Origin of the sequence: Streptomyces sp. NPDC021562 (assembly GCF_040640875.1) — a bacterium.
Classification (GTDB): domain Bacteria; phylum Actinomycetota; class Actinomycetes; order Streptomycetales; family Streptomycetaceae; genus Streptomyces.
Genome location: NZ_JBFACN010000008.1, coordinates 1 through 57,671, shown reverse-complemented (window position 1 = coordinate 57,671; position 57,671 = coordinate 1). Strand labels below are relative to the sequence as shown.

The following is a 57,671-nucleotide window of genomic DNA, read 5'->3' as shown; positions in this document are numbered from 1 at the left end:
CGCCCCGGCCGGTCTGGGAGGAGGAGCCCAGCAAGGCCGGTGTGGCCGGCAAGGGACTCGTCCTCACCCTCGCCTGCCTCGGTGTCCTCTTCCCGCTGTGGATCATCGTGGTCACCAGCCTCTCCTCGCGCAAGACGATCGACGAGGCCGGCGGACTGGTGATGGTGCCCAGGAGCATCACCTTCGTCGCCTACCGGGAACTGCTGAGCGGCGGCCAGGTCACCCGGGCCGCGGTCATCAGCGTCCTGATCACCGTCGTCGGCACGCTGTTCTCGATGACCGTGTCGGTGCTGTGCGCCTACGGCCTCTCGCGCATCGGCTCCCTCGGGCACCGCTGGTTCCTGATGCTGCTGCTCGCGACCATGTTCTTCAGCGCGGGCCTGATCCCGACGTACCTCCTGGTCCAGTCCCTGGGCCTGACCGACACCTACCTCGCCCTGATCCTGCCGAGCGCGGTGAGCGTCTTCAACATCCTCGTCCTGCGCGGGTTCTTCATGGGGATCTCGCAGGAACTCATCGACAGCGCCCGCATCGACGGCGCCGGGGACTTCCGGATCCTGTGGCAGATCGTCATGCCCCTGTCCCGGGCGGTGCTGGCCGTGATCACCCTGTTCTACGCGGTGGGGTACTGGAGCGCCTGGTTCAACGCGTCCCTCTACCTCAACGACCAGGACATGATGCCGCTGCAGAACGTCATGATCCAGCTGGTCCAGAAGCAGCAGGCCCCGGTGGGGCTGGGGCAGGCGATCAAGACGGGCCAGCTGTCGTACCTGTCGGTGCAGATGGCGGTGATGGTGATGGCGCTGCTGCCGGTGGCGGTCCTGTCGCCGTTCGTCCAGAAGCACTTCAAGAAGGGGATGCTCACCGGGGCGGTGAAGGGGTAGCTCCGACGGCGCCTTCCGGGAGGGGTGCGGGGAGCGTCGGCGACTGCGGGTGATTCCTGGCCGGTCGCGCAGTTCCTCCCCCAGCCTTCGGCCGGGGGTACCCCCAGCGCCCCTGAGGGGCGCGCTGTCCATCCGTGTCCTACAGGCTGCGGGCAGTCGTGCCTCCCCCAGAGCCCGAAAGGCCTGGGGGGACCCCCAGGCGGCACGGGTGGGCGCAGCGGTGCCCCGCCCGCGCCGGTGAGTGAAGCGCCGGTACCCCGACCGCACCCCGGACCACCAACCCACCCACGTCACCGAAGGTCCCCCCATGCCCACCCTGAGCCGCAGAACTGTCCTCGTCGGCACCGCAGCGACCGCCGCTCTCACCGCCCTCCCGATCCCCACCGCCCACGCGGCCGAGCCCGAGCCGGAGGCGTACCGCTGGCGCAACGTCGTCATCGGCGGCACCGGATTCATCACCGGTGTCCTCTTCCACCCCACCGTCCCCGGCCTCGCCTACGCCCGTACCGACATCGGCGGCGCCTACCGCTGGGACGCCCGCCACGCCCGCTGGACGCCGCTCACCGACCACCTGGGCTGGGACGACTGGAACCTCCTCGGGGTCGAGGCCCTCGCCGTGGACCCCGCCCACCCGGACCGGCTCTACCTCGCGTGCGGGACGTACTCCCAGTCCTGGGCGGGCAACGGCGCCGTCCTGCGCTCGGACGACCGCGGCGCCACCTGGACCCGTACCGACCTCACCGTCAAGCTCGGCGCCAACGAGGACGGCCGGGGCACGGGCGAGCGACTCCTGGTCGACCCGCGGGACAGCGACACGCTGTGGCTGGGCACCCGGCACGACGGGCTGCTCAGATCGACCGACCGGGGCGCCACCTGGTCGGCGGTCACCGGCTTCCCGCCCGCCCCCGCCGCCTCCGGCCAGGGCGTCACCCTGCTCGTCGCGGCCGGCCGTACGGTGTACGCCGGCTGGGGCGACGGCGACGACGGCGCCACCGCCGTCACCCTGTACCGCACCGCCGACGGCACCGGCTGGGAAGCCGTGCCCGGGCAGCCCACCGGCACCGCCGCCAGGATCCCGGTGCGCGCCGCCTACGACCGCCACGCCCGTGAGCTGTACGTGACGTACGCCGACGCCCCCGGTCCCAACGGGCAGGCGAACGGCAGTGTGCACAAGCTCGCCACGAGCCGGGACGAATGGACCGAGGTCACCCCGGTCCGGCCCGGCGGCGGCGACACCTTCGGCTACGGCGGCGTCGCCGTCGACGCCCGCAGGCCCGGCACCGTCGTCGTCTCCACCAACAACCGGTGGACGGCCGTCGACACCCTCTACCGGACCACCGACGGCGGCCGCACCTGGACGTCCCTCAAGGACTCCGCCGTCCTCGACGTGTCCGAGACCCCCTTCCTCACGTTCGGCGGCGACCGGCCCAAGTTCGGCTGGTGGATCCAGGCCGTCGCCGTCGACCCGTACGACTCGAAACACGTCGTCTACGGCACCGGTGCCACCCTCTACGCCACCCGCGACCTCGTCCACTGGGCCCCGCGCGTCCGGGGCCTGGAGGAGACGTCGGTGCTCCGGCTGGTGTCGCCCCCGGTCGGGGAGGCGCACCTGCTGAGCGGCTCGGGGGACATCGGCGTCCTGTACCACGACCGGCTCACCGCGTCCCCGTCCCGCGGCACGGCCACGAACCCCGTGTTCGGGTCGGCGACGGGGCTCGCGCAGGCCGCGGGCAGGCCGGCGTACGTGGTCCGCACCGGCTGGGGCGACCACGGCAACGGCGCGTACTCGAACGACGGGGGCCGGACGTGGGCGCCCTTCGCCGCCCAGCCCTCCGTCGCCCACGACGCACCGGGGCCGATCGCCACCAACGCCGACGGCAGCGTGCTGCTGTGGTCCTTCGTGCACTGGGACGGGACCAGGTACCCCGCCCACCGGTCGGACGACAACGGCACCACCTGGACCGAGGTCTCCTCCTTCCCGAAGGGCGCCACGCCGGTCGCCGACCCGGCCGACCCGACGCTCTTCTACGCGTACGACACCGACACGGGAACGCTACAAGCCAGCACTGACAGTGGCCGGACGTTCACGGTGCGTGCGACCGGGCTGCCCGCTGGGGACAGCCAGTTCCAGCTGGTCGCCGCGCCCGGCCGGAGCGGCGACCTGTGGCTGAGCGGGAAGACGAACGGCCTGTACCGGTCCACCGACGGGGGCGTCACCTTCGCCGCGGTCGCGAGCTGCCCGGCCGCGTACACCCTCGGCTTCGGCAAGGCGGCGCCCGGCGCCGGCTACCCGGCGATCTACCTGGTCGGCTCCACCGGGTCCGGTATCGCCGTCCACCGCTCCGACGACGAGGCGGCCACCTGGACCCGGATCAACGACGACCGGCACCAGTGGGGCTGGACCGGGCAGGCCGTCACCGGCGACCCGCGCGTGTACGGCCGGGTCTACCTGGCCACCAACGGACGCGGCATCCAGTACGGGGAGCCCCGCTGATGCCGGGGCTCTCCGACGCCACCCGCGGCCGCATCCTCTTCGGCGGCGACTACAACCCCGAGCAGTGGCCCGAGGAGACCTGGCACGAGGACGTCCGGCTGATGAAGGCCGCCGGCGTCAACTCCGTCACCATGGGGGTCTTCTCCTGGGCCCGCCTCGAACCCCGTCCGGGGGAGCGCGACTTCGGCTGGCTGGACCGGCTGATGGACCTGATGCACGAGAACGGCATCGGGGTCGTCCTGGCCACCCCGACCTCCGCCCCGCCGCCGTGGCTGGGGCGGCTGCACCCCGACACGCTGCCCCGCGACGCCGAAGGACGTACCGAGTGGTGGGGCGGCCGCCAGCACTTCTCGCACTCCAGCGCCACCTACCGCCGCCACGCCGCCGCCATCACCGAGGACCTCGCCGCCCGCTACGGCGGCCACCCCGCCCTCACGATGTGGCACATCAACAACGAGTACTGCACCGTCGACCACGGCGACGAGGCCGCCGCCGCCTTCCGGCGCTGGCTGCGCGACCGCTACGGCACCCTCGAAGCCCTCAACTCCGCCTGGGGGACCGCGTTCTGGAGCCAGGGCTACGACACCTGGGACGGCATCCTGCCCGCGCGCCACACGCATTACATGAAGAACCCCGCCCAGGTGCTGGACTTCCGCCGCTTCACCTCCGACATGCTCCTGGAGTGCTTCACGGCCGAGCGGGACATCGTCGCCCGGTACACCCCGCACATCCCGGTGACCACCAACTTCATGCCGCTGTGGATCGGCCAGGACGCCTGGCGCTGGGCCGGCGAGGAGGACGTCGTCTCCGTCGACCTCTACCCCGATCCGCGGGACCCCCTCGGCCCACAGCACGGCGCGCTCGTCCAGGACCTCGCCCGCTCCCAGGCGCGCGGCCCCTGGATGCTCATGGAGCAGGCCGCCGGGCCGGTCAACTGGCGCGGGGTGAACCACCCCAAGCCGCGCGGCCTCAACCGCCTGTGGTCCTTCCAGGCCGTGGCCCGCGGCGCGGACGCCGTCTGCTACTTCCAGTGGCGGCAGTCGAGGCAGGGCGCCGAGAAGTTCCACTCCGGGATGGTCAGCCACGCGGGGGAGGAGGGCCGCACCTACCAGGAGGTCAAACGGCTCGGCTCCGAACTGGCCGTGATCGGCGAGCGGGTGACGGGCGGCCGCATCGACGCCGGTGTCGCGATCCTCCACGACTGGCACTCCTGGTGGGCCGGCGCCCACGAAGGGCGGCTCTCCACCGAGGTCGACCTTCCCGACGTCCTGGGCGCCTGGCACCGGGCGCTGTGGGAGTCCGGTCTCACCACCGACTTCGCCCACCCGGAACACGACCTGTCCGCCTACCGGCTGGTGGTCGTCCCGCAGCTCTACCTGCTGACCGACGCCGCCATCGACAACCTCCTGGCCTACGTCCGCGCCGGCGGCACCCTCGTCAGCGGCTTCCTGACCGGCGTCGCGGACGAGGACGACCGGATCCGCCCGGGCGGCATGGACGGCCGGCTGCGGGAGCTGTTCGGCATCCGCACCCTGCACGAGTGGTGGCCGCTGGACGCGGGGGAGACCGTAGCCTGCCAGGGGTTCCGGGGAACCCTGTGGTCGGAGGAGATCGAGGCCGCGCCCGGTGTCGCGCAGACGGTGCCCTACGTCGGCGGGGAACTCGACGGGCTGCCGGCCGTGCTGCGCAACGGGCGCGCCTGGTACCTCTCCACGCTGCCGGAGCCGGCGGCGCTGCGGGCACTGCTCCGCGAGATCGCCGCCGGGGCCGGCGTCGCCCCGGTGCTGGAAGGGCTGCCGACCGGCGTCGAGGCGGTCCGCCGGGGCGATCTGCTGTTCCTTTTGAATCACGGGCGTGATCAGGTAAAGGTGCCGGTCATGGGAACACACCGAGATCTGCTGACCGGCACGAGCGTCACGGACGAGATCGTGCTCGACCGCTACGGAGTGGCGGTGCTCGCGCCGTGACCGCCACCGGCCCCGTCCACGGCACCTGGGAGCCCGCCCCGGCCGCCCGCTGGGAAGACGCCTTCCTGAGCGGCAACGGCCGGCACGGCGTCCTGGTGTTCGGCGACCCGTACGACGACCGTGTCATCGTCACCCAGCACACCCTGGTCCGCCCGAACGGCGGCGAACACGCCCGCCCGCCCCGCCTGGCGGCCGAACTCGCCGACGTCCAGGACAGGCTGCTCGCCGGCGAGTCGGACGCCGCCGAGCGTTTCACCGACGGCCGTCCGCTCCAGTGGGTGCAGCCCTTCCACCCCGCCTTCCAGGTCCGGCTGCGCAGGCCGCAGGGCCGGACCGACGGCTACCGCCGCTCCGTCGACTTCACCACCGGCGAGGTCACCGCCACCGCCGCCGACTGGACCAGCAGGGTCTTCGTCTCCCGCGCGGACGACGTGATCGTGCAGCAGGTCACCGGTACCACCGGTCTCGCCCTCGACATCGCCCTCGACCACCGGCTCCCCGGCGCCCCGCACGACCTGGGCATCGGCCACGGCGCACTGCGCACCCCCGAGGGCGCCCTGCTCAGCCTCCGCGCCCGCTACCCGGGCAGCGACCGCGCCTACACCGGCGTCACCCTCGTCGCCGTCACCGGCGGCACCACCGAACTGGCCCCGCCCGCCCTCCGCGTGACCGGAGCCGACTCCGTCCTCCTCCTCACCCGGGTCCACCGCCACACCGGCGAACTCGACGTGACCGCCGAGGCACGCGCACTCGGCGACCTCCTCGCCGACGAACGGCCGTACGACTCCCTGCTCGCCCGCCACCTCGCCCTGCACCGCTCCGCCTACCGCCGGGTCGTGCTGGACCTGGCCGCCGACCCGGCCGAACGCGCGCTGCCCGGGACCGGGCTGCTCGACCGGCCGCACAGTGCCGCGCTCCTGGAGCGGCTGTTCGCGGCCGGCCGCTACCACCTGCTCTCCGCCGCCGGCCTCAACCCACCCCGCCTGACCGGCCTGTGGACCGGGGACTGGGACACCGCCTGGTCCGGCGCCTTCACCAACGACGCCAACGTCAACCTCCAGACGGCCTCGGCCGCGGCCGCCGCCCTGCCCGAAGTCACCGAGGCGTGCGCCGCCCTGGTCCAGCGGCAGCTCGGCGACTGGCGGGAGAACGCGCGCGCGGTGTTCGGCGCCCGGGGCGTGGTGGCGCCCGCCCACAGCGACGGCGAGTCCGGACTGTCGTACCACTTCGACCGGGAGTACCCGCTGCACCTGTGGACGGCCGGCGCCGACTGGCTGCTGAAGCCGCTCGTCGACCACGACGAGATCCGCGGCGAGCGCGATCCGCGCACGGCGGACGCCCTCGCCGAGGTCGCCGCGTTCTACGAGGACTTCCTCAGCCGGACCGACGCCGACGGCCACCTGGTGATCGTCCCCTCCTACTCGCCCGAGAACCGGCCGGCGAACGGCAGCTGGGGAGCGGTCAACGCGGCGATGGACCTGTCCGCCGCCCGGCACGCCCTGCGGACGGCGGCCGACTACCACCCGGGTCCCGACGCCGACCGCTGGCGCGCCCTCGCCGACCGGCTGCCCCCGCACCGGATCAACGCCGACGGGGCGCTCGCCGAGTGGGCGTGGCCCGGCCTCGACGACACCTACGACCACCGCCACCTCAGCCACCTCTACGGCGTCTGGCCCCTGGACGAGATCACGCCGTACGACACCCCGGACCTCGCGGCCGCCGCCCACCGGGCCCTCGAACTGCGGGGCGCCGAGAACGACTCCGCGCACGGCCACCTCCACCACGCGCTCATCGCCGCCCGGCTCCGCGACGGCGCACGGGTCGCCGCCGCCCTCGGCCAGGTCCTGGACGGGGACTTCTTCCACGCCTCCCTGATGAGCGCCCACTACCCGCACCGCGACGTCTACAACGCCGACGCCGCGCACACCCTCCCCGCCGTGCTCGTCGAAGCCCTCGTCCAGTCCACCCCGGACCGTCTGGTCCTTCTCCCCGCGCCGCCGGGCGCCCTGAGCACCGGCCGGCTCCACGGCGTCCGCACCCGTTTCGGAGCCGAACTCGACCTCTCCTGGGCGCCCGACGGGGCGCGAGCCGTCCTGAAACCGTCCCGGACGGTCCGTGTCGACCTGTGGACTTCCTCCGGCGCACAGCCGCTCGACCTCGTGGCCGGAGAAGACCACGTCCTCACCCTGGGGACGTGGTGACCCCCGCAATTCCCCCCACCCATGGAAGGGACACCATGGCAGCAAGTACGGCAACACGCACGTACCGCAGGGTCGCCAAGGCCCTGATCGCCCCCGCGCTCGCCCTCGGTGCCACCGTCGGCCTGGCCTCCGCCCCCGCCTCGGCCGCCGTCTGGAGCTCCTGCGACCAGTGGGGCAGCACCACGCTGAACGGCTACACCCTCTACAACGACATCTGGGGCTCCGGCGCCGGCAGCCAGTGCATCTGGGCCAACTCCGGCACCAACTGGGGCGTCTGGGCCGACCACCCCAACACCGGCGGTATCAAGTCCTACCCGAACGCCACCAAGGTGATCAACAAGTCGGTCACCTCGCTCGGTGCACTCTCCAGCGGCTACAACGTCACGGTCCCGTCGTCCGGCGCGTACGAGACCGCCTACGACATCTGGGACACCAGCCACAAGTACGAGATCATGCTCTGGATGAACAAGACCGGAGCCGTCGGTCCGCTGGGCACCTCGCAGGGCACCGTCACCCTGGGCGGCCACACCTGGACCGTCTACAAGGGCAACAACGGCTCCAACGACGTCTTCTCGTTCGTCCGCACGTCCAACTCCAGCTCCGGCACCGTCGACGTCCTGCCGATCCTGAAATGGATCAAGGACACCAAGGGCTGGTTCGGGAACGTCACCATCGGGGACTTCCAGTTCGGCTTCGAGATCACGTCCTCTTCCGGCGGTCTGAACTTCACCGTCAACAGCGAGAGTGTCACCAGCAGTTGAGTGACCGGCCGGCCCCGCGCGCGATGCGGGGCCGGCCTCCTCGCGGTCAGGCCCGGTCGACCTCGGCGCGCAGCGCGTTGTAGTCGGCGAAGGCCGCGTCGACGTCGGCTCGGGTCAGGCCGTAGCGGGCCAGGTCGTACGCGTGCACCCGGGTGCCCTTCGGGCGGGCCGCGACGGCCGGCAGGCGGGCCGCGTCGGCCTCGGTCCAGCGGGCGCCGACGGCCGCGTAGAGCTTGGGGGCGCCCGCGGCCGGGTCGGCGCCCAGCCAGGAGTACGGCACGTCGACGAGCAACTCGCGGGGGACGGCCGCCCGGGCGGCCAGGCCGCGGGACGCCGAGCGGGCCAGCAGCCTCAGCCAGGTGGCGCCGATCCAGTGCAGGTCGACGGGGCGGGTGTTCACCGCCATCCCGTGCTCGACCAGGCTGCAGAACGAGGCCACGGCGGTGGCCGGATCGCGGTGCGTCCACACGATCGTGGCGTCCGGGAAGACCGCGCGCAGCGCGTCCAGGTTCTCCAGGTGCAGCGGCGACTTCAGCACCCAGCGGCGGCGCGGACGGCCGTACTGGAGCACCTGGTAGATCTGCTTGAGGTAGCGGTAGTCCGCCTCGAAGTCACGGGCCTCGTGCCAGGGCAGGTATCCGGGGATCACGGCCTGGGACAGCGGCATCACCGTGTGCGGCAGGGCGAAGGTGCACTCTTCCGGGCCTTCGGGACGCAGGGCGTGGATGTGCCGGAAACGCGGCGCGAAGAGGTTGATCCCGTCCACGAGGCGACGGGCCGCCGCGATCGCCTTCTCCTGTTCCGCCGGCGTGCGTTCCAGGTCGGGGGCGAGCAGCTCCCAGAGCAGCGGGCAGCGGTGGTCCGCGGCGAGGGACAGCACGCCGTGCGTGAGCGTGGTGGCGGTGCGGGGCAGACCCACCACGAACACCGGTGCCGTGACGGGCTCCTGCTCGATCGCGGGATGCGCGGCGAGCAGCCGGCGGACACGCGCCCGGTTGGCGAGGTGCCGGCCGACGTGTCCGCGTGCGGACAGCCAGCCGACCGGGGTGAGGTGCTCGGCGTCCGCCCACCATCGCAGCAGGTGACGGAAGTCCTCGTTGAACGGCTCGTCGCCCTCGGTGGGTCCGGCCGCGTCGAGCAGCCGGTCGAAGGCCCGGTCCGGAGCGCGGCGGCCGCGGAAGCCGGGCCTCAGGAACAGGTTGGCGAGCGTCAGAGGGAGCGGGTCCATGGGCACGGGGACGGAACCCTTCGTGGGGGACAGTGGAGGGGATACTGCCTACCCCCGCCAACTGGCCCCGCACACACCCGACTTGAGACATTTACCGGCCGGTGACAGGCGGCGTCGTCATCCGGCCGGGCTACGCCTCCTCCGTCACCGGCAGCCGCGCGCCGTCCCGCAGGAACAGCGGGATGCGGTCAAGTGGAGCGTCCACCGTCACCGCCGCACCGCCCTCGTACGAGGCGCCCGTCCAGGCGTCCGTCCAGCGGGCGCCCGCCGGCAGGTACGCGGTGCGGGCCGTGGCGCCCGCGGTCAGCACCGGCGCCACCAGGAGGTCCGGGCCGAACAGGTACGCGTCGTCGACCGTCCAGGCGGTCTGGTCCCGTGGGAACTCCAGGAACAGCGGCCGCAGCACCGGCAGACCCTCCTCATGGGCCTCCCGCATGACCCGGAGCACGTACGGCTTCAGGCGCTCGCGCAGCCGCAGGTACTTCTCCAGGATCGCGCCGGCCTCCTCGCCGTACGACCACACCTCGTTCGGGCCGCCGGTCATGTCGGGGCCGAGCGGCATGCCCGGGTCACGGAAGCCGTGCAGCCGCATCAGCGGGGACAGCGCGCCGAACTGGAACCAGCGGACCATCACCTCGCGGTACGCCGGGTCGTCCGGATCGCCCCCGTGGAAGCCGCCGATGTCCGTGTTCCACCAGGGGATGCCGGACAGCCCGGTGTTGAGGCCGGCCGCGATCTGGCGGCGCAGGGTCGCGAAGTCGGTGCCGATGTCACCCGACCAGACGGCGGCGCCGTAGCGCTGGCTGCCCGCCCAGGCCGACCGGTTGAGGGTGACCACCTCCTCGCCCTGTGCCCGCAGGCCCTCGTAGAAGGTGCGGGAGTTCTCGGCCGGGTAGCTGTTGCCGACCTCCAGGCCCGGGCCGGTCCAGTAACGCAGGTTCTCCTGGAAGCCGGGCTTCAGCTCCGGCTCGCAGGCGTCCAGCCAGAAGGCCGTGATGCCGTACGGGTCGAGGTAGTTCTCCTTGACCTTCGACCACACGAACGCGCGGGCGTCCGGGTTGGTGGCGTCGTAGAAGGCCACCTGGACGGTCGACGCCACCTCCTTGTCCGGCCAGTCCGCGTGCGCCGTCGGGCCGTACTGGGTGCCGATGAAGTAGCCGCGCTGCTCCATGACGGCGTGGTTCTCGCTCAGCGGTGACACCGACGGCCAGACGCTCACCACCAGCTTGATGCCCAGCTCGTCCAGTTCCCGGACCATCGCGGTCGGGTCCGGCCACTCCTTCGGGTCGAACTTCCACTCGCCCAGATGCGTCCAGTGGAAGAAGTCGCAGACGATCGCCGAGACGGGCAGACCACGGCGCTTGTACTCGCGGGCCACGGCGAGGAGTTCGTCCTGGGTGCGGTAGCGCAGCTTGCACTGCCAGAAACCCGCCGCCCACTCCGGCAGCATCGGCGAACGGCCGGTCACCGCGCTGTAGGTGCGCTGCCCGTCGGCCGGTTCGCCCACGGTGATCCAGTAGTCGAGCTGGCGGGCCGAGTCGGCCACCCAGCGGGTGCCGTTGCCCGCCAGCTCGACCCGGCCGATCGCCGGGTTGTTCCACAGCAGGGTGTAGCCGCGGCTGGAGACCAGGACCGGGACGCAGACCTCGGCGTTGCGCTGGACCAGGTCGAGCACCAGGCCCTTCTGGTCGAGGCGCCCGTGCTGGTGCTGGCCCAGGCCGAACAGCTTCTCGCCCTCGTAGGCGGCGAACCGCTGTTCCAGCCGGTGGTAGCCGTTGCCGACGGCCGTGTAGAGGCGGGAACCGGGCCACCAGAAGTGCGCGCGTTCCTCGGCCAGCACCTCCGAGAGGCCGTCGGTGCGCAGGAAGCGGACCAGGCCCTCGGCGGACACCTCGACGGTCAGGCTCCCGACCGTCAACCGCCCCTCGCCGTCGGTGATCCTGACGGTCGACGCGGCCGGCGGCCGCTCGTCGAGCAGGGCGCCCGGCAGGCCGTCGAGGACCGGGCCGCCGAGCCGGGCGCGCACCCGGACCGCGTCCGGCCCCCACGGCTCGATCCGCAGCGTCTCCTGGCGCCCGCTCCACTCCAGGCCGCCGTCCCGCTCACGGAACGTGCCGACGGTGGGGGAGGACTGCGCGAGACTCACCTTGGGCGGCTGGTCCGCGAACTGGATGTCGGCAGGCTGGTTCACGTCAAGTCCTCCTGGAGGAGTGCAGACAGAGGGTGCCCCGGCGCGTCGGGGCACTGCGAACGAAACGCTGCGAACGAAACGCTGCGAACGGCTCAGGAGCCGGCCGGCGCCGGCCCCGTGCTCGCCCTCACCGTCAACTCGGGTGCGATCAGCACGACGTCGTCACTGCCCCGGCCGTCCAGCTTGGCGACCAGGTGCTCCACGGCATGGCGGCCCATCTCCTGGGCGGGGATGGCGACCGAGGTGAGCCGTACCGAGGCCTGGACGGCGACCTGCTCCGGACAGATCGCGACCACCGACACGTCCTCGGGCACCGCCCGGCCCTGCTGGCGCAACAGGGCGAGCAGGGGTTCCACCGCGGACTCGTTCTGCACGACGAACCCCGTGGTGCCCGGACGCTCGTCGAAGACCCGGGCCAGCGTGGCGGCCATCGCGTCGTAGCCGCCCTCGCACGGCCGGTGCAGCACCCCGAGGCCCAGCTCCCGCGCCCGGGACCGCAGGCCGTCCAGGGTCCGCTCGGCGAAGCCGGTGTGCCGTTCGTAGACCGCCGGGGCCTCGCCGATGACAGCGATGTCGCGGTGGCCGAGCTTGGCGAGGTGTTCCACGCAGAGCGCCCCGGTGGCCCCGAAGTCGAGATCGACGCAGGTCAGGCCGGAGGTGGAGGCGGGCAGGCCGATGAGCACGGAGGGCTGGTCGCTCCCCCTGAGCAGCGGCAGCCGCTCGTCCTCCAGCTCGACGTCCATCAGGATCATGGCGTCCGCCAGTCCGCTGCCGGTGACCCGGCGCACCGCGTCCGGACCCTCCTCGCCGGTGAGCAGCAGGACGTCGTAGCCGTGCAGGCGGGCGGTGGTGGCCACCGCGATCGCGATCTCCATCATCACCGGCACGTACATGTCCGTCCGCAGCGGGATCATCAGCGCGATGATGTTCGACCGGCTGCTGGCCAGGGCGCGGGCACCGGCGTTCGGGTGGTAGCCCAGTTCCCGGATGCTCTGCTCGACCCGCTGCCGGGTGGTGGCGGAGATGGACCGCTTGCCGCTGAGGACATAGCTCACCGTGCTCGCCGAGACTCCGGCGTGCTGGGCGACCTCGGCGAGGGTGACCATCCAGCTCTCCAAGCTTTGTGAAGCGCTTCGACAGTGCGCATTGCTGACAAGGGCGAGTGAGGGTGGTTCGACAGTAGCCCCAGTGCGGGTGGGTGTCCATAGCTTGTCGAAGCGCTTCGATAGCGATGGGGTGCCGTGTTCTCGCCGAACCGTCCCCCGCGAGGGCCCCTCGACGCAACACCGGGGGCGACGGGGTGCCCCGATCGGACCGCGAGGACTGGTGGGTGCGGCCCGTTTGGGGTACCAACGATCCAGTAGCACTGGTCGGTAACGAACGGTCCTCAACGTCCCCTTTCGTGGCGAGGTGAGCCTCAATGTCCGCCCCCACCACCAAGAAACCCACCGTCTCCGAGCGGGAGGCCCGCCAGGTGGCGGAGGCCGCCCGCGAACAGCACTGGCGCAAGCCCAGCTTCGCCAAGGAACTGTTCCTCGGGCGCTTCCGGCTCGACCTCATCCACCCCCATCCGCTGCCGGCGGACGAGGACGTGCGCCGCGGCGAGGAGTTCCTCGCCCGGCTGCGCGAGTTCTGCGAGACGAGGATCGACTCCGCGCTCATCGAGCGCGAGGCGCGCATCCCCGACGAGGTGATCGCCGGCCTCAAGGAGCTCGGCGCCCTCGGCATGAAGATCGACCCCAAGTACGGCGGTCTCGGCCTCACCCAGGTGTACTACAACAGGGCCCTCGCCCTGGCCGGCTCCGCGAACCCGGCGGTCGGCGCGCTGCTCTCCGCCCACCAGTCGATCGGCGTGCCGCAGCCGCTGAAGATCTTCGGCACCCAGGAGCAGAAGGACGCGTTCCTGCCGCGCTGCGCCCGCACCGACATCTCGGCGTTCCTGCTCACCGAGCCGGACGTCGGCTCCGACCCGGCCCGCCTCGCCACCACCGCCGTACGGGACGGCGACGACTACGTCCTCGACGGCGTGAAGCTCTGGACCACCAACGGCGTCGTCGCCGACCTGCTCGTCGTCATGGCCCGGGTGCCGAAGTCCGAGAACGGCAAGGGCGGCATCACGGCCTTCGTGGTCGAGGCCGACTCCGAGGGCATCACCGTCGAGAACCGCAACGCCTTCATGGGCCTGCGCGGCCTGGAGAACGGCGTCACCCGCTTCCACCAGGTCCGGGTCCCGGCCGCCAACCGCATCGGCCCCGAGGGCGCCGGTCTCAAGATCGCCCTCACCACCCTCAACACCGGGCGGCTGTCCCTCCCCGCGATGTGCGTGGGCGCCGGCAAGTGGTGCCTGAAGATCGCCCGGGAGTGGTCGGGAGTCCGCGAGCAGTGGGGCAAGCCGGTGGCGCTGCACGAGGCGGTCGGCTCCAAGATCAGCTTCATCGCTGCGACCACCTTCGCCCTGGAGGCGGTCGTCGACCTGTCCTCGCAGATGGCCGACGAGGACCGCAACGACATCCGCATCGAGGCCGCCCTCGCCAAGCTCTACGGCTCCGAGATGGGCTGCCTGATGGCGGACGAGCTGGTGCAGGTCCGCGGCGGCCGCGGCTTCGAGACGGCCGAGTCCCTCAGGGCGCGCGGCGAACGGGCCGTCCCCGCCGAGCAGATGCTGCGCGACCTGCGCATCAACCGCATCTTCGAGGGCTCCACCGAGATCATGCACCTGCTGATCGCGCGGGAGGCGGTGGACGCCCACCTGTCGGTCGCGGGCGACCTCATCGACCCCGACAAGTCCCTCCAGGACAAGGCGAGGGCAGGCGCGAACGCGGGCGTCTTCTACGCCAGGTGGCTGCCGAAACTGGTCGCGGGGCCGGGTCAGCTCCCCACGTCCTACGGCGACTTCAAGCACGGCATCGACCTCTCGCCGCACCTGCGCTACGTGGAGCGGCACGCCCGCAAGCTGGCCCGGTCCACCTTCTACGCCATGTCCCGCTGGCAGGGCCGGATGGAGACCAAGCAGGGCTTCCTGGGCCGGATCGTGGACATCGGCGCCGAACTGTTCGCGATGAGCGCCGCCTGCGTCCGCGCCGAGCGGCTGCGCCGCGAGGGCGAGCACGGGCGCGAGGCCTACCAGCTCGCCGACGCGTTCTGCCGGCAGGCCCGCATCCGCGTCGACGAACTGTTCACCCGCCTGTGGTCGAACACCGACGACCTGGACCGCAAGGTGGTCAAGGGCGTGCTCGGCGGTTCCTACGAGTGGCTGGAGCAGGGGATCGTCGACCCGTCGGGCGAGGGCCCGTGGATCGCCGACGCGACCCCCGGGCCGTCCGCGCGGGAGAACGTCCGCCGCCCGCTGAAGTAGCGGTTCAGCAGTATTTGTCGCTCGGATCCCGCGTCGTCCAGGAGCAGGAGTCGACCTTGGCGCCACTCGCCCTGGTCAGCGTCGCCGTGTCGCTCGTGTTGTTCCACACGTAGGCGCGGCGGTTCTGGAACTTGTCCGACGCGGTGTCCGTGCCCCGGCCGGTGTGCACCTTCATCGTCTTGTGGGCGCCGATCCTGACGTCCTTGAAGACGTAGCGGTGGTTGGAGGCGTCCTTCAGGATCCACCCCTTGAGGGAGACGGCCGAACCGCCGGTGTTCTTGATCTGCACCCATTCGGCGTTGAGGCTGGCGTTGGAGCGGTTGTCGCTGCCGGGGCTGTCGAACCAGACGTGGTAGATGGTCACCCCGCCCGCCGCCTGGGCCGGAGTGCTGAGCAGGGTGCCGGTGAGCAGCGCGGCACCCGCGAGCGCGGGCAGGGCAGCACGTATGTGCGCAGTACGCATGGAGAGATCCCCCCTGGATCCGAATCCGAAGACACGGCAGTGCTATCACATGATCTTCACCTGAATCTCACAAAAGGAATTTCGCGTCATACGACGCCGGGAACCGTTGACGCACCCGCCCGAGGGATGCGCTGTCCGCCGGGCCGCCCGGTGCGGCCACAATGGGGGGATGACCGACAGTCCCGCCAGTCCGGCCCCCCTCGCCGACCCGCATCTCGTGTACGACCCGCTCGTGGGTGACGGCCCGAAGGGCGTGGTGATCCTCGGCTCCACCGGATCCATCGGCACCCAGGCCATCGACCTCGTCCTGCGCAACCCCGACCGCTTCCGGGTCACCGCCCTCTCCGCGAACGGCGGCCGCGTCGCCCTCCTCGCCGAACAGGCGCACCGACTGCAGGTGCGGACCGTGGCGGTCGCCCGCGAGGACGCCGTACCGGCCCTGCGCGAGGCGCTGACCGAGCGCTACGGCCCCGGCGAACCGCTTCCCGAGATCCTCGCCGGACCCGACGCGGCCACGCAGGTCGCCGCGACCGATTCCGCGGAGTGCCACACCGTCCTCAACGGCATCACCGGATCCATCGGCCTCGCGCCGACCCTCGCCGCCCTGGAGGCGGGCCACACCCTCGCACTCGCCAACAAGGAGTCGCTGATCGTCGGCGGCCCGCTGGTCAAGGCGCTCGCCAAGCCCGGCCAGATCATCCCGGTGGACTCCGAGCACGCGGCGCTCTTCCAGTCGCTGGCTGCGGGCACCCGGGCCGACGTCCGCAAGCTGGTCGTCACGGCGTCCGGCGGCCCCTTCCGCGGCCGCACCAAGGCCGAACTCGCCGACGTCACCGTCGAGGACGCGCTCGCCCACCCCACCTGGGCGATGGGCCCGGTCATCACGATCAACTCCGCGACCCTGGTCAACAAGGGACTGGAAGTCATCGAGGCGCACCTCCTCTACGACATTCCCTTCGACCGCATTGAGGTGGTCGTGCACCCGCAGTCGTATGTCCACTCGATGGTCGAGTTCACGGACGGATCCACGATCGCGCAGGCGACGCCCCCCGACATGCGGGGGCCGATCGCCATCGGTCTCGGCTGGCCCGAACGGGTCCCCGACGCGGCGCCCGCCTTCGACTGGAGCAAGGCCTCCACCTGGGAGTTCTTCCCGCTGGACAACGAGGCCTTCCCGTCGGTGAACCTCGCCCGGCACGTCGGGGAGCTCGCGGGCACCGCGCCGGCGGTGTTCAATGCGGCCAACGAGGAATGTGTCGAGGCCTTCCGGAGCGGTCTGCTGCCCTTCAACGGGATCATGGAGACCGTCACCCGGGTGGTGGAGGAGCACGGCACCCCTCGTACGGGAACTTCGCTCACCGTGCCGGACGTCCTCGAAGCGGAGACCTGGGCCCGGGCCCGGGCCCAGGAACTGACAGCACTGACGGCGACCGCGGAGGCGCGTGCATGACAGCCCTGATGATGATCCTCGGCATAGTCGTCTTCGTGGTCGGCCTGCTGGTCTCGATCGCCTGGCACGAGCTGGGGCACCTCTCCACCGCCAAGCTCTTCGGCATCCGGGTCCCGCAGTACATGGTGGGCTTCGGCCCGACCATCTGGTCGCGGCACAAGGGCGACACCGAGTACGGGATCAAGGCCATCCCGCTCGGCGGCTACATCCGCATGATCGGCATGTTCCCGCCCGGCGCCGACGGCCGCATCACCGCGCGCTCCACCTCGCCCTGGCGCAGCATGATCGAGGACGCCCGCTCGGCGGCCTTCGAGGAACTCCAGCCCGGCGACGAGACCCGCCTCTTCTACACGCGCGCGCCCTGGAAGCGCGTGATCGTGATGTTCGCGGGCCCGTTCATGAACCTCGTCCTCGCGGTGGCGCTGTTCCTCACCGTGCTGATGGGCTTCGGCATCAGCCAGCAGACCACCACGGTCAGCTCGGTCTCCCAGTGCGTCATCGCGCAGAGCGAGAACCGTGACAGCTGCAAGAAGACCGACGCGGCCTCCCCGGCCGCCGCGGCGGGCCTGAAGGCCGGCGACAAGATCCTCTCCTTCGACGGCGTCCGGACCACCACCTGGAACCAGCTTTCCGACCTGATCCGGTCCACCCCCGGCAAGGACGTCGCGATCGTCGTCCAGCGCAAGGGGCAGGACGTGACCCTGCACGCGAAGATCGCCACCAACCAGGTCGCCAAGAAGGACTCCAGCGGCCAGATCGTCCAGGGCCAGTACGTCACCGCGGGCTTCCTCGGCTTCAGCGCCGCCACCGGCATCGTCCGCCAGGACTTCGGTGAGTCGGTGACCTGGATGGGCGACCGCCTCGGCGAGGCCGTCGACTCCATCGCGAGCCTGCCCGGCAAGATCCCGGCCCTGTGGGACGCGGCCTTCGACGGCGCCCCCCGCCAGCCGGACTCCCCGATGGGCGTGGTCGGCGCCGCCCGCGTCGGCGGCGAGATCTTCACCCTCGACATCCCGCCCACCGAGCAGCTGGCGATGGCCCTGATGCTGGTGGCCGGCTTCAACCTCTCCCTGTTCCTCTTCAACATGCTCCCGCTGCTCCCGCTCGACGGCGGGCACATCGCGGGCGCCCTGTGGGAGTCCCTGCGCCGCAACCTGGCGAAGGTGCTGCGCCGCCCGGACCCCGGCCCGTTCGACGTGGCGAAGCTGATGCCGGTGGCCTATGTGGTGGCCGGGATCTTCGTCTGCTTCACCGTCCTCGTGCTGATCGCCGACGTGGTTAACCCGGTGAAAATCTCCTAGCCACGCACCGTTCGAGGCGGCCCGGAACATGGTGTCCCGGGCCGCTTCCATCGAGTGGGTTTACGGGTGGGGGATGTGCTCGCCCGGGCGCCGGTGCCGTAATCTCGGAGCCTGGAACCCGCTCACGACGGGACCTGGACCTAGATCCACGACTTGGGGTTGCACAGCAGATGACTGCGATTTCTCTCGGCATGCCGTCCGTTCCGACCAAGCTCGCCGAGCGCCGGAAGAGCCGGCAGATCCAGGTCGGCTCCGTGGCGGTCGGCGGGGACGCCCCGGTCTCGGTCCAGTCGATGACGACGACCCGGACGTCCGACATCGGCGCCACCCTCCAGCAGATCGCCGAGCTGACGGCGTCCGGCTGCCAGATCGTCCGCGTCGCCTGCCCCACCCAGGACGACGCCGACGCCCTCGCGACGATCGCGAAGAAGTCGCAGATCCCGGTCATCGCGGACATCCACTTCCAGCCGAAGTACGTCTTCGCCGCGATCGAGGCCGGCTGCGCCGCCGTCCGCGTCAACCCCGGCAACATCAAGCAGTTCGACGACAAGGTCAAGGAGATCGCGCGGGCCGCCAAGGACCACGGCACCCCGATCCGCATCGGCGTCAACGCCGGTTCCCTGGACCGCCGGCTGCTCCAGAAGTACGGCAAGGCGACCCCCGAGGCGCTGGTGGAGTCGGCCCTGTGGGAGGCGTCGCTCTTCGAGGAGCACGACTTCCGGGACATCAAGATCTCCGTCAAGCACAACGACCCGGTCGTGATGATCGAGGCGTACCGGCAGCTCGCCGCCCAGTGCGAGTACCCCCTGCACCTCGGCGTCACCGAGGCGGGCCCGGCCTTCCAGGGCACGATCAAGTCCGCGGTGGCCTTCGGTGCCCTGCTCTCCCAGGGCATCGGCGACACGATCCGCGTCTCCCTCTCCGCGCCGCCGGTCGAGGAGGTCAAGGTCGGCAACCAGATCCTGGAGTCCCTCAACCTCAGGCAGCGCGGCCTGGAAATCGTCTCCTGCCCGTCCTGCGGCCGCGCCCAGGTCGACGTCTACAAGCTCGCCGAAGAGGTCACCGCGGGCCTGACCGGCATGGAGGTCCCGCTCCGCGTCGCCGTCATGGGCTGCGTCGTCAACGGCCCCGGCGAGGCCCGCGAGGCGGACCTCGGAGTCGCCTCCGGCAACGGCAAGGGCCAGATCTTCGTCAAGGGCGAGGTCATCAAGACGGTCCCGGAGTCCAAGATCGTGGAGACCCTCATCGAGGAGGCCATGAAGCTGGCCGAACAGATGGAGGCGGCGGGCACGGAATCCGGCGAACCGACGGTGTCGGTGGCAGGCTGACGAGCGCCCCAAAGGGGCGCGGGGAACTGCGCGACCAGCCACACACGACCGGCACTCGCGCCCTCACCCGCCCCCCGGGCCAGTAGGCGCTCAAGCCGTCACCAGGGTCGACGGCACCAACCAGCCAACGGCAATCCACACCGGGGCGGCACCGCTCAGCTTCCGCAGGTACAGTGCGGAGATCAAGCAGAACCCCTCAGCGTGAGGCCCCGCACGTGTTGACGCAGACCACCTCACGGGTGCTCGAACCGAGCGACCTGGACGCCGCGCTCGCGGTACTCGACCGCGAGCCGGTCGCGAACGCCTTCGTGACCTCGCGTGTCCAGGTGGCCGGCCTCGACCCCTGGCGCCTCGGCGGCGAGATGTGGGGCTGGTACGAGGACGGCATGCTCACGTCCCTCTGCTACGCCGGCGCCAACCTCGTCCCGATCTGCGCCACCCCCCGCGCGATCCGCTCCTTCGCCGACCGCGCCCGCAGGGCGGGCCGCCGCTGCTCCTCCATCGTCGGCCCCGCCGAGGCGACCGCCCAGCTGTGGCGCCTCCTGGAACCCCACTGGGGCCCGGCCCGCGAGGTCCGCGCCCGCCAGCCCCTGATGGTCACCGACCGCATGTCCGCCGACATCGCCCCGGATCCGTACGTCCGCCGCATCCGCAAGGACGAGATGGAGACGATCATGCCGGCGTGCGTGGCGATGTTCACCGAGGAGGTGGGCGTCTCCCCGCTGGCCGGCGACGGTGGCCTCCTCTACCAGGCGAGGGTCGCCGAACTGGTCGGTGCCGGCCGCTCGTTCGCCCGGCTCGACGAGCACGGCAAGGTCGTCTTCAAGGCGGAGATCGGCGCGGCGACGGCCCAGGCCTGCCAGATCCAGGGGGTATGGGTGGCCCCCGAGTACCGCGGCCAGGGCCTGGCGGCCCCCGCGATGGCAGCGGTCCTGCGCTACGCCCTCGCCGACGTGGCCCCCCTCGTCAGCCTCTACGTGAACGACTTCAACACGGCGGCGCGAAGGACGTACCTGAGAGTGGGCTTCCAGGAGGTCGGCGCGTTCATGAGCGTGCTGTTCTAGCCCGAAGCCCACGGCGCCCCGACCGCACCCGACGTCGAACCGGAACCCCCTGTACCCTCCCCACATGACCCTCGTGATCGGCCCCCTGGACCTCCCCTCGCACGTGGACGAGGCCCTGGCGGTCCAGGCCGTCGCCTTCGGACTGGGCCCCGACGAGGTGGCGGTCCGCCGGGGGATCGTCCTGCGCCACATGCAGTACCCGGGGGCGAGGGCGCTCGGCGCGACGGACGAGGGCCGCCTCGTCGGCTTCGTCTACGGCATGCCCAACTCCCGCACCCACTGGTGGTCCACGGTGGTGGAGCCCTACCTCCGCGCCCGGGGCCACGCCGACTGGCTCGACGACTCCTTCGTCATCACCGAGCTGCACGTCCACCCGCACCACCAGAACCGCGGCATCGGCCGCCGCCTGATCACCATGATCACCGACGGCGCCGACGAACCCCGCTCGATCCTCTCCGCGATCGACACCGACAGCCCGGCCCGCGGCCTCTACCACTCGCTCGGCTATGTCGACCTCGCCCGTCAGGTGCACTTCCCGAGCGCCGCCAAGCCGTACGCCGTGATGGGCGCCCCGCTGCCGCTGCGCCGCCGCTGAGCCGGTCGCCGTTAACGGATTTCCACCGGCACAGCAGGCCCGGCTAACCTCCTAGCCATCAACCTTTCCCGGCAGGAGTACGAGAACCATGGCGAACGCACCGGTCCAACGCATGTCCCACTTGCTGGCGAAGACGCTGCGTGACGACCCGGCGGACGCCGAGGTCCTCAGCCACAAGCTCCTCGTCCGCGCCGGCTACGTCCGCCGCACGGCCGCCGGTATCTGGTCGTGGCTGCCGCTCGGCCTGAAGGTGCTGTCCAACATCGAGCGGATCGTCCGCGAGGAGATGGACGCGATCGGTGCCCAGGAGGTGCTGCTGCCGGCCCTCCTGCCCCGGGAGCCGTACGAGGCGACCGGCCGCTGGGACGAGTACGGCGCCGAGCTGTTCCGCCTCCAGGACCGCAAGGGCGGCGACTACCTGCTCGGCCCCACCCACGAGGAGATCTTCACCCTGCTGGTGAAGGACCAGGCGTCCTCGTACAAGGACCTGCCGGTCATCCTCTACCAGATCCAGAGCAAGTACCGGGACGAGGCCCGTCCGCGGGCCGGTATCCTGCGCGGCCGCGAGTTCCTGATGAAGGACTCCTACTCCTTCGACCTGGACGACGAGGGCCTGGGCACCTCGTACGCCCTGCACCGCCAGGCCTACCAGCGGATCTTCGAGCGCCTCGGCCTCGACTACCGGATCGTCGCCGCCACGGCGGGCGCCATGGGCGGCTCGAAGTCGGAGGAGTTCCTGGCTCCGGCCGAGGCCGGTGAGGACACCTTCGCGGACTGCCCCCACTGCGACTTCGCGGCGAACACCGAGGCGATCTCGTACACGCTGAAGCCGGTCGACGCCACCGACGTGCCCGCGCTGGAGGAGATCCCCACCCCGGACACCCCGACCATCGAGACCCTCGCCGCGCACCTCGGCGTCCAGGCCTCCGACACCCTGAAGAACCTCCTGGTGAAGGTCGACGGCGAGATCGTGGCCATCGGCGTGCCGGGTGACCGCGAGGTCGACATGGGCAAGGTCGAGGAGCACTTCGCCCCGGCCACCGTCGAGCTGGTCACCGAGACGGACTTCGCCGGCCGTCCCGACCTGGTCCGCGGCTACGTCGGCCCGCAGGGTCTCGGGGAGAAGGTGAAGTACATCGCCGACCCGCGGGTGGCGCCCGGCACCTCCTGGATCACCGGCGCCAACAAGGAGGGCACGCACGCCAAGAACGTCGTGGCGGACCGTGACTTCACCGTCGACGAGTACGTCGACGTGGTCGTGGTGCTGGAGGGCGACCCCTGCCCGAAGTGCGGCACCGGCCTCAAGCTGGACCGCGCCATCGAGATCGGGCACATCTTCCAGCTCGGCCGCAAGTACGCCGACGCGCTCAAGCTCGACGTCCTCGGGCAGAACGGCAAGCCGGTCCGCGTCACCATGGGCTCCTACGGCATCGGTGTCTCGCGCGCCGTCGCCGCCCTCGCCGAGCAGACCGCCGACGAGCACGGCCTGGTCTGGCCCCGCGAGGTCGCCCCGGCCGACGTCCACGTGGTCGCCGCGGGCAAGGCCCTGCAGACCGAACTCGCGCTCGACGTCTCCGAGCGGCTGCGGGAGGCCGGCCTGCGCGTCCTGGTCGACGACCGGGCCGGGGTCTCCCCGGGCGTGAAGTTCACGGACGCCGAGCTCATCGGCGTACCGCAGATCCTGGTCGCGGGCCGCCGTTCCGGCGAGGGTGTGCTGGAGCTGAAGGACCGCAGGACGGGCGAGCGCGAGGAGCTGACGGTGGACGAGGCCGTCGCCCGCCTGACCGCGCACTGACCCCGACGCCGCCCGAGCGGGCCGCCGGTGACCACCGGCGGCCCGCTCGTCCTTTCAGGAACCTCTCAGACAGTTCTTCCGATCCCTGTGGCATGCGCACAGCCTTCTCTCAGGCCGGTGCCCGACCGTAGGACGTGACAGAGAGTCACACGGGAGGGGTTCGGTCATGACCAGGAGAGCGCAGCACAGTCAGCAGGGGGACCGGCCGGGGGACCGGGGAGCCGCCGCGGTGGTCCGCCGCGGTGCCCGGCGGACGGCGGCCCTGTCGGCGGCGGTCACACTCGCCGCGGCGGCCGGGGTGTTCGCCCTGGTCGGCACGGTGCAGTCGGACGCCGCCACGACGGCGAACAGCACCACGGGCACGACGTCGAGCAGCTCCGACTCCGGCGCCGGTACGGGCAGTTCGTCGTCCTCGTCGTCTTCAGCTTCGTCCTCGTCGACCTCGTCGACCTCGTCGTCTTCCTCTTCCTCCTCGGACCTCCAGTCCTCCTCCGGCGGGCTCAGCTCCGGCAGCGGCTCCGCCGACACCACCTCGGGGGCTTCATGACCGCCCTCGCCGCGCGCACCACGGCCGCCGCCGACTGGCGGGCCCTCGGCACCACGGTCCGCCTGGTCGTCACCGACCCGGCCCTCCTGGACTCCTGCAACCTGCTCCTCGCCCGGCAGCTCGCCGAGGTGGACGCGACCTGCAGCCGGTTCCGGGCCGACTCCGAACTCGCCGCCCTGGACACGTCCGACGGCCGCCCGGTCCGGGTCAGCCCGCTGCTCGCCGAGGCCCTCGCCGTGGCGCTGCGCGCGGCCGAGGCCACGGACGGCGCGGTCGATCCCACGGTCGGCTCGGCGATGGCCGCGATCGGCTACGACCGCGACTTCACCCTCGTCCGCGAGGACGACCGCCCGGTCTCGCTGCGGGTGCGCCGTGCCCCGGGCTGGCGCAGGGTGCTGCTCGACCGGGCGACCGGCACGGTCACCGTCCCCGCGGGCGTCCGCCTCGACCTGGGCGCGACGGCCAAGGCCTGGGCCGCCGACCGGGCCGTGCGGACGCTGGCCGAGGCGGCGGGCTGCGGGGTCCTGGTGAGCCTCGGCGGCGACACGGCCGTCGCGGGCGAGCCTCCTGCGGGCGGCTGGCAGATCCGCGTCCAGGACGTCACCGGCGCGGTCGACGAACAGCCGGCCCAGGGGTCGTACGACACCGTCGGGCTGCGCTCCGGAGGCCTCGCCACCTCCGGCACCTCCGCCCGCCGCTGGCAGCGTGGCGGGTACGACCTCCACCACATCGTCGACCCGCGTACCGGGCTGCCGGTCCGCTCCCCGTGGCGCACGGTCTCGGTGGCCGCCGCCGACTGCGCCGACGCCAACGCGGCGACCACGGCGACCCTGGTCAAAGGGGCGGGCGCGGAACGCTGGCTGACCCGGCTGGGCCTGCCGGCGCGCCTGGTCGCGCACGACGGCACGGTCGTCACCACCCCGGGCTGGCCCACCGCGGCCGGCGCGCCGGAGGCCGCGGCATGACCTCCGAGACCCTCTGGTACGCCAACCGGGCCACGGGCGCCGTCTGCCTGGCCCTCTTCACGGTGGTCGTCCTGCTCGGCATCGCCGTCCGCCTCAGGACCCGCCTCCCCGGCCTCCCGCGCTTCGGCACCGTCGCCCTGCACCGCACCCTGTCCCTGTCCGCCACCGCCTTCCGGACCCTGGCCGAACCCGGCCCGCAGGGCGGCATCCGCACCGACATCTCCCGCTGGGCGGGCCTGGTCGAGGGACGAGGAGCCTGCCACCACCCCGACGGCACGGTCCGCCTGGTACGCAGCGCACTCACGACCTTCGCCACGGAGATCGACGCCCACGCGAACGGCCACTGCACGGCAACCGACCACACCCCCCTGCTCCCCGTCCCCACCGAGAAGGCCTGACATGGACCAGCGCATGGAGATCGACTGGACGTCCTGCCGGGCCCACGGCCTGTGCGCGGAACTGCTCCCCGAGCACATCACCCTGGACGAATGGGGCTACCCCTTGGCCGACGGCCGCCCCCTGCCGCCCCGCACGAGGAAACGAGCCCGCAGAGCGGCCGCGGACTGTCCGGTCCTGGCTCTGAAACTGACGGAGGGGTGAGCGCCCCTGAAAGGGGCGCGGGGCTGTATCCGATGTGCGGCTCCGCCGCGTGGGCGCGACCAGCCACCACGTGCCCGCAGTGAGCGAGCGATCCCCGCCCCCCCTCGGACCGCCTCTCCACCGCGTCCTACAACCACCCGGCGAACTCCAACAACAACTCCCCGTCCCTCGGCCGCCCCACCCGAAGCGCCCGCACCCCCGACTCCACCGCCCGGAACAGCGTCCACCCCCGCAACCGCTCCTGATCCACCTCGAGCGACTCCGCGAGCCGCTTGATCCGCCGCCGGGTGATGGACGCCCCGGAGGGGGACGCGATCAGGTCCTCCACCCGGTCCCGCACCAACCGCGCCAGATCGAACGCGCACTCCCCGACCACCGGATCCGGCCCCACCGCCAGCCACGGCAACCGCTCCCCGGCCAGCACCTTGCTCTGCCGGAACGTGCCGTGCAGCAACCGCGGCTCCGGCTCGCCGGCCAGCAACTCCTCCCGGGCGGTGAGCGCCCCCGCCACCAGCACCGCCACGTCCGCGTCCCCGGCCGCCGCGGCCATCGCCGCCGCCTGCCGTCCCGTGCGCTCCGCCACGGTCTCGAACACGTGCCCCGACGGCGGTTCCACCCAGAGCCGCCGCAACGTTCCCGCGGCCTCCAGCAGCGCCTTCGCCTCCGGCAGCGACCGCACCGACACCTCCGGGTGCAGCCGCTCCAGCAGCAGCACCCCCGCGGCCGCGTCGTCCTCCAGCAGCCGCACCGCCCCCAGCCCACCCCAGTGGGCCAGCGCGGCCGCCTCGCCCTCCGGCCGGGCCCGTCGCGGCGCCAGCTTCAGCACCGCCGGTGTCCCGTCCGGCCGCCGGACCAGCAGCACGACACTGCTGCGGCCGCCGGGCACCTGCACCCGCTCCACGGTCAACTCGCGTAGCGAGACGGCTCGTTCCACCGCACCCGGCAGCTTCTCCAGCCACTCGTCACCCTCCGGCGCCGTCTCACCGAGCGCCTTCACCAGGCGCTGCGGCGGTTCGAAAGCCATACGCGAGTCGTTCCTTCCTGTCCTAGGGATGCGCCGAGGCGGCGGGCGAGGCCGAGCCGCCGGCCTGCCCCTGCGGCGCGCCCCGCTCGGCGAGCCCAGGGAAGGCTACGCTCTCCCCGCGCCAGCGCACCGCCCGCACCGCGGCCTCCCGCAGTGCCCCGGCCGCCGCGCCGCGCCGCTCGCCCGAGGAGGCCCGGACCAGGTCGGAGTAGACGTCGGCCACCCGGTCCTCCAGTTCGGCGGCGAGCCGTACGGCCGCCGCCGGGTCGCTCACCGCGAACGGCAGCGCGTACGCCGCGCTCGCGGCGACGGGCTCACCGCCCAGGTCCCGCACCTCCCGGGCCAGCGCGTCCCGGCCGGACCGGTGCGCGTCGTAGGCGGCGCGCGCCTCGGCCAGCCGCTGTTCACCGACCCGGCCGCCGACCACCCCGTAGCCGTACACCGCCGCGTGCTCGGCCGCCAGCGCCGCCTGGAGCGCCCTGAGCACGCCCGCTCTGGCCTCGTCGCTCACTTGTCACCCTTCGTCAGCAAGTACGCGTGCCCGGCACCGGCGGCCGCCACGCCCGCGAGCAGCCGCGCCAGCTCGCCGGGGACGTCCAGCAGCGCCTTGGCCCGCTGGTCGGCGAGGCTCCGCTCGGCCGCGGCCAGCTCGGCGAGCGCGGTCTTCGGGTCGGCGGGAACGGCCGGGGAGGCAGAGCCGGACGGCGGGGCGGTGGCTGAGGGCGGGGCCGACGGCGAGCCGGATGTCGGAACGGACGCCGACGCGGACGCCGAAGCGGACGCGGGAACGGACGCCGAAGCGGACGCGGGAACGGATGCCGAAGCGGACGCCGAAGCGGTCGCGCCCGTCGCCGAGCCCGTCGCCGTGGGAGCCGAGTCCGTCGCCGAGGGGGAGGCCGTGCCCTCCTCGAACGCCGCCACATGGGCCGCCACCTCCGCCCGCAGCGGCCGCAGCCGCTCCGCGAGCGCGGGATGGGCGGCGAGCACGGCGTCGTACCGCCCGAGCAGCCCCCGGCTGTCCCGCGCCGCACGCGCGCGTGCCCGCGTGGACACCGACGGGGTGGTGCCGCCGGGGCCGGGACCGGCGGAGCAGCCGGCCAGTGCGGCCGCCGAGGCCGCTGAAACGATCAGGCTCCTCCTGCGTACTCCCGAGCGGGTACGCGACGACGGGGGCAACGGCACGGCAGACGTCCTCGGGGGGCTCGTACGAACACACGGGCGGGCAGACACCCCGCCGTGATCACGTTACCCGCGCATCCGGTCAACCCGCGTCACCGGCTCGTCACCCTCGCGGCGGCAGCACGCACCACACCTCACGACCCGATACGCTTTGACCAGACACGCGACCCATCCCACAACAGCACACGCGGCCGAGGAGTCACCCGGATGAGCACCACCCAGAGCGAGAGGCTGCGAGAGCTCCTGGAACCGCTCGTCACCTCCCAGGGACTGGATCTCGAAGAGATCGCCGTGGACTCCGTAGGACGCAAGCGGGTGCTGCGCGTCGTCGTCGACTCCGACACCGGGGCCGACCTGGACCAGATCGCCGATGTGAGCCGTGAGCTCTCGGCGAGGCTCGACGAGACCGACGCGATGGGCGACGGCGAGTACACCCTCGAGGTCGGCACCCCCGGCGCCGAGCGCCCCCTCAAGGAGCACCGGCACTACGTGCGGGCCGTGGACCGGCTGGTGAGGTTCCAGCTCGCCGACGGCGGGGAACTGGTCGCCAGGATTCTGGACGTCGACGACGAGGGCCTCGACCTGGAGGTGCCGGGCGTCAAGGGCCGCAAGGCCACCGCGCGCCGGCTCGCCTTCGCCGACATCGACAAGGCGCGCGTGCAGGTCGAGTTCAACCGCAAGGACAAGAGCGACAAGAACGAGAAGGAAGAGGAGGCGTAGCCGTGGACATCGACATGAGCGCCCTGCGGGGCTTGGTTCGGGAGAAGGAGATCTCCTTCGACCTGCTGGTCGAGGCGATCGAGTCGGCCCTCCTCATCGCCTACCACCGCACCGAGGGAAGCCGCCGACACGCGCGCGTGGAGCTCAACCGGGAGACCGGGCATGTGACCGTGTGGGCGAAGGAGGACCCCGAGGACCTGGAGGAGGGGCAGGAGCCGCGCGAGTTCGACGACACCCCGTCGGGCTTCGGGCGGATCGCCGCCACCACCGCCAAACAGGTGATTCTGCAGCGGCTGCGGGACGCGGAGGACGACGCCACGCTCGGCGAGTACGCCGGCCGGGAGGGCGACATCGTCACCGGTGTCGTGCAGCAGGGCCGCGACCCGAAGAACGTGCTGGTCGACATCGGCAAGCTGGAGGCCATCCTGCCGGTGCAGGAACAGGTCCCCGGCGAGAGCTACGCGCACGGCATGCGGCTGCGGTCGTACGTCGTCCGGGTGGCGAAGGGCGTCCGCGGACCCTCGGTCACGCTCTCCCGTACCCACCCGAACCTGGTGAAGAAGCTCTTCGCCCTGGAGGTGCCGGAGATCGCCGACGGGTCCGTGGAGATCGCCGCCATCGCCCGTGAGGCCGGTCACCGGACGAAGATCGCGGTGCGTTCCACCCGTTCGGGCCTGAACGCCAAGGGCGCCTGTATCGGCCCCATGGGAGGCCGGGTCCGCAACGTGATGGGCGAGCTGAACGGCGAGAAGATCGACATCGTCGACTGGTCGGACGACCCGGCCGAGATGGTGGCGAACGCGCTGTCCCCGGCCCGCGTCTCCAAGGTGGAGGTCGTGGACCTGGCGTCCCGGTCCGCCCGGGTGACGGTGCCGGACTACCAGCTGTCACTGGCGATCGGCAAAGAGGGGCAGAACGCCCGTCTCGCCGCCCGGCTCACCGGCTGGCGGATCGACATCCGCCCGGATACCGAACAGGTGTCCGAGTAGATCACCCTCTTCCCGTCGGGGTTCACCCGGACGGGGGGAATAGTTCCCGGCCGCAGGTGGCTTGGATTACGACAACGGCCGTTCGATCTTTGCCCCGAAGGGGTGAGGTCGGTACGGGGAGGTAGACTTAGCAGTGTCTGGCCGGACGCGAGCCCGCGCATGCCCTGAGCGCACCTGTGTGGGGTGCAGGCAGCGAGCGGCCAAGACCGAACTGCTGCGGATCGTGGCGGTCGGGGACGAATGCGTCCCTGATCCTCGCGGTACGCTGCCCGGCCGGGGTGCGTATGTGCACCCCGCCCAGGTCTGTCTGGACCAGGCGGTACGCCGCCGGGCACTCCCGCGGGCGCTCCGCGTCCCGGGCCCGCTGGACGTAAAGGCGTTGCGCCGGTACGTCGAGCAGTAACACCGTAAGAAGCGTCGTACGGAACGTCCGTGCGGCTCTGTACCCCGCGAGTTGGAAGTAGGTCGAGATTGCGATGAGCACTCGATGAGCACGCGATGAGTACGCCCATGAAGTAGCGACGGTCCGGACGCACCCGGACCTCAAAGGAGCGAAGTGGCTAAGGTCCGGGTATACGAGCTCGCCAAGGAGTTCGGGGTTGAGAGCAAGGTCGTCATGGCCAAGCTCCAGGAACTCGGTGAATTCGTCCGTTCGGCGTCCTCGACGATCGAGGCGCCCGTTGTACGCAAGCTGACCGACGCCCTGCAGGGCGGCGGCAGTGGCAAGCCCGCCCCGCGCAAGGCGGCCCCCAAGCCCGGCGCGCCCTCTCCGGCGCAGTCGGCCCGTCCGGGTGCCCCGAAGCCGGGTGCCCCCCGACCGGCTGCCCCGCAGCCCCCGGCCGCGCCCGCGGCTCCGGCGGCGCCCGCGGCTCCGGCTCCGGTCACCCCAGCGCCGGCCGCCTCCGGCCCGCGCCCCGTCCCGGGCCCCAAGCCCGCACCGCGCCCGGCCCCGGCCGCGCCCGAGTTCACCGCACCGCCGGCGCCTCCGGCCGCCGCGGCGCCGAGCCCGGCCGCCGCGCAGGGTCCGCGTCCCGGTGCCCCCCGTCCCAACCAGGGCGCTCCGCGCCCCGGTGCCCGTCCGGCTCCCGGCCAGCGCGACCAGCGTGACGGCCGTCCGGGCCAGGGCGGTCAGCGCCCCGGTGGCCAGGCCCCCCGTCCGGGCGGTGCCCGTCCGGCCGGTCCGCGCCCGGGCAACAACCCCTTCACGTCCGGTGGCTCCACCGGCATGGCCCGCCCGCAGGCCCCGCGCCCGCAGGGCGGTCCGCGCCCCGGTGGCCCCGGTGCCCCCGGCGCCGGTCCCCGTCCGCAGGCGCCCGGCGCCCAGGGCGGCGGTCCGCGTCCGCAGGCGCCCGGCGGCGCCCGTCCGAGCCCGTCCGGCATGCCCCGTCCGCAGGGCGGTCCGCGTCCCGGCGGCGGCTCCGCGGGTCCGCGTCCGAACCCCGGCATGATGCCGCAGCGTCCCGCTGCCGGCCCGCGTCCCGGCCCCGGTGGCGGCGGTCGCGGTCCCGGCGGTGCGGGTCGTCCCGGCGGCGCCGGTCGTCCCGGTGGCGGCGGCTTCGCCGGTCGTCCCGGCGGCGGCGGCGGTGCCCGTCCGGGCGGTGGCGGCGGCTTCGCCGGCCGTCCCGGTGGCGGCGGCCCCGGTGGTGGCGGCGGCTTCGGCGGCGGTCCCGGCGGTGGCGGCGGCGGTCGTCCCGGCTTCGGCGGTCGTCCGGGCGGTCCCGGCGGCCGTGGTGGCACGCAGGGCGCCTTCGGCCGTCCCGGCGGTCCGGCGCGTCGCGGTCGCAAGTCGAAGCGGCAGCGTCGCCAGGAGTACGAGGCCATGCAGGCCCCGAGCGTCGGCGGCGTGATGCTGCCGCGCGGCAACGGCGAGACCATCCGTCTCTCCCGCGGCGCGTCGCTCACCGACTTCGCGGAGAAGATCAACGCCAACCCGGCGTCCCTCGTCGCGGTCATGATGAACCTCGGCGAGATGGTCACGGCCACGCAGTCCGTCTCCGACGAGACCCTGCAGCTCCTCGCCGACGAGATGAACTACACGGTTCAGATCGTCAGCCCCGAGGAGGAGGACCGCGAGCTGCTCGAGTCCTTCGACATCGAGTTCGGCGAGGACGAGGGCGGCGAGGACGACCTGGTGGTCCGTCCGCCGGTCGTCACCGTCATGGGTCACGTCGACCACGGAAAGACCCGACTGCTCGACGCCATCCGCAAGACGAACGTCATCGCGGGCGAGGCCGGCGGCATCACCCAGCACATCGGTGCCTACCAGGTCTCCACCGAGGTCAACGACGAAGAGCGCAAGATCACCTTCATCGACACCCCGGGTCACGAGGCGTTCACCGCCATGCGTGCCCGTGGTGCGAAGTCGACCGACATCGCGATCCTGGTCGTCGCGGCCAACGACGGCGTCATGCCGCAGACGGTCGAGGCGCTCAACCACGCGAAGGCGGCCGACGTGCCGATCGTCGTCGCGGTCAACAAGATCGACGTCGAGGGTGCCGACCCGACCAAGGTGCGCGGTCAGCTGACCGAGTACGGCCTGGTGGCCGAGGAGTACGGCGGCGACACCATGTTCGTCGACATCTCCGCCAAGCAGGGTCTGCACATCGACGAGCTGCTGGAAGCGGTCATCCTGACCGCCGACGCCTCGCTCGACCTGCGGGCCAACCCGAACCAGGACGCGCAGGGCATCTCGATCGAGTCCCGCCTCGACCGCGGCCGCGGTGCCGTGGCGACGGTCCTCGTCCAGCGAGGCACGCTGCGGGTCGGCGACACGATGGTCGTGGGCGACGCCTACGGTCGCGTCCGCGCCATGCTCGACGACAACGGCAACAACGTCGCCGAGGCCGGACCCGCCACTCCGGTGCAGGTCCTCGGTCTCACCAACGTCCCGGGTGCCGGCGACAACTTCCTCGTGGTCGAGGAGGACCGTACGGCCCGCCAGATCGCGGAGAAGCGTGCCGCCCGCGAGCGCAACGCGGCCTTCGCGAAGCGCACGCGCCGCGTGTCCCTGGAGGACCTGGACAAGGTGCTCAAGGCCGGCGAGGTCCAGCAGCTGAACCTGATCATCAAGGGTGACGCCTCTGGTTCCGTCGAGGCCCTGGAGTCCTCCCTGCTCCAGCTGGACGTCGGCGAAGAGGTCGACATCCGCGTCCTGCACCGCGGCGTCGGTGCGGTCACGGAGTCCGACATCGACCTGGCGATGGGCTCCGACGCCATCGTGATCGGCTTCAACGTCCGCGCGGCCGGCCGCGCGGCGCAGATGGCCGAGCGCGAGGGTGTGGACGTCCGGTACTACTCGGTCATCTACCAGGCGATCGAGGAGATCGAGGCGGCCCTGAAGGGCATGCTGAAGCCGGAGTACGAGGAGGTCGAGCTCGGTACGGCGGAGATCCGCGAGGTCTTCAAGTCGTCCAAGCTGGGCAACATCGCCGGTGTCCTCATCCGCTCGGGCGAGGTCAAGCGCAACACGAAGGCCCGCCTCGTCCGCGACGGCAAGGTCATCGCGGAGAACCTCAACATCGAGGGCCTGCGCCGCTTCAAGGACGACGTCACCGAGATCCGCGAAGGCTACGAGGGCGGTATCAACCTCGGAAACTTCAACGACATCAAGATCGACGACGTCATCGCGACGTACGAGATGCGCGAGAAGCCGCGCGTCTAGCGGTTGCGGCCGGCCGACGGGACTCCGGTGCCGTCGGCCGGCCTTTTTCCTGCCCTGTGAGCGTGGGGAAAGTCGGTCGAGTCCCCGGCAGGGACGGGGTACCGTTCCTGACAGGGCCATCGATCCCGTACCGGCGGGTTAACCGGTCACACACATGTACGTGGGGACTCTGTCCTTCGACCTCCTCCTGGGCGACATCCACTCGCTCAAGGAGAAGCGTTCCGTCGTCCGCCCGATCGTCGCCGAACTCCAGCGGAAGTACGCCGTGAGCGCGGCCGAGGTGGACCACCTGGACCTTCACCGCAGGGCCGGCATCGGCCTCGCCATGGTCTCCGGCGACGCCGCGCACCTGACCGACGTGCTCGACCGGTGCGAACGGCTGGTCGCCGGCCGCCCCGAGGTGGAGCTGCTGTCCGTCCGACGGCGCTTCCACGGCGACGACGACTAGACCTGAGAACGACAAGAAGAAAGAACGGGAGCGGACCAGTGGCCGACAACGCGCGGGCGAAAAGGCTGGCGGACCTCATCCGAGAGGTGGTGGCCCAGAAGCTGCAGCGCGGGATCAAGGACCCGCGGCTCGGCTCGCACGTCACCATCACGGACACCCGGGTCACGGGTGACCTCAGGGAGGCGACCGTCTTCTACACGGTGTACGGCGACGAGGAGGAGCGGAAGGCCGCTGCCGCCGGACTGGAGAGCGCCAAGGGCATCCTCCGGTCCGAGGTGGGCCGCGCGGCCGGGGTGAAGTTCACGCCGACCCTCGCCTTCGTCGCGGACGCCCTGCCGGACACCGCCCGCAACATCGAGGACCTCCTCGACCGGGCGCGCCAGTCCGACGCGAAGGTCCGCGAGGCCTCCGCGGGCGCCGACTACGCGGGCGAGGCCGACCCGTACCGCAAGCCGGGCGAGGACGCCGCCGACGAGACGGACGACGCCACCGAATGACCAGCAAGCCCACCCCGCCCGACGGCCTTGTCATCGTCGACAAGCCGTCGGGCTTCACCTCGCACGACGTCGTCGCCAAGATGCGGGGGATCGCCCGCACCCGACGCGTCGGCCACGCCGGCACCCTCGACCCCATGGCCACGGGCGTCCTCGTCCTCGGCATCGAGCGGGCGACCAAGCTCCTCGGGCACCTCGCCCTCACCGAGAAGGAGTACCTCGGGACGATCCGCCTCGGCCAGAACACCGTCACCGACGACGCCGAGGGCGAGGTCACCTCGTCCACGGACGCGTCCAAGGTGACCCGGGAGGCCGTCGACGCCGGCATCGCCAAGCTGACCGGCGCCATCATGCAGGTGCCGTCCAAGGTCAGCGCCATCAAGATCGACGGAGTGCGGTCCTACAAGCGCGCCCGGGACGGCGAGGACTTCGACATCCCGGCCCGCCCGGTGACCGTCTCCTCCTTCGCGGTGTACGACGTCCGGGACGCCGTCGCCGAGGACGGGACCCCCGTGCTCGACCTGGTCGTCTCCGTCGTCTGCTCCTCCGGCACCTACATCCGCGCCCTCGCCCGCGACCTGGGCGCCGGCCTGGGCGTCGGCGGCCACCTCACCGCGCTGCGCCGGACGCGCGTGGGGCCGTACAAGCTGGACTCGGCACGCACCCTCGACCAGCTCCAGCAGGAGCTGACCGTGATGCCGATCGCCGACGCGGCGGACGCCGCCTTCCCGCGCTGGAACGTCGACGCCAAGCGGGCGAGGCTGCTCACCAACGGCGTGCGCCTGGAGATGCCCGACGAGTACGCGGGCACGGGCCCCGTGGCGGTGTTCGACCCCGAGGGCCGCTTCCTCGCCCTCGTGGAGGAACACAAGGGCAAGTCCAAGAGCCTCGCGGTCTTCTCCTGAGCCGAGGCCGGCCATGGCACCCGGGCGGGTGCCGGCGGTGGCACGCGGGCGGGTGCCGGCCGTGAGGCGCCGGCGGGTGTCGCCCGTGGAGCGGCGGTCACGGGGTCCGGTGCTGCCGCCGCTCCACGGTCCCCCCTCGGTTCCCCCACCCCTAGGGTGTATCCACCCGCTCCCGCCTATTCACCCGACCGAGCAGGCGCTCGGAGTGAACCGGGGGAGCGGAGGGGGGCGCTTTCCCGGCCTGCTCTGTCCCGCTGATCATTTCGCCCCTACCGTCGGACACCAGGGCACGGGTGTACGGGCGGGGAGGTTCGATCATGGCGGGACGGGGCCCGCGAACCGGGAGCGGTCGCCGGGCGGCGGACGGCGCGCGGGCGGCGGACGAGGCGGCGGCGGAAACCGCACCGGTGCTCGACGGGCGGCTGGTCCGGATCCGCGACCTCGCCGGGCGCCCGCGCGGCACCGGCTTCCTGGCCGACCACCACGGGACGCTCGTGACCAGCCACGAGGTCGTCGACGGGCTCGCCCGGATCGTCCTGCACGCGGCCGGTGACCGCACCTGTGTGGTCGCCGCGGACGCCGTCACCCCGCTGCCCGCCCTCGACCTGGCCCTGATCCGCACCGAGGGCCTCGCCGTGGACCCGCTGCCGATCACGGTGCGGGAGCGGATCCCGGCCGGTACCTACGTACGGATCGCGGCCGACCGCTGGCGCGAGGCCCGGGTGCTGGCCGCGACCCAGGTGACCTACACGGCCACCGACCGGTTCCACCTCCTGGAGGACGCTCTGGAGCTGGCGATCGGTACGGCGGGCCGCGACGCCCTGCGCCTCGGCGGCGGAGCGGCCGGCGGCCCGGTCCTGGACGCCGAGACCGGCGCGGTCCTGGCGGTCCTCGGCACCGCACTCCAGTCCGGCCAGCGCGACGTCGGCTTCGCGGTCCCCCTGCACCACCCGGACAGCGGCCCCCTCGCCGACCTGCTCGCCCGGAACGCCGCGACCGTCCCGGCGTACGGCACCGACCTGAACCTCGCCGGGATCCTGGAACTGACGGCCACCTCCGTCGGCCAGGACGGCCCCCCGGGCACCCTCTCGGGCTACGTGGGCCGTGCCACGCCCCGAAGGGACGCGGGGGACTGCGTGATCGACCCCCACCCACCCGCCCCCGACCACAGGGACCCCGTCCGCCCCGTCGAACGAACCACCGTCTCCCACCAGTTGTCGGCCTTCGCCGAAGGCACCGGCACCGCCCCCGGCACCGGCACCGCCCCCGGCACCACCGTCGGCGCCGCCCCCGCCCCCGCCCCCGGCACCGGTACTGGCCACGGCACCGCCCCGGGCGCCGGCCCCGTCCTGGCCCTGGTCGGCGCCCCCGGCACCGGCCGGACCACGGAGCTCGCCGCCCTGGCCGCCCGCCGCCACCGCGCAGCCCACCCCACGCTCTGGCTCCGCGGTGCCGACCTCAAGGACGCCGACGCCTCCGTGGCCGACGCCGCCCGCCGCACCCTGGAGCGCGCGGTCCGGATCGCCGCCGCCTCCCGTTCCCAACTCCCCGGCGACCTCGGCGACCTGACCGTGGAACGGCTGGCCGCACGCGCCGCCCGCCTCGGCCGCCCGCTGCTCCTCCTGCTCGACGGCCCCGAGGAGATGCCCCCGGTCCTCGCCCACCGGCTGCCCGCCTGGACCGAGGGCACCGCCGACTGGCTGCGGGAGACCGGCGCACGCCTGCTGGTGGCCTGCCGCGAGGAGTACTGGGAGTGCGCCGGCGCCGAGTTCCCGCCCGGCGTGCTGCACGGCACCGGTGACGAAGCGGGGTGCGTCCGGCTCACCGACCTCACCCCCGACGAGGCCCGTAGCGCCCGTGCCCGCTACGGCGTGCCCGACGGCGCCCTCGTCGACCGCGACGCCCGCCACCCCCTCGCCCTGCGCCTGCTCTCCGAGGTCCGTGCCGCCCTCCCGGACGCCCCCGAGGCCGCCCCGATCGACCGGCACGACGTCTTCGCCGCCCACCTCGACCTGATGTGCCTGCGCATCGCGGTCCGGCTGGCCGCCGAGAACGGCCTGCGCGGCCAGGCCGTCCGACGGCTCGCCGCCCGGGTCTCCGGCCAGGTCCACGAGGCCGCCCGGCGCAGCCTGGGCCCCGGACAGGGGGAACTGGACCGGGAGTCGTTCGAGACCGTGTTCCCCTGGGGGCCCGCCCCCGCCCGTCTCGGCGGCGGTTCCGGCTGGGCCTCCGCCGTCCTCACCGAGGGCCTGCTGGTCCCCGCCGGCGGCGGCTACCGCTTCGCCCACGAGGAACTCGCCGACTGGCTCCAGGGCATGCACCTGGACCTGGACGAGGCCCTGCACACCCTCGTGCACCGCCACCGCACCCCCCACCAGGGCACCCAGGCCCTGCCCGTCCCGCACCACCGGATCGGCCCGGTCGTCCAGGCGCTGCTGCTCCTCGACCGGCAGTACGGCCCGGACGCACTGGCGCCACGGCTCCAGGAGCTGGCGCACGCGCTGGACCACGACCCCGGCTCCTGGTGGGCCGCGCGGCTGCTCACCCAGACCCTGCTGAGACTGCCCGACGCGACCCCCTACAACGGGGTGCTGAAGCTGCTCGCGGACCGCGTGGTGCGCCGGCAGCGCGCCGGCTCCGACGCGTTCGGGCCGGCCCTCTGGACGGCGCTCGCCCTGTCCGACGCCGACCGTTTCGATCTGCTGCGCAGACTGGTCCTCGCGGACGAGCCGCTGCCGGAGACGGCGGGCGTCGGTCGGTTCGGGCCCCGGCCGACGGCCGAGGACGCCGAAGGCGCGACGCCGCGCTTCCTGGACGCCGTCGCCCGGCTGCTCGCCGCCGACCCCGCCGCCGTACAGCCGTACCTGACGAAGTGGTTCGACGACGAGCGGCCGTTGCCCGCGATGCCGCACGCCACCGTGGCCACCGCGGCGCAGGCGCTGCTGCACACCCATCGGCACGGTGCCCTGGACGAGCTGACCGAGGTGCTGGTGGACGCGGCGCACCGGCGCGGCGACGAACTGCTCGGCGTGCTCGCCGAGGACGAGCCCTCCGCCGTGTGCCGGGCCGTGGACCGCTGGGCGCACGACGAGCGCCCGGCCCGCCGGGTGGCCGCCGTCGCCCACGCACTGCGGGCCGCGCCGCACGTGCGCGGCGACGCCGACCGCGAACTGCTCCGGTACGCCGCGCTCGGCCTGCTCGCCCGCCCCGCCGACTGCACCCTGCACGGCGGCGCCCTCGCCCTGCTGGTGCGGGACCCGGCGACCCGCGCCCGTCACCTCCCGGCGGCCCTGCGGCACTTCGCCGCCGGCGACCCCCAGCTCACCCCCGCCGCCCTGGTCCCCGCGCTGACCACCCACCCCGAGGAGGTCCTGGCGGCCTTCCGCGCCCGGCTGCGCGGCCCGGACGCCGGACAGGTGCTGCGCACCCTCGCCGACGTCACCGCGCCCGCGCACCCGGAGCGCGTCACCGAGCTGGTCCGGGAGGCCGCCGAGCTGCGGCCGGAGCTGGCCGGGCAGGTCGCCGGGTTCGTCGAGCACCGCCTCGACCGGGGCGCCGAGTCCCGCGCGGTCCTCCTGCCGCTGGTCACCGGACTGCTCGACGACGGCCCCGAACCGGTGCGGGCGGCCCTCGCGACCGTGCTCGGCGCGGTCGGCGCCCCGGCCTCGCAACCGCTCCGCCGCGAGCTCCTCGAGTTCCTGCTCGCCCATGAACGCGACCCCGGCGTGCTGGACGCGCTGCTGCACGCGGCCGCCGCGCAGCGCGGGGAGGACGGTGACCGGCTGCGCGACCTGGTCCGCCGCACCGGGCTGCTCCTGGTCCGCACCCCGGACGGCGCGACCCGCTTCGACCGGGGGCTGGTGGACCTGGGGCGGCACGTGCCCGGGTTCGCCGCCCTGATGGCGCGCTGGCTCACCGACACCCCGGACGAGTGGGCCGCGGTGGTGGGACCGAGCACCCGGCGGATGCTGGGAAACCTGGCCGGGGTGAGGGTCCCGGCGTGACCGCGGACACGTGCGCCCGGTCACAGCGACCGTGCCGGTGTGAGCCGCGTCCGGCAAACATGGCACCCTTAGAGCTGCGTAAGAGGGACAACGGACAAAGGTTCGAGGAGCGGTCACAGTGCAGCGCTGGCGTGGCTTGGAGGACATCCCCGAGGACTGGGGGCGCAGCGTCGTCACCATCGGTTCCTATGACGGGGTGCACCGCGGTCACCAGCTGATCATCCGGCATGCCGTGGACCGCGCCCGTGAGCTGGGCATCCCCGCGGTCGTCGTCACCTTCGACCCGCATCCCAGCGAGGTCGTCCGCCCCGGCAGCCACCCGCCGCTGCTCGCCCCGCACCACACCCGTGCCGAGCTGATGGCGGAGCTGGGCGTGGACGCGGTGCTGATCCTCCCCTTCACCACCGAGTTCTCGAAGCTGTCGGCCGCCGACTTCGTGGTGAAGGTCCTGGTCGACAGGTTGCACGCCAGGGCGGTCGTGGAGGGCCCCAACTTCCGCTTCGGCCACAAGGCCGCGGGCAACGTCGAGTTCCTGATCGAACAGGGCGCGGTCTACGACTTCGAGGTCGAGGTCGTCGACCTGTTCGTGCGCGGCGCGGCGGGCGGCGGTGAGCCGTTCTCCTCGACCCTGACCCGGCGGCTGGTCGCCGAGGGTGACATGGCGGGCGCCCGCGAGATCCTGGGCCGGCCGCACCGGGTGGAGGGCGTGGTCGTGCGCGGCGCCCAGCGCGGCCGCGAGCTGGGCTTCCCCACCGCCAACGTGGAGACCCTCCCGCACACCGCGATCCCGGCCGACGGCGTGTACGCAGGCTTCCTGCACGCCCAGGGCGAGGTGATGCCGGCCGCGATCTCCGTCGGCACGAACCCGCAGTTCGACGGCACCGAGCGCACGGTGGAGGCGTACGCCATCGACCGCGTCGGCCTCGACCTGTACGGCCTGCACGTCGCCGTCGACTTCCTGGCCTTCGTGCGCGGCCAGGCCAAATTCGACTCCCTCGACGCCCTGCTCGAGCAGATGGCCGAGGACGTCAAGCGCTGCCGGGAACTGGTGGCGGCCGAGGACGCCTGAGCCGGGGGACGGCTCGACACACGCCGAAGGGCGGCCGGTGCGTGGAGGCACCGACCGCCCTTCGGCGTTCCGGCTACTGCTGCGGGGGCTGCCCCGGCTGCTGAGGCGGTTGCTGCGGCTGCGGTGTCCGGACCTGCGGCGCCGGCTCACCGGGCTGCGGGAATCCGTAACCGCCGGGCTGGGCCGGGGGCGCGGGCGGCTGGGCACCGGGCTGCGGGTAGCCGTAACCCGGCTGAGGCTGCGCCTGCGGGGGCAACGGCTGCGCGGGCTGCCCCGGCTGCCCCGGCTGCAGCGGAGAGGGCTGCGCGGGCGGCTGGGCACCGGGCTGCGGCCCGCCGTACAGCTCCTGCTGCGGAGCCCGGCCCTGCTGGGGCGGGTACGGCAGTCCGGGCTGTTGCGGGTACGGCTGTCCGGGCTGGGGCGGGTAGGGCTGTCCGGGCTGCTGCGGATAGGACGGCTGACCCGGCTGCTGCGGCGAGGGCCCCGGTCCGGGCGCGTACGGCTGCTGTTGCTGACCCGGCGCGTACTGCTGCTGACCCGGCAGCGGCTGCCCGGGCATCGGCGGGGCGGCCACCGGCGGCGGGTTGCCGTCGCTGGTCCACAGGCCGTGCATCTGCTGGTGCCGTACGAAGTCCTCGGCGACCATCGCCGCCAGGTTGAAGTACGCCTCCCGCACCTTCGGCCGCATCATGTCGAGGTCGACCTCGGCACCGGCGGACAGGTGCTCGTCGAAGGGGACGACCACGACGCCCCTGCAGCGCGTCTCGAAGTGCTGCACGATGTCCTCGACCTTGATCATCTTGCCGGTCTCGCGGACCCCGGAGATCACGGTGAGGGACCGGGACACGAGGTCGGCGTACCCGTGCGCGGACAGCCAGTCCAGCGTCGTGCTCGCGCTGCTCGCACCGTCCACCGACGGCGTCGAGATGATGATCAGCTGGTCGGCGAGGTCGAGCACCCCGCGCATGGCGCTGTAGAGCAGACCGGTGCCCGAGTCGGTGAGGATGATCGGGTACTGCCTGCCGAGCACGTCGATCGCGCGCCGGTAGTCCTCGTCGTTGAACGTGGTCGAGACGGCCGGGTCGACGTCGTTGGCGATGATCTCCAGGCCGGACGGCGCCTGCGAGGTGAACCGCCTGATGTCCATGTACGAGTTGAGGTACGGGATCGCCTGGACCAGGTCGCGGATGGTGGCCCCGGTCTCCCGGCGCACGCGGCGGCCGAGGGTGCCGGCGTCCGGGTTGGCGTCGATGGCGAGGATCTTGTCCTGGCGCTCGGTGGCGAGCGTCGAGCCGAGCGCGGTGGTCGTGGTGGTCTTGCCGACTCCGCCCTTGAGGCTGATCACCGCTATCCGGTAGCAGGACAGCACCGGCGTACGGATCAGCTCCAGCTTCCGCTGCCGCTCGGCCTCCTCCTTCTTGCCGCCGATCTTGAACCGGGAGGACGCGGCGGCGGGCCTGCCGCTCTTCGCCTTCTGCTTCTTGTTGTTGAGCAGCCGGTCGGAGGACAGCTCCACGGCGGCGGTGTAACCCAGCGGTGCCGCACCGGGATTGGTCATCTGCCGCTGGTCGTGCCGGATGGGCTGCGGCCAGGCGGCACCGGCCCGCGGGTCGACGGGCGGCTGGGCGGCCTGCGGCGCGTGGGGACCGTGCGGGTCCTGAGCGGGCGGGGCGGGCTGGGCGGCGCGCGGGTCCTGGGCCGGGGGCACCGGAGGCTGGGCGCCGGGTTGCGGGAAACCGTATCCGCCCGGGACGGCCCCCTGGGGGGCCGGGGGCGTGGGGGCGCCGGGGTAGCCGTAGCCGCCCGGCGCCTGCGGCGGGACGGGAGCGCCCGGCTGCGGGAAGCCGTAGCCACCCTGGGCGTCCGGCACGGGGGGATGCGGCCGGCCGGGCTGCGGGAGGTGGTAACCGCCCTGGGCGTCGGGGGCGGCCGGCTGCTGTGCCGGGGGCTGCTGGGGAGCGTACGGCTGCCCGGGCTGCGGTGCCGCGGGCTGCTGCCAGGCGGCGGGCGCGGGCTGCGGCGCCTGCGGCTGGAACGGCGGCTGCGGTCCGGGCACGCCGGCGGGACCCTGCGCTGCGGCCGGCTGCGGCTGTCCCTGCGGGTGCTGCTGGGCGGGCGCGGGGTCCGGCGCCGTGGTGGGCTGCGCGGGCCACTGGGCGGCGGGCGCGGGCGCGGCGGGCTGGTACGAGGGCGGCAGCGGTGGCACCGCTGCCGGCGGCGTCGGCGGGGGAGCCCAGGCGGCGGGTACGGCGTCCTCGGGCGACGGGGGCGCGTCCTGCGGGGCGGGGGGGACCGGTACGGCGTCCTGGGGCTGGGGCTGGGGCTCCGCCGGGGCCTCCGCTGCTACCGCGTCGGCGCCGGCGTCGGCGGACGCCTCGGCTGCGGGCACCGCCTCGTCCTCGGCAGTCTCGTCCTCGGGACTCTCGTCCGCAGCGCCATCCTTCTTGGCGTCGACCTCGTCTTCGCCCTCGCTCTCGGTCTCGGCGACCGGGGTGGCCTCCTGGACGGGCTCGTCGCCGGGGCCGTCGTTCTCCTCGTGCGGGTCGGCCGCCGGTTCGTCCGTGGAGCCGGTCGCGTCGTCGGTGACGAGGCGCAGCGCTTCGTCCTGGCCGGACGGATCAGACTCCTCGGACTCCTCGGTCTCCGCCTCCACGTCCTCGGAGTCCGCCGGGAGCACGTCGACGTCGGCCGCGGATTCCGCGCCGTCGACGCTTCCCACGGCCTCTTCGGCCCTGTCGGCCTCTTCGGCTTCCTCATCGGCCGCACTCTCCTCCGCGGCCCCGGCCATCTCACGCTGCAGGGCGACCGCGGAGAACCGCATGGTCGCGCCGCTCTCCAGGTCGCCGTTGCCCGCATCGGCCTCCGGCGCCCGCTCCTCGGCGGGGGACCGTTGCGGCTCGAAACCGACGGGCAGCTTCGGCACGCCGGCCGCGCTGCCGACGGGCGGCGCGGCAGGCGTGGCGGTGGCCGGCGGGGTGAAGGGGGCTCCAGGCGTCGCCGCCGGCGCAGGTGTGAAGGGTGCGCCGGGAGTTGACGCGGGTGGCGGGGTGAACGGGGCTCCGGGTGTCGACGGCGGCGCGGGCGGGTGCGTCGCACCGGGCGCCGAAGCCGTCGACGGGGTGCCGGCGGCGCCGGGGTTCGAGGTGGGCGGAGGCGTGAACGGCGCTCCGGGGGTTGACGCGGGCGGAGGCGTGAACGGCGCTCCGGGGTGCGTGGAGGGCGCGGGTGTGAACGGCGTCCCAGGGTTTGACGCGGGCGCAGGTGTGAAGGGCGCGCCCGGAGTTGACGCCGGTGGCGGAGTGAACGGTGCGCCCGGTGCCGGAGCGGTACCCGGCCCGGACGTCGGCCCGGACGTCGGGGCCGACGGCGGCGGGGTGAACGCGACTCCCGGACCCGACGCCCTGCCCCCCTGCTGGGCATGCGGAGGCGGCGTCAACCCGGGGATCGGCGCGCCCGGCGGGAACGGTGAACGCGGGTGACCGGAAGGGTTCGTACCGCTTCCCGGCCCCGCACCCGGCCCGCCCGGCCCCGCACCCGGCCCGCCCGGCCCCGCACCCGGCCCGCCCGGCCCCGCACCCGGCCCGCCTGCGGACCCCGCGCCGGAGGCGCCGCCGGACCCCGAGGCGCCCGATGCCGGTCCGTCGGTGTCTCCGCCGGTGCCCCCCGAACCCCCGGCCGCGTTCTGCGTGTACCAGGCGGGCGGCGCGTAGTCGATCGTGAACTCGCCCGTCATCTCGTTGAGGGACTCCGCGTCGGGCTGGTCGTCGCCGGGTGTCGCCCAGCCCCCGCGGTTCCCGTCCCGGTCGCTGCTCACAGTTCCTCCTGATGTGGTCGAGCACCCTCTTGCCGTGCCGACGTGAAGACCACGTCGTGTCGCTCTCGGCATCCGTATTCGTGTGAGGTAGTCCGATCCACCGGCTCTCCCCCTCGGGGCCCCACGCCGTGTTCATGCTCTCGACGTCGCACCCCCTCCCAGCCTAATCACCACCGGCCGCACCTCGGCAGGCCCGTCCGTCCCTGCGCGGACGTCCACCTGGTCACACCGGCCGCACCGCCGCTGAACAAAACGGGCAAGTGCCGCCAGTTCGGGCGCCCTTGACGACTCCCGGGCCTGGCCCGCGGTGACGGAGCCGTCGCTGAGCAGGGGGGATAGGGTGAGGCGTGTTCGCGTGAGCACAGATGAACTGGCCCCGGAATCCGGGGCATTGCGCGCGGACGCCACGGGGGACGGGGGAGTACGAGGTATGCACGGCAACCGCCGCGACCTTCCCGGAAGTTCTGCCCTACGCGTAGCGCGCAGCAGAGAAGAAAGGGAACGTTCGGCGTGAGCTTCGGCCCACCTCCTTCCATCTACACACAGTCCGCGCTGGCCGCGGACGGCGAGCGCAGGAAGCGGCGCAGACGCCTCTCCGGTGCGCTGGCGGCCGTCGTGGCCGTCGTACTGGCCGTGGGCGGCGCGCTGTTCCTGGCCGCGGGCGGCGACAGGTCCTCGGGCACCCAGCGGGCCGGCGCCCCGGCTCCCGACGCGGTACGGCAGACCGTCGAGAAGGCCCCGGCCTCACCCGAGGGCCAGGTGGTGGTCGACCACTACGAGGAGGACCTCCCCAAGGAGAGCGACCCCAGCCCCCGTTACGCGCCCGGCACCTGGGCCACCGGCAAGATCCTCGCCAAGGGCATCGGCACGAGGATCATCGGCGTGAAGATCGAACCCGGCGCCGACGAGACGGCCTGGTCCCTCCAGCTCGACGGCCACCTCTGCGCCACCACCGGCCACGTCACCGCCGACGGACGTACGGCGGTCGTGGTGCAGCCCGGCAAGCGCAAGGGCACCAAGGACGCCGGCATCTGCGACGAGGTCGTCTTCGTCGACCTGAACACCGGCAGGAAGCTGTGGACGGCCACGATGCCCTCCGCGCGTGAGGCCTACGTCACCAACACGAACCTCACGCTGGCCGACGGGGTCGTCGCGGTGGCCTGGGGCCACGGTTCGGTGGCGTACGACATGGCGCACGGCGCGCGGCTGTGGAACAGCTCGACCGGCGCCAGGTGCGTCGACAAGGGCTTCGCAGGCGGCGGCGCGCTGCTCGCCCTGGAGAGCTGCGGCGAGGGGGCCGACACCACGTACCGGGTGCAGCGGCTCGCCCCGCGCACCGGCAAGCCCGAGTGGACCTACAAGGTGGCCGCCGGCGTCCAGGACGTCTACCTGCCCTCCGCCGACCCGCCGGTGCTCGCCGTCGCGGCCGGGGACACCCTGGTCACCGACCTCATCACGCTCGACAGCGATGACGGCGGCAAGCTCGCCACCATCCCCATGGGCGGCGACGCCTACGCCCCCAGGTGCGGCGACCGCTACTTCTCCGCGGGGTTCTTCGGTGACATCGAGAACTGCGACGGTGTGGTCGTCGGGGCCGACCGGGTCTTCGTCACCAGCAAGGACCAGGCGCAGATCGGCCAGCCGGAGAACTGGATCGTCGCGTTCGACCGGAAGACCGGCCGGAGCGAGGGCAAGCTCGACGGCCGCTCGCTGGAACCCGTAGTCCCGCTGCGGATGAGCGGTGACCGGCTGCTGGTCCTGCGCGGCAGCCTCAGCGACATCGAACCGTCCGCCGTGCTGAGCTGGGACCCGCGGACCGGCAAGCAGACCCCGTACCTGCTCTTCGGCCTCCCTTCCGACGACGGGGGCGAACTCAGCGACCCGACGCGGTCGGACATCGTGGTGGAGCAGGGCAGGGTCTTCTTCGCGAAGCGGGAACTCGCCGCCGACGACAAGCACCCCAAGGAGGCCGTGCTGTCCGTGCTCGGCATCGGCAGCGCCGGGGACGGCTGACCCCTCCACCGGGAGACGGGACCCTCGCCCGGGGGGCGGCACGCGCGCGTGCACCCCCCGGGGCCACCGGTCACTGGGCGGCGAGGCCCCCGTTGCGCTCGGTGGGTTCCAGGTCGAACTCCCCGTCACGCGCGCCCAGCACGAAGGCCCGCCACTCCGCCTCCGTGTACCGCAGCACGGTGTCCGGGTCGAGCGAGGACCGCATGGCCACCGCGCCCTCGGGCAGATAGGCGATCTCGACCCGCTCCTCGTCCTGCTCGGTGCCTGGCGCGCAGTGCCACTCGACGCCCGAGATGTCGAGCGCGTAGAGCTCGTCCCGTTCCCGCTCCTTGCGCGCCTTCATCTCCTCAGCCGTCTCGCTCATCGCGCAGCGACCCCTTCCCGACGTACGTACGCTGTGACGGCCACACTACTGGCGGTCGTACCCGCTCGTCGGGGCTTGTGCACAGCGGTCCGGCCCCGGTCGGACCCGCCCACCGGCACTGGTACTCTTGACGACGGCCGTGTGTGTACGCACCCCCGGAGTCCCTCGCGGACCCTGGAGGAAGCGCCCAGCGGATCCCCGCCTCCCGAGTAACGGAAGCTCTCCCGCGATGCAGACCGGGAGCACTCGGAGGCACTACACAGACCACGAGGAGTACGCGTGTCGCTCGACGCCGCTACGAAGAAGCAGATCATCGGCGAGTTCGGTACCAAGGAGGGTGACACCGGCTCCCCCGAGGTCCAGGTCGCTCTGCTGTCCCGTCGGATCTCCGACCTGACCGAGCACCTCCGGACCCACAAGCACGACCACCACTCGCGCCGTGGTCTGCTGATCCTGGTCGGTCAGCGCCGTCGCCTGCTGCAGTACCTGGCGAAGAAGGACATCCAGCGCTTCCGTGCGCTGGTCGACCGCCTGGGCATCCGCCGCGGTGCGGCGGGCGCCAAGTAAGACGCCATGAAGGGAGCGGTTCCCGGAGAAACCCGGGGCCGCTCCCTTTGCCGTACGTACGGAAACGTGCGGAGTGTCACTCACGCTTTGTAGTGTGGTAGCACGACGCATCACGAAGGAGAAGTGCACCCAAGCCGCCGCCGGTCCTCGGTAGTGGCCCCCGGGGGGAAGCGAGCCCCGGGTGCTTCGATCGAAGACCGGCCCGCACCGCAAGGCGCGCTTCTCCGTGGCCGTCCCCCTGCCACACGGGCAGACCGGGACAAAAGACGATAAGTAGACGAAAGTAACGGAGAACACGCTAGTGGAGAACGAGACCCACTACGCCGAGGCCGTCATCGACAACGGCGCCTTCGGTACCCGCACCATCCGCTTCGAGACGGGCCGCCTGGCCAAGCAGGCCGCCGGCTCCGCCGTGGCGTACCTGGACGACGACACCATGGTGCTGTCGGCCACCACCGCCTCCAAGAACCCCAAGGACCAGCTCGACTTCTTCCCCCTCACGGTGGACGTCGAGGAGCGTATGTACGCCGCCGGCAAGATCCCGGGTTCCTTCTTCCGCCGTGAGGGCCGGCCGAGCGAGGACGCGATCCTCACCTGCCGTCTGATCGACCGCCCGCTGCGCCCGTCCTTCAAGAAGGGCCTTCGCAACGAGATCCAGGTCGTCGCCACCATCATGGCGCTCAACCCCGACCACCTGTACGACGTCGTCGCGATCAACGCCGCGTCCGCGTCCACCCAGCTGGCCGGCCTGCCCTTCTCCGGCCCCATCGGCGGCGTCCGCGTCGCGCTGATCAACGGCCAGTGGGTCGCGTTCCCGACCCACAGCGAGCTGGAGGACGCCGTCTTCGACATGGTCGTCGCCGGCCGGGTCCTGGAGGACGGCGACGTCGCGATCATGATGGTCGAGGCCGAGGCCACCGAGAAGACCATCCAGCTGGTCAAGGGCGGCGCCGAGGCCCCCACCGAGGACGTCGTGGCCGCCGGTCTGGACGCCGCGAAGCCCTTCATCAAGGTCCTGTGCAAGGCGCAGGCCGACCTCGCCGCGAAGGCCGCCAAGCCGACCGGCGAGTTCCCGATCTTCCTCGACTACCAGGACGACGTCCTGGAGGCGCTGTCCGCCGCCGTCCGCCCGGAGCTCGCCTCCGCGCTGACCATCGCGGGCAAGCAGGAGCGCGAGGCCGAACTGGACCGCGTCAAGGGTCTGGCCGCCGAGAAGCTGCTCCCCGAGTTCGAGGGCCGCGAGAAGGAGATCTCCGCCGCGTACCGCTCGCTCACCAAGCAGCTGGTCCGCGAGCGCGTGATCAAGGAGAAGAAGCGCATCGACGGCCGCGGCGTCACGGACATCCGTACGCTCGCCGCCGAGGTCGAGGCCATCCCGCGCGTGCACGGCTCGGCGCTGTTCGAGCGTGGCGAGACCCAGATCCTGGGCGTCACCACCCTCAACATGCTCCGCATGGAGCAGCAGCTGGACACCCTCTCCCCGGTGACCCGCAAGCGCTACATGCACAACTACAACTTCCCGCCGTACTCCACCGGCGAGACCGGCCGCGTCGGTTCCCCGAAGCGCCGCGAGATCGGCCACGGCGCCCTCGCCGAGCGCGCCCTGGTCCCGGTCCTGCCGACCCGCGAGGAGTTCCCCTACGCGATCCGCCAGGTGTCCGAGGCCCTCGGCTCCAACGGCTCGACGTCCATGGGTTCCGTCTGCGCCTCCACCATGTCGCTGCTCAACGCCGGTGTGCCGCTCAAGGCCCCGGTCGCCGGTATCGCCATGGGCCTGATCTCCCAGGAGATCGACGGCGAGACGCACTACGTCACCCTCACCGACATCCTCGGTGCCGAGGACGCCTTCGGCGACATGGACTTCAAGGTCGCCGGCACCAAGGAGTTCGTCACCGCCCTCCAGCTCGACACCAAGCTGGACGGCATCCCGGCCTCCGTCCTGGCCGCCGCCCTCAAGCAGGCCCGGGACGCCCGCCTCCACATCCTCGACGTGATGATGGAAGCGATCGACAAGCCGGACGAGATGTCCCCGAACGCCCCGCGGATCATCACCGTCAAGATCCCCGTGGACAAGATCGGTGAGGTCATCGGCCCCAAGGGCAAGATGATCAACCAGATCCAGGAGGACACCGGCGCCGAGATCACCATCGAGGACGACGGCACCATCTACATCGGTGCCGCCGACGGCCCGTCCGCCGAGGCCGCCCGCGCCACCATCAACGGCATCGCCAACCCGACGATGCCCGAGGTCGGCGAGCGCTACCTGGGCACGGTCGTGAAGACGACGACGTTCGGCGCCTTCGTCTCCCTCCTCCCCGGCAAGGACGGTCTGCTGCACATCTCGCAGATCCGCAAGCTCGCCGGCGGCAAGCGCGTGGAGAACGTCGAGGACGTCCTCGGCGTGGGCCAGAAGGTCCAGGTCGAGATCGCCGAGATCGACTCCCGCGGCAAGCTCTCCCTGATCCCCGTGATCGAGGGCGAGGAAGACGCCTCCTCCGAGGACGCAGCGAAGGACGACACCGACAAGTGACGTCGAGCAGCTCTACGACGACGGCCCGCACCTCCTCGGAGGCGCGGGCCGTCGCCCGTACCCAAACCCTGATCAAGGGCGAGAACGGCATCGGCACGGTCCGCAAGACCACCCTCCCCGGCGGCCTGCGCGTCGTCACCGAGACCCTGCCCTCGGTCCGCTCCGCGACCTTCGGCATCTGGGCCCACGTCGGCTCCCGCGACGAGACCCCCGCCCTGAACGGCGCGACCCACTACCTGGAGCACCTGCTCTTCAAGGGCACCACGCGCCGCTCCGCCCTGGACATCTCCTCCGCCATCGACGCGGTCGGCGGCGAGATGAACGCGTTCACGGCGAAGGAGTACACGTGCTACTACGCACGCGTGCTCGACACCGACCTGCCGCTCGCCATCGACGTCGTCTGCGACATGCTGACCGGCTCCCTGATCCTCGAGGACGACGTCAACGTCGAGCGCGGCGCGATCCTCGAAGAGATCGCCATGACCGAGGACGACCCCGGCGACTGCGTGCACGACCTGTTCGCGCACACCATGTTCGGCGACAACGCCCTCGGCCGCCCGGTCCTCGGCACCGTCGACACCGTCAACGCCCTCACCGCCGACCGCATCCGCCGCTTCTACAAGAAGCACTACGACCCCACCCACCTGGTGGTGGCCGCGGCCGGCAACATCGACCACAACAAGGTCGTACGACAGGTCCGCACCGCCTTCGAGAAGGCCGGCGCCCTCAAGAACACCGCGGCCGTGCCCATCGCCCCGCGCGACGGCAGCCGTACGATCCGCACCGCGGGCCGCGTCGAACTCCTCGGCCGCAAGACCGAGCAGGCACACGTCGTCCTCGGCATGCCGGGCCTCGCCCGCACCGACGACCGCCGCTGGGCGCTCGGCGTGCTCAACACCGCCCTCGGCGGTGGCATGTCCTCCCGGCTCTTCCAGGAGGTCCGCGAGAAGCGCGGCCTGGCCTACAGCGTGTACTCCTACACCTCCGGCTTCGCCGACTGCGGCCTGTTCGGCGTCTACGCCGGCTGCCGCCCCTCGCAGGTCCACGACGTCCTCAAGATCTGCCGGGACGAACTCGACCAGGTCGCCCGGGACGGTCTGCCCGACGACGAGATAGGACGCGCCATCGGCCAGCTCCAGGGCTCCACGGTGCTCGGCCTGGAGGACACCGGCGCGCTGATGAACCGCATCGGCAAGAGCGAGCTGTGCTGGGGCGAGCAGATGTCCGTCGACGACATGCTGGCCCGGATAGCGGCGGTGACCCCGGACGAGGTCCGCTCCGTCGCCCGCGACATCCTGGGACAGCGCCCGTCTCTGTCGGTCATCGGCCCGCTGAAGGACAAACAGGCCGCACGCCTGCACGACGCCGTCGCCTGACACACACCGATAAGGAACGAAGAAGATGAGCAAGCTGCGCGTGGCGGTCCTCGGCGCCAAGGGCCGGATCGGCTCCGAGGCGGTCAAGGCGGTCGAGGCCGCGGAGGACCTGGAGCTGGTCGCCGCCCTCGGCCGGGGCGACAAGCTGGAGGCGCTGGAGGCGTCCGGCGCCCAGGTCGCGGTCGAACTCACCACCCCCGCCTCGGTGATGGGCAACCTCGACTTCTGCGTACGCCGCGGCATCCACGCCGTCGTCGGCACCACCGGCTGGACCGACGAACGCCTCGCGCAGCTCAGGGGCTGGCTCGCCCAGTCCCCTGAGACCGGCGTGCTCATCGCCCCCAACTTCTCCATCGGCGCGGTGCTGACGATGAAGTTCGCGCAGATCGCCGCCCCCTACTTCGAGTCGGTGGAGGTCGTCGAACTCCACCACCCGAACAAGGTCGACGCCCCCTCGGGCACCGCCACCCGCACGGCCCAGCTCATCGCCGAGGCCCGCGCGAAGGCCGGCACGGCGCCCGCCCCGGACGCCACGGTCACGGCACTGGACGGCGCCCGGGGAGCCAGCGTCGACGGCGTCCCGGTCCACGCGGTCCGCCTCCGCGGCCTCCTCGCCCACCAGGAGGTCCTGCTGGGCGGCGAGGGCGAGACCCTCACGGTCCGCCACGACTCCCTCCACCACAGCAGCTTCATGCCGGGCATCCTGCTCGGCGCCCGCCGCGTGGTCACCACTCCCGGCCTGACCTTCGGCCTGGAGAACTTCCTGGACCTCGGCTGATCCGGGACCTCTGACATGCGCGCGAAGATCTCCTACGCCCTCACGGCCGCCGTCCTGCTCTTCTACTTCGTCCTGGTCGGCAGCCGCGGTGTGATGCTCATCCAGACCGGCACGGTCCTCACCGTCACCTTCGGCGTGGCGGTACTGATCCTGCCGGTCATCGGCCTGTGGTTCCTGTGGATGAACACCCGGTTCGTCCGCCGCGCCAACGCCCTGGCCGCCGAACTGGACGCCGAGGGCGGCCTGCCCGTCGACGAGCTGAAGCGCACGCCCGGCGGCCGCATCGACCGGGACTCGGCCGACGAGGTCTTCGCCAAACGCAAGGCCGAGACCGAGGCCGCCCCCGACGACTGGCGCAGCTGGTTCCGGCTCGCCGTCGCCTACCACGACGCCCGCGACACCCCGCGGGCCCGCAAGGCGATGCAGCGCGCCATAGCCCTGCACGACGGCAAGCCGACCGGGGCCTGACCCGCTCCTGCCGCTCCCTGCGTGGCCGCTGAGCGCGCGGCTGCTCCGCGCGCTCAGCTCCGCCGGTACTCCGCCGCCCACGCCTCCACGACGTCCGCCGCCCGGTCGAAGGCCGAGGCCCGGCCCACGAAGTCCAGCGTGTGCGTGGTCAGCAACGGCGCCGTGTCGCCCGCCGGCCGGTCCTCGCGTACGAGCGTCAGCGCCTGCCCCTGCACCGTGCGCGGCAGCCCCAGCCAGCGCACCGGCTGCTGCGCCGTGCGCACCGAGACGACCCGCCGCCAGGGCACCGTGCGCGTGTGCAGCAGGCCCACCTGGCGCACGCCGCGCGCGCTCACCCACACTCCCATGCGCAGTATCCGCAGCGCGGCCGCGATGATCAGCAGCGCGATGCCGAGGACCACGGCGGCGGAGGAGAGCGACCCGGTCAGGGCCAGCGCCACCGCCGCGAACAGCACGAACGAGGCGAGCAGCAGCCACAGCGCGGCCCCGCCCACACGCCACGGCCCGGGCCGGTAGGGGCGTCGCCAGCGGTCGCGGTCGTCGTCGTACGGCAGCGCGCCGTCAGGTGCGGCGTCGAAGGTGCGGTCGGCCGTCAGGAAGGGCAGGGGCACGGCTGGTCCTCACTCAATCCATGCGTGGGCTGTGCCCGGTGAGGCTATCCGGCCGTGTCCCCGCCCACCACCCGCGGAGGTCCGGAAGGGTCAGTGGCCCTGGGAAGCCTGGGACTGCTGGGTTCCGGTGCCGGACGACGTGGACAGCGCGGGCATGCCCAGGACGAGGGAACCCACAAGACCGGCCACGAGGGTGAGCCCGAGCAGCCACCGCCCGGCTATCTGGCTCACGGACGACCGCGGCCGGGGCGGGGGAGTGACATTGCTGCGGAACCTGTCGGTCTCGGCGAGGAATGCGAACGGGACGGGTTCACGCCGACGGAACATCGGGGGTACGTCTCCTCTCGGGGACGGGGGCTCGGAAGGGATCGAACGAATCGCTCTCACCGGTACAGACGAGCGAACGAAGCGATAGGTGCCCGGTTGCCCCGAATTCACAGAACTTCACCGAAGTTCGGTGAAGATGTCGCACCCGGACACTGAACGCCCCGATGTCAGTGCCGGGCCGTAGAGTGGGCGCCGCCCGAGAGATGTGATGGAAGGACCCTCCGAGTCGTGACCGACACCCCCGCCGACGACCTCAAGCCCAGCTTCCGCAGCGACGTCACCGTCGAGCTGGTCAAGCACAGCGCGGCCGACTCCGACGTGCTGTGGGCCGCCCGCGTCTCCACCGCCGGCGAGCAGTCCCTGGAGGAGCTGCAGAAGGACCCGGAGCGTTCCAAGGGCCTGATCAACTACCTGATGCGGGACCGGCACGGCAGCCCCTTCGAGCACAACTCGATGACCTTCTTCATCAGCGCCCCGATCTTCGTCTTCCGCGAGTTCATGCGGCACCGGGTGGGCTGGTGCATCGCCGGGGACACGGAGATCACTCTGGAGAGCGAGGCGGGTCAGCTGCGTCGTCGCACCATCGCCGAGCTGTACAGGCTCTGGCACGTGGGTGTCGAGGACCGCCTGCCGCATTCGGCCGGCGGTGTCACCTGGCACAGCCGGGCGGGGAAGTGGATGGCGCAGGTGAAGCGCGGCGACAGCAACCACTACCTCGGCCTCTACGAGAACCGCGAGGCCGCCGAGTCCGCCGTCGCCGAGTTCAGGGAGCTGCACCCCAGCACCCGTATCCGCAAGCTCGAATCGGTACGCCGCAACCACGTGCGCTGCTTCGATGAGGAAACCCTTCTGGCGCAGCGGGCGCGGATCGTCGACGTGATCGAGTCGGGCGTCAAGGCGCTCGTCAAGATCACCACGGCGTCGGGCAAGACACTCCGCTGTACCGTCGACCACGCCCTGTTCACCCCCGACGGCTGGTGCAAGGCGGGAGAACTGTCCGTGGGGGACGCCGTGCTCGTTTCCGGCACCGCACCGGGCCCGTCACAGGGCCTGGTGCCGCCGAGCCTGCGCCGTGGCATCGGTGTATGGACCGCCATGCAGCGCGAGCGGCTCATCAAGGATGTCGACACCTGCCATCTGTGCGGGCAGGGCTTCCCCCGGGAACAGCTCGCCCTCGACCATGTCGTCCCGGTGGCGGGTGACCTGCTCCAGGCCCTCGACGAGAAGAACCTCGCTCCCGCCTGCGAGCCGTGCCACGCGGTCAAGAGCGCGGGGGAGCAGGCGCTGGCCCGACGTGGCGGAAAGGTCACCAAGGCGGTGCCGGACCAGGTCGTGTCGATCGAGACCGACGGCGAGGAGATGACGTACGACCTCTCCGTCGAGGGGCCCTGGCACAACTTCCTTGCGAACGGTTTCGTGGTCCACAACTCGTACAACGAGGAGTCGGGTCGCTACCGGGAACTGCAGCCGGTCTTCTACGTGCCGGGCGAGGACCGCAAGCTGGTCCAGCAGGGGCGTCCCGGAAAGTACGAGTTCGTGCCGGGCACTGAAGCCCAGCAGGAGATCGTGGAACGCTCGATGCAGGAGTCGTACATCCAGGCCTACGAGCGTTACCAGGAGATGCTCGCCGCCGGCGTCGCCCGCGAGGTGGCCCGCGCCGTGCTCCCCGTCGGCCTCTTCTCCTCGATGTACGCCACCTGCAACGCGCGCTCGCTGATGCACTTCCTCGGTCTGCGCACCCAGCACGAGCTGGCCAAGGTGCCGTCCTTCCCGCAGCGGGAGATCGAGATGGTGGGCGAGAAGATGGAGGCGGAGTGGGCCAGGCTCATGCCGCTCACGTACGCCGCCTTCAACGCGAACGGCCGTGTCGCGCCGTAGTACGGCCTGCTTCTCGTGCTGCCTGTCGCGCTCGGCACAGATGTACGGATCAGCCTCGCGAAGTGTCCGTATTGCGGCATTTGGAGAAGTTCATCTAGCCTGATCAAACGGACCCGGCACTGCTTGAACCCCCGAGCAGGCAGTGCCGGGCTCCGCCTTTGTCCGGACTTTCCCCGCACCCCGAGGGCAGACCGCGCCGTGAGCACCGAGTAGCGTGTAACCCATGGCTCCGACCTCCACTCCGCAGACCCCCTTCGGGCGGGTCCTCACCGCCATGGTCACGCCCTTCACGGCGGACGGCGCGCTCGACCTCGACGGCGCGCAGCGGCTCGCCACCCACCTGGTGGACGCAGGCAACGACGGCCTGATCATCAACGGGACCACCGGCGAGTCCCCCACCACCAGCGACGCGGAGAAAGCGGACCTCGTACGAGCCGTACGGGAAGCGGTCGGCGACCGCGCCCACGTCATCGCGGGCGTCGGCACCAACGACACCCACCACAGCACCGAACTGGCCCGCCAGGCGGAGAGCGCCGGAGCCCACGGCCTGCTGGTCGTCACGCCGTACTACAACAAGCCCCCGCAGGAGGGCCTGTACCGGCACTTCACGACCATCGCGGACGCCACCGGGCTGCCCGTCATGCTCTACGACATCCCCGGCCGCAGCGGCGTCCCGATCAGCACCGAGACGTTCGTCCGCCTCGCCGAGCACCCGAGGATCGTCGCCAACAAGGACGCCAAGGGCGACCTCGGCCGCGCGAGCTGGGCCATCGCGCAGTCCGGCCTGGCCTGGTACTCCGGCGACGACATGCTCAACCTGCCGCTGCTCTCCGTGGGCGCCGTCGGCTTCGTCTCGGTCGTCGGCCACCTGGTCACCCCGGACCTGCGGGCCCTCGTCGAGGCCTTCACCTCCGGCGACGTCCAGAAGGCGACGGAGATCCACCAGAAGCTGCTCCCGGTCTACACCGGCATGTTCCGCACCCAGGGCGTCATGACCACCAAGGCCGCGCTCGCCCTCCAGGGACTGCCCGCCGGACCGCTGCGCGCGCCCATGGTCGAATGTTCGGCCGAAGAGGTCGCCCAGCTCAAGATCGATCTTGCTCCCGGCGGGGTACAGCTCTGACAACAGACTTCGCGCGGTCGTCCGCGCAGCAAGGCTTCACAACTGAATAAGCGGGACCACCGGTGTGCCCGCACCCACACAACGACAACTGCTTATGCACGAACGTCACGCACGCCACGTGCCCGACCGGTACGTGGCGTGCGTGGTGAGGAGAGTCTTTTGAGTCATCCGCATCCTGAACTCGCCCCGCCGCCGCAGCTCCCCGAAGGCGCCCTGCGCGTCACCCCGCTCGGCGGGCTCGGTGAGATCGGCCGAAACATGACCGTCTTCGAGTACGGCGGCCGTCTGCTGATCGTCGACTGCGGAGTGCTCTTCCCCGAGGAGGAGCAGCCCGGAATCGACCTGATCCTGCCGGACTTCTCGTCCATCCGGGACCGCCTCGACGACATCGAGGGCATCGTCCTCACCCACGGTCACGAGGACCACATCGGCGGCGTCCCCTTCCTGCTCCGCGAGAAGCCGGACATCCCGCTGATCGGCTCCAAGCTGACCCTCGCGCTCATCGAGGCGAAGCTCCAGGAGCACCGCATCCGCCCCTACACCCTGGAAGTGGCCGAGGGCCGGCGGGAGCGCGTCGGACCCTTCGACTGCGAGTTCGTCGCCGTCAACCACTCCATTCCCGACGCCCTCGCGGTCGCCATCCGCACCCCCGCCGGCATGGTGGTCCACACCGGCGACTTCAAGATGGACCAGCTTCCGCTGGACAACCGTCTGACGGACCTGCACGCGTTCGCCCGGCTGAGCGAGGAGGGCATCGACCTGCTCCTGGCCGACTCGACGAACGCCGAGGTCCCGGGCTTCGTCCCGCCCGAGCGCGACATCTCGAACGTCCTGCGGCAGGTCTTCGCCGGCGCCCGCAAGCGGATCATCGTGGCCAGCTTCGCCAGCCACGTCCACCGCATCCAGCAGATCCTGGACGCGGCCCACGAATACGGCCGACGGGTCGCCTTCGTCGGCCGCTCCATGGTCCGCAACATGGGCATCGCCCGGGACCTCGGCTACCTCAGGGTCCCGCCGGGCCTGGTCGTGGACGTCAAGACCCTCGACGACCTGCCCGACCACGAGGTGGTCCTGGTCTGCACGGGCTCCCAGGGCGAGCCGATGGCGGCCCTGTCCCGGATGGCCAACCGCGACCACCAGATCCGCATCGTCGACGGCGACACGGTCATCCTGGCCTCGTCCCTGATCCCGGGGAACGAGAACGCGGTGTACCGCGTCATCAACGGACTGACCCGCTGGGGCGCCAACGTCGTCCACAAGGGCAACGCCAAGGTGCACGTCTCCGGCCACGCCTCGGCCGGCGAACTGCTGTACTTCTACAACATCTGCCGCCCGAAGAACCTGATGCCGGTCCACGGCGAGTGGCGGCACCTGCGCGCCAACGCCGAGCTCGGCGCCCTCACCGGCGTCCCGCACGACCGCATCGTCATCGCCGAGGACGGCGTGGTCGTGGATCTCGTCGCTGGCAAGGCGAAGATCTCCGGCAAGGTCCAGGCCGGCTACGTGTACGTCGACGGCCTCTCCGTCGGCGACGTGGGCGAGCCGGCCCTCAAGGACCGCAAGATCCTCGGCGACGAAGGGATCATCTCGGTCTTCGTGGTCGTCGACGCGTCCACCGGCAAGATCACCGGTGGGCCCCATGTCCAGGCCCGTGGCTCCGGCATCGAGGACTCCGCGTTCGCGGACGTCCTGCCGAAGATCTCGGAGGTGCTGGAGCGCTCGGCCCAGGACGGCGTCGTGGAGCCCCACCAGCTGCAACAGCTCATCCGCCGGACCCTCGGCAAGTGGGTCTCGGACACCTACCGGCGCAGGCCGATGATCCTCCCGGTGGTCGTGGAGGTCTGACCTCGTCGGCCTCAACCTGGAGCGGGGTGCCTCGATTTGCATCGAGGCACCCCGCTCCAGTACGTTTACGGCTCTGCCCGACCGGGAACCCCAGTGCCTCATGGACTGGATCCGGTTGACCCGGACCGGGTGGAAATTCCGACTCAGAACTTCTGATAAAGTCGGAAGCGCCGGAAAGGGAAACGCGAGAGCGGGAACCCGGAAAGCACCGAGGAAATCGGATCGGAAAAAGATCTGATAGAGTCGGAAACGCAAGACCGAAGGGAAGCCCGGAGGAAAGCCCGAGAGGGTGAGT

Annotated in this window: 44 protein-coding genes and 3 pseudogenes (1 of these 47 running past the window's edge); 35 read left to right on the top strand and 12 right to left on the bottom strand. The window is 72.1% G+C overall.

Features of this window, described 5'->3' with window-relative positions:
• From AB0G52_RS14340 to AB0G52_RS14320, 5 genes are all read left to right on the top strand, one after another.
• Positions 1-884, top strand: the 3' portion of a protein-coding gene (locus tag AB0G52_RS14340; protein ID WP_132889874.1) for a carbohydrate ABC transporter permease. Its footprint begins 55 nt before the window's first position; the window shows 884 of its 939 coding nt (coding positions 56-939); the start codon falls outside the window, past its left edge; its stop codon occupies positions 882-884.
• A 307-nt stretch (positions 885-1,191) separates the two neighbouring features.
• Positions 1,192-3,378, top strand: coding sequence for a sialidase family protein (locus AB0G52_RS14335; RefSeq protein WP_361336593.1), 2,187 nt, complete (start codon positions 1,192-1,194; stop codon positions 3,376-3,378).
• Positions 3,378-5,345, top strand: coding sequence for a beta-galactosidase (locus tag AB0G52_RS14330; RefSeq protein ID WP_361336591.1), 1,968 nt, complete (start codon positions 3,378-3,380; stop codon positions 5,343-5,345). Before AB0G52_RS14335 ends, AB0G52_RS14330 begins: the two co-directional genes overlap by 1 nt.
• Positions 5,342-7,546 carry a glycoside hydrolase N-terminal domain-containing protein gene (locus tag AB0G52_RS14325; RefSeq protein ID WP_132889877.1) on the top strand — a complete coding sequence of 735 codons (2,205 nt, stop codon included), beginning with the start codon at positions 5,342-5,344 and terminating at the stop codon, positions 7,544-7,546. The genes AB0G52_RS14330 and AB0G52_RS14325 overlap by 4 nt, the downstream gene beginning before the upstream one ends.
• A 35-nt stretch (positions 7,547-7,581) precedes the next feature.
• The gene (locus AB0G52_RS14320; RefSeq protein ID WP_132889878.1) at positions 7,582-8,307 is read left to right on the top strand and encodes a hypothetical protein; all 726 of its coding nucleotides are present in this window, start codon (positions 7,582-7,584) and stop codon (positions 8,305-8,307) included.
• 46 nt (positions 8,308-8,353) lie between these two features.
• Here AB0G52_RS14320 and AB0G52_RS14315 read toward each other — a convergent pair whose 3' ends face one another.
• From AB0G52_RS14315 to AB0G52_RS14305, 3 genes are all read right to left on the bottom strand, one after another.
• Positions 8,354-9,541, bottom strand: coding sequence for a sulfotransferase (locus AB0G52_RS14315; protein WP_361336588.1), 1,188 nt, complete (start codon positions 9,539-9,541; stop codon positions 8,354-8,356).
• Positions 9,542-9,665: 124 nt separating this feature from the next.
• Positions 9,666-11,726 carry a glycoside hydrolase family 31 protein gene (locus AB0G52_RS14310; RefSeq protein WP_361336586.1) on the bottom strand — a complete coding sequence of 687 codons (2,061 nt, stop codon included), beginning with the start codon at positions 11,724-11,726 and terminating at the stop codon, positions 9,666-9,668.
• Positions 11,727-11,818: 92 nt separating this feature from the next.
• Complete coding sequence (locus AB0G52_RS14305) at positions 11,819-12,832, bottom strand: LacI family DNA-binding transcriptional regulator (protein WP_132889881.1); 1,014 nt, start codon at positions 12,830-12,832, stop codon at positions 11,819-11,821.
• Between the two features lie 314 nt (positions 12,833-13,146).
• Here AB0G52_RS14305 and AB0G52_RS14300 point away from each other — a divergent pair, with 314 nt between their 5' ends.
• The gene (locus tag AB0G52_RS14300; protein WP_361336584.1) at positions 13,147-15,081 is read left to right on the top strand and encodes an acyl-CoA dehydrogenase family protein; all 1,935 of its coding nucleotides are present in this window, start codon (positions 13,147-13,149) and stop codon (positions 15,079-15,081) included.
• A 4-nt stretch (positions 15,082-15,085) separates the two neighbouring features.
• On the opposite strand, the gene AB0G52_RS14295 is transcribed toward AB0G52_RS14300, so the two are convergent.
• Positions 15,086-15,544, bottom strand: a complete 459-nt coding sequence (locus AB0G52_RS14295) for a lamin tail domain-containing protein (RefSeq protein ID WP_132889883.1) — start codon at positions 15,542-15,544, stop codon at positions 15,086-15,088.
• 169 nt (positions 15,545-15,713) lie between these two features.
• On the opposite strand from AB0G52_RS14295, the gene dxr reads away from it, so the two are divergent.
• The 6 genes from dxr to AB0G52_RS14265 all read left to right on the top strand — a co-directional run bounded on the left by dxr (position 15,714) and on the right by AB0G52_RS14265 (position 23,077).
• Positions 15,714-16,994, top strand: coding sequence for a 1-deoxy-D-xylulose-5-phosphate reductoisomerase (dxr, locus tag AB0G52_RS14290; RefSeq protein ID WP_361336581.1), 1,281 nt, complete (start codon positions 15,714-15,716; stop codon positions 16,992-16,994).
• A gap of 8 nt (positions 16,995-17,002) precedes the next feature.
• On the top strand, positions 17,003-18,295 hold the full coding sequence (locus tag AB0G52_RS14285; RefSeq protein ID WP_207921768.1) for a site-2 protease family protein: 1,293 nt from the start codon (positions 17,003-17,005) through the stop codon (positions 18,293-18,295).
• Between the two features lie 170 nt (positions 18,296-18,465).
• Positions 18,466-19,623 carry a flavodoxin-dependent (E)-4-hydroxy-3-methylbut-2-enyl-diphosphate synthase gene (gene ispG / locus AB0G52_RS14280; RefSeq protein WP_361336579.1) on the top strand — a complete coding sequence of 386 codons (1,158 nt, stop codon included), beginning with the start codon at positions 18,466-18,468 and terminating at the stop codon, positions 19,621-19,623.
• A 215-nt stretch (positions 19,624-19,838) separates the two neighbouring features.
• Positions 19,839-20,687, top strand: coding sequence for a GNAT family N-acetyltransferase (locus tag AB0G52_RS14275; protein WP_132889887.1), 849 nt, complete (start codon positions 19,839-19,841; stop codon positions 20,685-20,687).
• Between the two features lie 64 nt (positions 20,688-20,751).
• Positions 20,752-21,282 carry a GNAT family N-acetyltransferase gene (locus AB0G52_RS14270; RefSeq protein WP_361336576.1) on the top strand — a complete coding sequence of 177 codons (531 nt, stop codon included), beginning with the start codon at positions 20,752-20,754 and terminating at the stop codon, positions 21,280-21,282.
• Positions 21,283-21,370: 88 nt separating this feature from the next.
• Complete coding sequence (locus AB0G52_RS14265; RefSeq protein ID WP_132889889.1) at positions 21,371-23,077, top strand: proline--tRNA ligase; 1,707 nt, start codon at positions 21,371-21,373, stop codon at positions 23,075-23,077.
• A 189-nt stretch (positions 23,078-23,266) separates the two neighbouring features.
• Here the strand turns inward: AB0G52_RS14265 and AB0G52_RS14260 are convergent, their stop codons facing one another.
• The gene (locus AB0G52_RS14260) at positions 23,267-23,608 is read right to left on the bottom strand and encodes a hypothetical protein (RefSeq protein ID WP_361336574.1); all 342 of its coding nucleotides are present in this window, start codon (positions 23,606-23,608) and stop codon (positions 23,267-23,269) included.
• 12 nt (positions 23,609-23,620) lie between these two features.
• Between AB0G52_RS14260 and AB0G52_RS14255 the strand changes: the two genes are divergently transcribed.
• Genes AB0G52_RS14255 through AB0G52_RS14245 form a run of 3 tightly spaced genes read left to right on the top strand, consistent with a single transcriptional unit; the run spans position 23,621 to position 25,189 of the window.
• Positions 23,621-24,589, top strand: a complete 969-nt coding sequence (locus AB0G52_RS14255) for an FAD:protein FMN transferase (RefSeq protein WP_132889890.1) — start codon at positions 23,621-23,623, stop codon at positions 24,587-24,589.
• A complete protein-coding gene (locus tag AB0G52_RS14250) occupies positions 24,586-24,987 on the top strand; it encodes a hypothetical protein (RefSeq protein ID WP_361336572.1) in 402 nt (133 codons plus the stop codon). The genes AB0G52_RS14255 and AB0G52_RS14250 overlap by 4 nt, the downstream gene beginning before the upstream one ends.
• Before the next feature lies 1 nt (position 24,988).
• Positions 24,989-25,189, top strand: a complete 201-nt coding sequence (locus AB0G52_RS14245) for a ferredoxin (RefSeq protein WP_132889893.1) — start codon at positions 24,989-24,991, stop codon at positions 25,187-25,189.
• Positions 25,190-25,316: 127 nt separating this feature from the next.
• Here AB0G52_RS14245 and AB0G52_RS14240 read toward each other — a convergent pair whose 3' ends face one another.
• From AB0G52_RS14240 to AB0G52_RS14230, 3 genes are read right to left on the bottom strand one after another with little or no spacing between them, the layout of a single operon-like run.
• Positions 25,317-26,213, bottom strand: a complete 897-nt coding sequence (locus tag AB0G52_RS14240; RefSeq protein ID WP_132889894.1) for an aminoglycoside phosphotransferase family protein — start codon at positions 26,211-26,213, stop codon at positions 25,317-25,319.
• Positions 26,214-26,235: 22 nt separating this feature from the next.
• A complete protein-coding gene (locus AB0G52_RS14235; RefSeq protein WP_165939405.1) occupies positions 26,236-26,724 on the bottom strand; it encodes a DUF4439 domain-containing protein in 489 nt (162 codons plus the stop codon).
• The gene (locus tag AB0G52_RS14230; protein WP_361336569.1) at positions 26,721-27,395 is read right to left on the bottom strand and encodes a hypothetical protein; all 675 of its coding nucleotides are present in this window, start codon (positions 27,393-27,395) and stop codon (positions 26,721-26,723) included. Before AB0G52_RS14230 ends, AB0G52_RS14235 begins: the two co-directional genes overlap by 4 nt.
• 204 nt (positions 27,396-27,599) lie before the next feature.
• Here AB0G52_RS14230 and rimP point away from each other — a divergent pair, with 204 nt between their 5' ends.
• From rimP to AB0G52_RS14185, 9 genes are all read left to right on the top strand, one after another.
• Positions 27,600-28,112 carry a ribosome maturation factor RimP gene (gene rimP / locus AB0G52_RS14225; RefSeq protein WP_132889896.1) on the top strand — a complete coding sequence of 171 codons (513 nt, stop codon included), beginning with the start codon at positions 27,600-27,602 and terminating at the stop codon, positions 28,110-28,112.
• A 2-nt stretch (positions 28,113-28,114) separates the two neighbouring features.
• Positions 28,115-29,101 (top strand): transcription termination factor NusA, encoded by a 987-nt coding sequence (gene nusA / locus AB0G52_RS14220; RefSeq protein WP_132889897.1) that lies wholly within the window; start codon positions 28,115-28,117, stop codon positions 29,099-29,101.
• A 133-nt stretch (positions 29,102-29,234) separates the two neighbouring features.
• Positions 29,235-29,504 (top strand): YlxR family protein, encoded by a 270-nt coding sequence (locus AB0G52_RS14215; protein ID WP_132889898.1) that lies wholly within the window; start codon positions 29,235-29,237, stop codon positions 29,502-29,504.
• Between the two features lie 153 nt (positions 29,505-29,657).
• Positions 29,658-32,762: a translation initiation factor IF-2 gene (gene infB, locus AB0G52_RS14210; RefSeq protein WP_361336566.1), complete on the top strand. Its 3,105-nt coding sequence runs from the start codon at positions 29,658-29,660 to the stop codon at positions 32,760-32,762.
• 154 nt (positions 32,763-32,916) lie between these two features.
• Entirely contained in the window at positions 32,917-33,210 is a 294-nt protein-coding gene (locus AB0G52_RS14205; RefSeq protein ID WP_046732584.1) for a DUF503 domain-containing protein, read from the top strand.
• A gap of 38 nt (positions 33,211-33,248) precedes the next feature.
• Positions 33,249-33,707, top strand: coding sequence for a 30S ribosome-binding factor RbfA (gene rbfA / locus AB0G52_RS14200; RefSeq protein WP_132889900.1), 459 nt, complete (start codon positions 33,249-33,251; stop codon positions 33,705-33,707).
• A complete protein-coding gene (gene truB / locus AB0G52_RS14195; protein WP_361336563.1) occupies positions 33,704-34,609 on the top strand; it encodes a tRNA pseudouridine(55) synthase TruB in 906 nt (301 codons plus the stop codon). The genes rbfA and truB overlap by 4 nt, the downstream gene beginning before the upstream one ends.
• A 317-nt stretch (positions 34,610-34,926) precedes the next feature.
• Positions 34,927-38,613 carry a trypsin-like peptidase domain-containing protein gene (locus AB0G52_RS14190; RefSeq protein WP_361336561.1) on the top strand — a complete coding sequence of 1,229 codons (3,687 nt, stop codon included), beginning with the start codon at positions 34,927-34,929 and terminating at the stop codon, positions 38,611-38,613.
• Positions 38,614-38,731: 118 nt separating this feature from the next.
• Entirely contained in the window at positions 38,732-39,682 is a 951-nt protein-coding gene (locus tag AB0G52_RS14185; RefSeq protein WP_132889903.1) for a bifunctional riboflavin kinase/FAD synthetase, read from the top strand.
• 73 nt (positions 39,683-39,755) lie between these two features.
• Here AB0G52_RS14185 and AB0G52_RS14180 read toward each other — a convergent pair whose 3' ends face one another.
• Positions 39,756-43,496, bottom strand: a complete 3,741-nt coding sequence (locus tag AB0G52_RS14180; RefSeq protein WP_361336559.1) for an SCO5717 family growth-regulating ATPase — start codon at positions 43,494-43,496, stop codon at positions 39,756-39,758.
• Between the two features lie 510 nt (positions 43,497-44,006).
• On the opposite strand from AB0G52_RS14180, the gene AB0G52_RS14175 reads away from it, so the two are divergent.
• Entirely contained in the window at positions 44,007-45,509 is a 1,503-nt protein-coding gene (locus tag AB0G52_RS14175) for a PQQ-binding-like beta-propeller repeat protein (protein ID WP_361336558.1), read from the top strand.
• Positions 45,510-45,579: 70 nt separating this feature from the next.
• Here AB0G52_RS14175 and AB0G52_RS14170 read toward each other — a convergent pair whose 3' ends face one another.
• Positions 45,580-45,873, bottom strand: a complete 294-nt coding sequence (locus AB0G52_RS14170; RefSeq protein ID WP_132889905.1) for a DUF397 domain-containing protein — start codon at positions 45,871-45,873, stop codon at positions 45,580-45,582.
• Positions 45,874-46,152: 279 nt separating this feature from the next.
• Here AB0G52_RS14170 and rpsO point away from each other — a divergent pair, with 279 nt between their 5' ends.
• From rpsO to AB0G52_RS14145, 5 genes are all read left to right on the top strand, one after another.
• Positions 46,153-46,440, top strand: coding sequence for a 30S ribosomal protein S15 (gene rpsO, locus AB0G52_RS14165; RefSeq protein ID WP_132889906.1), 288 nt, complete (start codon positions 46,153-46,155; stop codon positions 46,438-46,440).
• A gap of 301 nt (positions 46,441-46,741) precedes the next feature.
• Positions 46,742-48,970, top strand: coding sequence for a polyribonucleotide nucleotidyltransferase (locus tag AB0G52_RS14160; protein WP_132889907.1), 2,229 nt, complete (start codon positions 46,742-46,744; stop codon positions 48,968-48,970).
• Positions 48,967-50,346 (top strand): pitrilysin family protein, encoded by a 1,380-nt coding sequence (locus AB0G52_RS14155; protein ID WP_132889908.1) that lies wholly within the window; start codon positions 48,967-48,969, stop codon positions 50,344-50,346. The genes AB0G52_RS14160 and AB0G52_RS14155 overlap by 4 nt, the downstream gene beginning before the upstream one ends.
• A 25-nt stretch (positions 50,347-50,371) precedes the next feature.
• On the top strand, positions 50,372-51,124 hold the full coding sequence (gene dapB / locus AB0G52_RS14150; RefSeq protein WP_132889909.1) for a 4-hydroxy-tetrahydrodipicolinate reductase: 753 nt from the start codon (positions 50,372-50,374) through the stop codon (positions 51,122-51,124).
• 15 nt (positions 51,125-51,139) lie between these two features.
• Positions 51,140-51,592 carry a hypothetical protein gene (locus AB0G52_RS14145; protein ID WP_132889910.1) on the top strand — a complete coding sequence of 151 codons (453 nt, stop codon included), beginning with the start codon at positions 51,140-51,142 and terminating at the stop codon, positions 51,590-51,592.
• A 53-nt stretch (positions 51,593-51,645) separates the two neighbouring features.
• Here AB0G52_RS14145 and AB0G52_RS14140 read toward each other — a convergent pair whose 3' ends face one another.
• Complete coding sequence (locus AB0G52_RS14140) at positions 51,646-52,203, bottom strand: hypothetical protein (RefSeq protein WP_361336554.1); 558 nt, start codon at positions 52,201-52,203, stop codon at positions 51,646-51,648.
• A gap of 90 nt (positions 52,204-52,293) precedes the next feature.
• Complete coding sequence (locus tag AB0G52_RS14135; RefSeq protein WP_361336552.1) at positions 52,294-52,530, bottom strand: hypothetical protein; 237 nt, start codon at positions 52,528-52,530, stop codon at positions 52,294-52,296.
• Positions 52,531-52,758: 228 nt separating this feature from the next.
• Between AB0G52_RS14135 and AB0G52_RS14130 the strand changes: the two are divergent.
• From AB0G52_RS14130 to AB0G52_RS14110, 5 genes and pseudogenes are all read left to right on the top strand, one after another.
• Positions 52,759-53,049: pseudogene (locus AB0G52_RS14130) on the top strand (FAD-dependent thymidylate synthase); the annotation flags it as partial.
• Positions 53,029-53,955: pseudogene (locus AB0G52_RS14125) on the top strand (HNH endonuclease); the annotation flags it as partial. The pseudogenes AB0G52_RS14130 and AB0G52_RS14125, both read left to right, overlap by 21 nt.
• Positions 53,956-53,958: 3 nt before the next feature.
• Positions 53,959-54,408 (top strand): annotated as a pseudogene (gene thyX / locus AB0G52_RS14120) (FAD-dependent thymidylate synthase); the annotation flags it as partial.
• A 223-nt stretch (positions 54,409-54,631) separates the two neighbouring features.
• On the top strand, positions 54,632-55,531 hold the full coding sequence (gene dapA / locus AB0G52_RS14115; RefSeq protein WP_361336550.1) for a 4-hydroxy-tetrahydrodipicolinate synthase: 900 nt from the start codon (positions 54,632-54,634) through the stop codon (positions 55,529-55,531).
• Positions 55,532-55,690: 159 nt separating this feature from the next.
• The gene (locus tag AB0G52_RS14110; protein ID WP_132889915.1) at positions 55,691-57,376 is read left to right on the top strand and encodes a ribonuclease J; all 1,686 of its coding nucleotides are present in this window, start codon (positions 55,691-55,693) and stop codon (positions 57,374-57,376) included.
• Positions 57,377-57,671 lie beyond the last annotated feature (295 nt).

What these genes read in the sequence shown, in the direction of transcription:
- AB0G52_RS14245 (WP_132889893.1), top strand. Translation starts at nt 24,989, where the DNA reads ATGGACCAGCGCATGGAGATCGACTGGACGTCCTGCCGGGCCCACGGC.
- AB0G52_RS14330 (WP_361336591.1), top strand. Translation starts at nt 3,378, where the DNA reads ATGCCGGGGCTCTCCGACGCCACCCGCGGCCGCATCCTCTTCGGCGGC.
- truB (WP_361336563.1), top strand. Translation starts at nt 33,704, where the DNA reads ATGACCAGCAAGCCCACCCCGCCCGACGGCCTTGTCATCGTCGACAAG.
- rimP (WP_132889896.1), top strand. Translation starts at nt 27,600, where the DNA reads ATGAGCACCACCCAGAGCGAGAGGCTGCGAGAGCTCCTGGAACCGCTC.
- ispG (WP_361336579.1), top strand. Translation starts at nt 18,466, where the DNA reads ATGACTGCGATTTCTCTCGGCATGCCGTCCGTTCCGACCAAGCTCGCC.
- AB0G52_RS14170 (WP_132889905.1), bottom strand. Translation starts at nt 45,873, where the DNA reads ATGAGCGAGACGGCTGAGGAGATGAAGGCGCGCAAGGAGCGGGAACGG.
- AB0G52_RS14320 (WP_132889878.1), top strand. Translation starts at nt 7,582, where the DNA reads ATGGCAGCAAGTACGGCAACACGCACGTACCGCAGGGTCGCCAAGGCC.
- AB0G52_RS14270 (WP_361336576.1), top strand. Translation starts at nt 20,752, where the DNA reads ATGACCCTCGTGATCGGCCCCCTGGACCTCCCCTCGCACGTGGACGAG.
- AB0G52_RS14255 (WP_132889890.1), top strand. Translation starts at nt 23,621, where the DNA reads ATGACCGCCCTCGCCGCGCGCACCACGGCCGCCGCCGACTGGCGGGCC.
- AB0G52_RS14265 (WP_132889889.1), top strand. Translation starts at nt 21,371, where the DNA reads ATGGCGAACGCACCGGTCCAACGCATGTCCCACTTGCTGGCGAAGACG.
- AB0G52_RS14250 (WP_361336572.1), top strand. Translation starts at nt 24,586, where the DNA reads ATGACCTCCGAGACCCTCTGGTACGCCAACCGGGCCACGGGCGCCGTC.
- AB0G52_RS14190 (WP_361336561.1), top strand. Translation starts at nt 34,927, where the DNA reads ATGGCGGGACGGGGCCCGCGAACCGGGAGCGGTCGCCGGGCGGCGGAC.
- AB0G52_RS14135 (WP_361336552.1), bottom strand. Translation starts at nt 52,530, where the DNA reads ATGTTCCGTCGGCGTGAACCCGTCCCGTTCGCATTCCTCGCCGAGACC.
- AB0G52_RS14285 (WP_207921768.1), top strand. Translation starts at nt 17,003, where the DNA reads ATGATGATCCTCGGCATAGTCGTCTTCGTGGTCGGCCTGCTGGTCTCG.
- dxr (WP_361336581.1), top strand. Translation starts at nt 15,714, where the DNA reads ATGACCGACAGTCCCGCCAGTCCGGCCCCCCTCGCCGACCCGCATCTC.
- AB0G52_RS14335 (WP_361336593.1), top strand. Translation starts at nt 1,192, where the DNA reads ATGCCCACCCTGAGCCGCAGAACTGTCCTCGTCGGCACCGCAGCGACC.
- AB0G52_RS14305 (WP_132889881.1), bottom strand. Translation starts at nt 12,832, where the DNA reads ATGGTCACCCTCGCCGAGGTCGCCCAGCACGCCGGAGTCTCGGCGAGC.
- AB0G52_RS14295 (WP_132889883.1), bottom strand. Translation starts at nt 15,544, where the DNA reads ATGCGTACTGCGCACATACGTGCTGCCCTGCCCGCGCTCGCGGGTGCC.
- dapB (WP_132889909.1), top strand. Translation starts at nt 50,372, where the DNA reads ATGAGCAAGCTGCGCGTGGCGGTCCTCGGCGCCAAGGGCCGGATCGGC.
- AB0G52_RS14205 (WP_046732584.1), top strand. Translation starts at nt 32,917, where the DNA reads ATGTACGTGGGGACTCTGTCCTTCGACCTCCTCCTGGGCGACATCCAC.
- AB0G52_RS14145 (WP_132889910.1), top strand. Translation starts at nt 51,140, where the DNA reads ATGCGCGCGAAGATCTCCTACGCCCTCACGGCCGCCGTCCTGCTCTTC.
- dapA (WP_361336550.1), top strand. Translation starts at nt 54,632, where the DNA reads ATGGCTCCGACCTCCACTCCGCAGACCCCCTTCGGGCGGGTCCTCACC.
- AB0G52_RS14300 (WP_361336584.1), top strand. Translation starts at nt 13,147, where the DNA reads ATGTCCGCCCCCACCACCAAGAAACCCACCGTCTCCGAGCGGGAGGCC.
- AB0G52_RS14240 (WP_132889894.1), bottom strand. Translation starts at nt 26,213, where the DNA reads ATGGCTTTCGAACCGCCGCAGCGCCTGGTGAAGGCGCTCGGTGAGACG.